At 65.5% G+C, this 57,671-nt stretch carries 53 protein-coding genes, 2 tRNA genes and 1 pseudogene (2 of these 56 cut by a window edge); 23 read left to right on the forward strand and 33 right to left on the reverse strand.

Translation table 11 applies throughout. The features are described 5' to 3' along the window. Positions 1-403, reverse strand: the 5' portion of a protein-coding gene (crcB, locus tag CH274_RS14065; RefSeq protein ID WP_045199560.1) for a fluoride efflux transporter CrcB. The gene continues 17 nt to the left of window position 1, outside the view; the window shows 403 of its 420 coding nt (coding positions 1-403); its start codon is at positions 401-403; its stop codon lies off the left edge, out of view. Positions 404-510: 107 nt separating this feature from the next. Between crcB and CH274_RS14070 the strand changes: the two genes are divergently transcribed. From CH274_RS14070 to CH274_RS14085, 5 genes and pseudogenes are all read left to right on the forward strand, one after another. Continuing rightward, positions 511-2,628: a RecQ family ATP-dependent DNA helicase gene (locus CH274_RS14070; protein WP_094658033.1), complete on the forward strand. Its 2,118-nt coding sequence runs from the start codon at positions 511-513 to the stop codon at positions 2,626-2,628. Positions 2,629-2,804: 176 nt separating this feature from the next. Beyond that, a pseudogene (gene ectA, locus CH274_RS29685) lies at positions 2,805-3,305 on the forward strand (diaminobutyrate acetyltransferase); the annotation flags it as partial. 48 nt (positions 3,306-3,353) lie between these two features. Continuing rightward, positions 3,354-4,631 carry a diaminobutyrate--2-oxoglutarate transaminase gene (gene ectB / locus CH274_RS14075; protein ID WP_256993596.1) on the forward strand — a complete coding sequence of 426 codons (1,278 nt, stop codon included), beginning with the start codon at positions 3,354-3,356 and terminating at the stop codon, positions 4,629-4,631. Between the two features lie 40 nt (positions 4,632-4,671). Further along, complete coding sequence (locus tag CH274_RS14080; RefSeq protein ID WP_032394579.1) at positions 4,672-5,070, forward strand: ectoine synthase; 399 nt, start codon at positions 4,672-4,674, stop codon at positions 5,068-5,070. A gap of 104 nt (positions 5,071-5,174) precedes the next feature. After that, positions 5,175-6,041 (forward strand): Sir2 family NAD-dependent protein deacetylase, encoded by an 867-nt coding sequence (locus CH274_RS14085; protein WP_373453926.1) that lies wholly within the window; start codon positions 5,175-5,177, stop codon positions 6,039-6,041. Here CH274_RS14085 and proB read toward each other — a convergent pair. From proB to CH274_RS14150, 13 genes are all read right to left on the reverse strand, one after another. Further along, entirely contained in the window at positions 6,014-7,153 is a 1,140-nt protein-coding gene (proB, locus tag CH274_RS14090; RefSeq protein ID WP_176459073.1) for a glutamate 5-kinase, read from the reverse strand. The genes CH274_RS14085 and proB overlap by 28 nt on opposite strands. Before the next feature lie 2 nt (positions 7,154-7,155). Continuing rightward, positions 7,156-8,607, reverse strand: coding sequence for a GTPase ObgE (gene obgE / locus CH274_RS14095; protein WP_032394580.1), 1,452 nt, complete (start codon positions 8,605-8,607; stop codon positions 7,156-7,158). A gap of 175 nt (positions 8,608-8,782) precedes the next feature. Further along, positions 8,783-9,046, reverse strand: a complete 264-nt coding sequence (rpmA, locus tag CH274_RS14100) for a 50S ribosomal protein L27 (RefSeq protein ID WP_032379202.1) — start codon at positions 9,044-9,046, stop codon at positions 8,783-8,785. Between the two features lie 59 nt (positions 9,047-9,105). Continuing rightward, positions 9,106-9,417, reverse strand: a complete 312-nt coding sequence (rplU, locus tag CH274_RS14105; RefSeq protein ID WP_032394581.1) for a 50S ribosomal protein L21 — start codon at positions 9,415-9,417, stop codon at positions 9,106-9,108. Between the two features lie 235 nt (positions 9,418-9,652). Beyond that, positions 9,653-13,087: a translation initiation factor IF-2 N-terminal domain-containing protein gene (locus tag CH274_RS14110; RefSeq protein WP_094658035.1), complete on the reverse strand. Its 3,435-nt coding sequence runs from the start codon at positions 13,085-13,087 to the stop codon at positions 9,653-9,655. Positions 13,088-13,589: 502 nt separating this feature from the next. After that, positions 13,590-14,003 carry a nucleoside-diphosphate kinase gene (gene ndk, locus CH274_RS14115; RefSeq protein WP_032394582.1) on the reverse strand — a complete coding sequence of 138 codons (414 nt, stop codon included), beginning with the start codon at positions 14,001-14,003 and terminating at the stop codon, positions 13,590-13,592. Positions 14,004-14,073: 70 nt separating this feature from the next. Then, positions 14,074-14,463, reverse strand: coding sequence for a DUF4233 domain-containing protein (locus CH274_RS14120; RefSeq protein WP_032394583.1), 390 nt, complete (start codon positions 14,461-14,463; stop codon positions 14,074-14,076). Further along, the gene (gene folC, locus CH274_RS14125) at positions 14,460-15,890 is read right to left on the reverse strand and encodes a bifunctional tetrahydrofolate synthase/dihydrofolate synthase (protein ID WP_045194613.1); all 1,431 of its coding nucleotides are present in this window, start codon (positions 15,888-15,890) and stop codon (positions 14,460-14,462) included. The genes CH274_RS14120 and folC overlap by 4 nt, the downstream gene beginning before the upstream one ends. After that, positions 15,891-18,566, reverse strand: coding sequence for a valine--tRNA ligase (locus CH274_RS14130; protein ID WP_032394584.1), 2,676 nt, complete (start codon positions 18,564-18,566; stop codon positions 15,891-15,893). It abuts the gene before it with no gap. Positions 18,567-18,575: 9 nt separating this feature from the next. Next, positions 18,576-20,567: a S9 family peptidase gene (locus tag CH274_RS14135; protein ID WP_094657806.1), complete on the reverse strand. Its 1,992-nt coding sequence runs from the start codon at positions 20,565-20,567 to the stop codon at positions 18,576-18,578. A 28-nt stretch (positions 20,568-20,595) separates the two neighbouring features. Further along, positions 20,596-21,381, reverse strand: coding sequence for a SigB/SigF/SigG family RNA polymerase sigma factor (locus tag CH274_RS14140; RefSeq protein WP_032394586.1), 786 nt, complete (start codon positions 21,379-21,381; stop codon positions 20,596-20,598). Next, entirely contained in the window at positions 21,381-21,812 is a 432-nt protein-coding gene (locus tag CH274_RS14145) for an ATP-binding protein (RefSeq protein ID WP_045194606.1), read from the reverse strand. Before CH274_RS14145 ends, CH274_RS14140 begins: the two co-directional genes overlap by 1 nt. A 154-nt stretch (positions 21,813-21,966) precedes the next feature. Continuing rightward, the gene (locus tag CH274_RS14150; protein ID WP_094657807.1) at positions 21,967-22,722 is read right to left on the reverse strand and encodes an FUSC family protein; all 756 of its coding nucleotides are present in this window, start codon (positions 22,720-22,722) and stop codon (positions 21,967-21,969) included. 84 nt (positions 22,723-22,806) lie between these two features. Here CH274_RS14150 and malQ point away from each other — a divergent pair, with 84 nt between their 5' ends. Further along, positions 22,807-24,978 (forward strand): 4-alpha-glucanotransferase, encoded by a 2,172-nt coding sequence (gene malQ, locus CH274_RS14155; RefSeq protein ID WP_094657808.1) that lies wholly within the window; start codon positions 22,807-22,809, stop codon positions 24,976-24,978. Between the two features lie 34 nt (positions 24,979-25,012). Beyond that, on the forward strand, positions 25,013-25,858 hold the full coding sequence (fdhD, locus tag CH274_RS14160) for a formate dehydrogenase accessory sulfurtransferase FdhD (RefSeq protein WP_094631080.1): 846 nt from the start codon (positions 25,013-25,015) through the stop codon (positions 25,856-25,858). Here the strand turns inward: fdhD and CH274_RS14165 are convergent. Both CH274_RS14165 and CH274_RS14170 read right to left on the reverse strand, forming a co-directional pair. Then, complete coding sequence (locus tag CH274_RS14165; RefSeq protein WP_094631079.1) at positions 25,835-26,482, reverse strand: CoA transferase subunit B; 648 nt, start codon at positions 26,480-26,482, stop codon at positions 25,835-25,837. The two genes, fdhD and CH274_RS14165, sit on opposite strands and share 24 nt — an antisense overlap. Beyond that, complete coding sequence (locus CH274_RS14170) at positions 26,479-27,228, reverse strand: CoA transferase subunit A (RefSeq protein WP_179272913.1); 750 nt, start codon at positions 27,226-27,228, stop codon at positions 26,479-26,481. The genes CH274_RS14165 and CH274_RS14170 overlap by 4 nt, the downstream gene beginning before the upstream one ends. Positions 27,229-27,336: 108 nt before the next feature. Here CH274_RS14170 and pcaH point away from each other — a divergent pair, with 108 nt between their 5' ends. The 6 genes from pcaH to CH274_RS14200 are packed head-to-tail and all read left to right on the forward strand — an operon-like array spanning position 27,337 to position 33,257. Next, positions 27,337-28,053, forward strand: a complete 717-nt coding sequence (gene pcaH / locus CH274_RS14175) for a protocatechuate 3,4-dioxygenase subunit beta (RefSeq protein ID WP_032394590.1) — start codon at positions 27,337-27,339, stop codon at positions 28,051-28,053. After that, positions 28,046-28,684 (forward strand): protocatechuate 3,4-dioxygenase subunit alpha, encoded by a 639-nt coding sequence (pcaG, locus tag CH274_RS14180; protein WP_032394591.1) that lies wholly within the window; start codon positions 28,046-28,048, stop codon positions 28,682-28,684. The genes pcaH and pcaG overlap by 8 nt, the downstream gene beginning before the upstream one ends. A gap of 23 nt (positions 28,685-28,707) precedes the next feature. Continuing rightward, a complete protein-coding gene (gene pcaB / locus CH274_RS14185) occupies positions 28,708-30,057 on the forward strand; it encodes a 3-carboxy-cis,cis-muconate cycloisomerase (protein WP_094657809.1) in 1,350 nt (449 codons plus the stop codon). Beyond that, entirely contained in the window at positions 30,054-31,235 is a 1,182-nt protein-coding gene (gene pcaDC, locus CH274_RS14190; protein WP_094657810.1) for a bifunctional 3-oxoadipate enol-lactonase/4-carboxymuconolactone decarboxylase PcaDC, read from the forward strand. Before pcaB ends, pcaDC begins: the two co-directional genes overlap by 4 nt. Next, positions 31,232-32,053 carry an IclR family transcriptional regulator gene (locus CH274_RS14195; protein ID WP_032394594.1) on the forward strand — a complete coding sequence of 274 codons (822 nt, stop codon included), beginning with the start codon at positions 31,232-31,234 and terminating at the stop codon, positions 32,051-32,053. Before pcaDC ends, CH274_RS14195 begins: the two co-directional genes overlap by 4 nt. Continuing rightward, positions 32,046-33,257 carry an acetyl-CoA C-acetyltransferase gene (locus CH274_RS14200; RefSeq protein WP_032394595.1) on the forward strand — a complete coding sequence of 404 codons (1,212 nt, stop codon included), beginning with the start codon at positions 32,046-32,048 and terminating at the stop codon, positions 33,255-33,257. The genes CH274_RS14195 and CH274_RS14200 overlap by 8 nt, the downstream gene beginning before the upstream one ends. A gap of 17 nt (positions 33,258-33,274) precedes the next feature. On the opposite strand, the gene CH274_RS14205 is transcribed toward CH274_RS14200, so the two are convergent. Together CH274_RS14205 and CH274_RS14210 are read right to left on the reverse strand one after the other, a co-directional pair. Beyond that, positions 33,275-35,161, reverse strand: a complete 1,887-nt coding sequence (locus tag CH274_RS14205; protein WP_094657811.1) for a sugar phosphate isomerase/epimerase and 4-hydroxyphenylpyruvate domain-containing protein — start codon at positions 35,159-35,161, stop codon at positions 33,275-33,277. Continuing rightward, positions 35,158-36,045, reverse strand: coding sequence for a shikimate dehydrogenase (locus tag CH274_RS14210; RefSeq protein ID WP_094657812.1), 888 nt, complete (start codon positions 36,043-36,045; stop codon positions 35,158-35,160). The genes CH274_RS14205 and CH274_RS14210 overlap by 4 nt, the downstream gene beginning before the upstream one ends. A gap of 110 nt (positions 36,046-36,155) precedes the next feature. Between CH274_RS14210 and CH274_RS14215 the strand changes: the two genes are divergently transcribed. The 3 genes from CH274_RS14215 to CH274_RS14225 all read left to right on the forward strand — a co-directional run bounded on the left by CH274_RS14215 (position 36,156) and on the right by CH274_RS14225 (position 39,191). Next, a complete protein-coding gene (locus tag CH274_RS14215; RefSeq protein ID WP_032394598.1) occupies positions 36,156-36,833 on the forward strand; it encodes a TetR/AcrR family transcriptional regulator in 678 nt (225 codons plus the stop codon). A 178-nt stretch (positions 36,834-37,011) separates the two neighbouring features. Further along, positions 37,012-38,370, forward strand: a complete 1,359-nt coding sequence (locus tag CH274_RS14220) for an MFS transporter (protein ID WP_032394599.1) — start codon at positions 37,012-37,014, stop codon at positions 38,368-38,370. A gap of 8 nt (positions 38,371-38,378) precedes the next feature. Further along, positions 38,379-39,191 (forward strand): N-acyl homoserine lactonase family protein, encoded by an 813-nt coding sequence (locus CH274_RS14225; RefSeq protein WP_256993574.1) that lies wholly within the window; start codon positions 38,379-38,381, stop codon positions 39,189-39,191. Between the two features lie 79 nt (positions 39,192-39,270). Here the strand turns inward: CH274_RS14225 and clpX are convergent, their stop codons facing one another. The 5 genes from clpX to CH274_RS14250 all read right to left on the reverse strand — a co-directional run bounded on the left by clpX (position 39,271) and on the right by CH274_RS14250 (position 43,828). Next, entirely contained in the window at positions 39,271-40,551 is a 1,281-nt protein-coding gene (gene clpX / locus CH274_RS14230; protein ID WP_032394600.1) for an ATP-dependent Clp protease ATP-binding subunit ClpX, read from the reverse strand. Between the two features lie 297 nt (positions 40,552-40,848). Then, on the reverse strand, positions 40,849-41,490 hold the full coding sequence (locus CH274_RS14235) for an ATP-dependent Clp protease proteolytic subunit (RefSeq protein ID WP_094631072.1): 642 nt from the start codon (positions 41,488-41,490) through the stop codon (positions 40,849-40,851). Between the two features lie 47 nt (positions 41,491-41,537). After that, a complete protein-coding gene (locus CH274_RS14240; protein ID WP_082073666.1) occupies positions 41,538-42,188 on the reverse strand; it encodes an ATP-dependent Clp protease proteolytic subunit in 651 nt (216 codons plus the stop codon). Between the two features lie 83 nt (positions 42,189-42,271). Next, entirely contained in the window at positions 42,272-43,651 is a 1,380-nt protein-coding gene (gene tig / locus CH274_RS14245; protein ID WP_032394780.1) for a trigger factor, read from the reverse strand. A 103-nt stretch (positions 43,652-43,754) separates the two neighbouring features. Continuing rightward, a tRNA-Pro gene (locus tag CH274_RS14250) sits at positions 43,755-43,828 on the reverse strand. A gap of 170 nt (positions 43,829-43,998) precedes the next feature. Between CH274_RS14250 and CH274_RS14255 the strand changes: the two genes are divergently transcribed. Continuing rightward, positions 43,999-44,072, forward strand: a tRNA-Gly gene (locus CH274_RS14255). A 109-nt stretch (positions 44,073-44,181) separates the two neighbouring features. Beyond that, positions 44,182-44,958: a hypothetical protein gene (locus CH274_RS14260; protein WP_032394601.1), complete on the forward strand. Its 777-nt coding sequence runs from the start codon at positions 44,182-44,184 to the stop codon at positions 44,956-44,958. Here CH274_RS14260 and CH274_RS14265 read toward each other — a convergent pair. Together CH274_RS14265 and CH274_RS14270 are read right to left on the reverse strand one after the other, a co-directional pair. Next, complete coding sequence (locus tag CH274_RS14265; protein WP_094657813.1) at positions 44,955-45,749, reverse strand: Fpg/Nei family DNA glycosylase; 795 nt, start codon at positions 45,747-45,749, stop codon at positions 44,955-44,957. The genes CH274_RS14260 and CH274_RS14265 overlap by 4 nt on opposite strands. Next, the gene (locus CH274_RS14270) at positions 45,750-46,229 is read right to left on the reverse strand and encodes a ribose-5-phosphate isomerase (protein WP_032379225.1); all 480 of its coding nucleotides are present in this window, start codon (positions 46,227-46,229) and stop codon (positions 45,750-45,752) included. 16 nt (positions 46,230-46,245) lie between these two features. Between CH274_RS14270 and CH274_RS14275 the strand changes: the two genes are divergently transcribed. Next, a complete protein-coding gene (locus CH274_RS14275; RefSeq protein WP_094631070.1) occupies positions 46,246-46,908 on the forward strand; it encodes a DUF429 domain-containing protein in 663 nt (220 codons plus the stop codon). Positions 46,909-46,969: 61 nt separating this feature from the next. Here CH274_RS14275 and CH274_RS14280 read toward each other — a convergent pair whose 3' ends face one another. Next, the gene (locus CH274_RS14280) at positions 46,970-47,587 is read right to left on the reverse strand and encodes a mycothiol-dependent nitroreductase Rv2466c family protein (RefSeq protein ID WP_045194585.1); all 618 of its coding nucleotides are present in this window, start codon (positions 47,585-47,587) and stop codon (positions 46,970-46,972) included. Between the two features lie 158 nt (positions 47,588-47,745). Here CH274_RS14280 and pepN point away from each other — a divergent pair, with 158 nt between their 5' ends. After that, positions 47,746-50,319 (forward strand): aminopeptidase N, encoded by a 2,574-nt coding sequence (gene pepN / locus CH274_RS14285; protein WP_094657814.1) that lies wholly within the window; start codon positions 47,746-47,748, stop codon positions 50,317-50,319. Positions 50,320-50,410: 91 nt separating this feature from the next. Here pepN and CH274_RS14290 read toward each other — a convergent pair whose 3' ends face one another. The 3 genes from CH274_RS14290 to CH274_RS14300 form a co-directional block, all read right to left on the reverse strand. Beyond that, positions 50,411-50,887, reverse strand: a complete 477-nt coding sequence (locus tag CH274_RS14290; protein WP_032394604.1) for a DUF5130 family protein — start codon at positions 50,885-50,887, stop codon at positions 50,411-50,413. Further along, positions 50,874-51,125: an aa3-type cytochrome oxidase subunit CtaJ gene (gene ctaJ, locus CH274_RS14295; protein WP_032394605.1), complete on the reverse strand. Its 252-nt coding sequence runs from the start codon at positions 51,123-51,125 to the stop codon at positions 50,874-50,876. The genes CH274_RS14290 and ctaJ overlap by 14 nt, the downstream gene beginning before the upstream one ends. A gap of 81 nt (positions 51,126-51,206) precedes the next feature. Further along, positions 51,207-51,869, reverse strand: coding sequence for an HNH endonuclease (locus CH274_RS14300; RefSeq protein WP_176459074.1), 663 nt, complete (start codon positions 51,867-51,869; stop codon positions 51,207-51,209). A 231-nt stretch (positions 51,870-52,100) separates the two neighbouring features. On the opposite strand from CH274_RS14300, the gene CH274_RS14305 reads away from it, so the two are divergent. After that, a complete protein-coding gene (locus CH274_RS14305; protein WP_045199538.1) occupies positions 52,101-53,060 on the forward strand; it encodes a mechanosensitive ion channel family protein in 960 nt (319 codons plus the stop codon). A 51-nt stretch (positions 53,061-53,111) separates the two neighbouring features. Next, the gene (locus CH274_RS14310; RefSeq protein WP_032394607.1) at positions 53,112-53,507 is read left to right on the forward strand and encodes a globin; all 396 of its coding nucleotides are present in this window, start codon (positions 53,112-53,114) and stop codon (positions 53,505-53,507) included. Positions 53,508-53,525: 18 nt separating this feature from the next. On the opposite strand, the gene CH274_RS14315 is transcribed toward CH274_RS14310, so the two are convergent. Then, on the reverse strand, positions 53,526-53,993 hold the full coding sequence (locus tag CH274_RS14315; protein WP_032394784.1) for a cupin domain-containing protein: 468 nt from the start codon (positions 53,991-53,993) through the stop codon (positions 53,526-53,528). 212 nt (positions 53,994-54,205) lie between these two features. Between CH274_RS14315 and CH274_RS14320 the strand changes: the two genes are divergently transcribed. After that, entirely contained in the window at positions 54,206-55,789 is a 1,584-nt protein-coding gene (locus CH274_RS14320; protein ID WP_094647518.1) for a glycoside hydrolase family 13 protein, read from the forward strand. Here CH274_RS14320 and CH274_RS14325 read toward each other — a convergent pair. From CH274_RS14325 to CH274_RS14335, 3 genes are all read right to left on the reverse strand, one after another. Then, positions 55,786-56,475, reverse strand: coding sequence for a hypothetical protein (locus CH274_RS14325; RefSeq protein ID WP_045194580.1), 690 nt, complete (start codon positions 56,473-56,475; stop codon positions 55,786-55,788). The two genes, CH274_RS14320 and CH274_RS14325, sit on opposite strands and share 4 nt — an antisense overlap. After that, on the reverse strand, positions 56,468-56,932 hold the full coding sequence (locus tag CH274_RS14330; RefSeq protein ID WP_094657815.1) for an acyl-CoA thioesterase: 465 nt from the start codon (positions 56,930-56,932) through the stop codon (positions 56,468-56,470). The genes CH274_RS14325 and CH274_RS14330 overlap by 8 nt, the downstream gene beginning before the upstream one ends. A gap of 81 nt (positions 56,933-57,013) precedes the next feature. After that, positions 57,014-57,671: the end of an NAD-glutamate dehydrogenase gene (locus CH274_RS14335; protein WP_094657816.1), read on the reverse strand. It continues 4,181 nt past the right edge of the window; the window shows 658 of its 4,839 coding nt (coding positions 4,182-4,839); its start codon lies beyond the right edge, outside the window — the gene reads right to left on this strand; the stop codon is at positions 57,014-57,016.

The raw sequence follows: 57,671 nt of genomic DNA on the forward strand, positions 1-57,671 counted from the left end.
CTGCCAGTGCGATTCCGGCCCAGGCGGCGAGTATGCCGACAATCACGCTGACCACTGCGTAGGCCACGGCCACCCCGGTGAACCCACTCCGGAACCCTTCGACCGTCTCGAGGGCGAAGGTGCTGTACGTGGTGAACGCGCCGCAGAACCCGGTACCTGCCAGCAACCTCAGCCTGCGCCGATTTCCCGCATCGGGCCCACCGCGAACGAGTGACTCGAGCAGAAGGCCGAGCACGAATGCACCGGCGATGTTGATGCCGAAGGTCGCCGTCGGCCACTGCGATGCCGAATGCGGGAGCTGCTCCTCGATCACGTAGCGGACTGCCGTACCCGCCGCTCCGCCGACGAACACCACTGCCAGTGCCCACAGGTGACGGTGCACGGGTCCCTGGTCGGCCGGCATCGAATCGGAATCGGGATCGACCACCGATGATCCTTTCGGGCTGCTCGGTCCGACCGTTTCCGACCGGCCCGTGTTTGATGTCGGATGCCTACTGCACGATGGAGCCTATGACAACGACCACGGAGCCCACGACCGGGAACTTGCGCGAGAGCGCCGAGGAACTGTTGCGCGAACTCGCCGGCCCCGATGCAGTGCTGCGCGAAGACCAGTGGACGGCCATCGAGGCCCTCGTGGTGCATCGGCGGCGGGCGCTGGTGGTGCAGCGGACCGGTTGGGGCAAGTCGGCGGTCTACTTCATCGCGGCGAAGCTGCTGCGCGCGCAGGGCCTGGGTCCGACGGTCATCGTCTCTCCGTTGTTGGCGCTGATGCGCAACCAGGTTGCCTCCGCCGAGCGGGCGGGCGTGCGCGCCGCCACCATCAACTCCGGCAACATGACCGAATGGGACGACATTCATCAGCAGGTCAACTCCGGTGAACTCGACGTGCTGCTGGTCAGTCCGGAGCGATTGAACAATCCCGATTTCCGCGATCAGGTACTGCCGTCCCTGGCCGGGGACGCGGGCCTCGTCGTGGTCGACGAAGCTCACTGCGTCTCCGATTGGGGCCACGACTTTCGACCCGACTACCGACGAATCAGAACTCTGATCGCCGAGTTGCGCGACGGTATCCCCGTACTCGCGACCACGGCGACGGCGAACGACCGCGTGGTGGACGACGTCGCGGCGCAGTTGGGTGTCGGCGGCGGAGACACACTCGTCCTGCGCGGCGGGCTCGCACGCGACTCTCTGCGCATGGCCGTGGTGAAGATCGACAATGCCACCGAACGGGCGGCGTGGCTCGGCGATCATCTGAAGACGCTGCCCGGTTCGGGAATCATCTACACCCTGACGGTGTCGGCGGCCAAGGACCTGGCGGCGCTGCTGACCGATCAGGGGCACGTCGTGGCCTCGTACACCGGTCAGACGGACCCGACCGAACGCGAGTCGCTCGAAAGTGACCTGCTGGCCAACCGAGTCAAGGCCCTGGTCGCCACGTCCGCATTGGGCATGGGCTTCGACAAGCCCGACCTCGGTTTCGTGGTGCACATGGGGGCACCGTCGTCTCCGATTTCGTACTACCAGCAGGTCGGGCGTGCCGGTCGCGCCACGGAACGAGCCGATGTGGTGCTGCTTCCCGGCCACGAGGATCGGCAGATCTGGAGCTACTTCGCCTCGGTCGCCTTCCCCCGCGAACATCTGGTGCGGCAGGTCATCGATGCATTGAACACCGAGAAGGCTCAGTCGACGCAGGCACTGGAGCCGCTGGTCGAGCTGAACCGCAGCAGGCTCGAGATGGTACTGAAGGTCCTCGACGTCGACGGCGCGGTCAGACGCGTTCGTGGCGGCTGGATGGCGACCGGGGAGCAATGGACGTACGACGCGTCCCGCTACGAGCGTCTCGAGCAGGCCAGGGACCGCGAACAGCAGGCCATGATCGACTACCAGGGCACCGACGGCTGCCGGATGGAGTTCTTGCGGAGACAGCTCGACGACCCGGACCTGGGCGCACCCGGTAGTGAGTCCGACCGATGCGGGCAGTGCGACAACTGCACCGGTGAGCACCTGTCCGCCTCGGTGGATGCGGCCTCGGTCGACTCGGCGAGGGCACGATTGGATCGGCCGGGCATCGACCTGCAGCCCAGAAAGCAGTGGCCCAGCGGTATGAAGAAGCTCGGTGTCTCGCTCTCGGGCAAGATCTCCGACCCCCACGAACCCGGGCGTGTACTGGGCCGGCTCACCGACCTGGGCTGGGGCAGCCGACTGCGTGCCCTGCTCGATGCGCCCGACGCTCCGGCCACCGATGCACTGGAGAAGGCGTGCATCACCGTGCTCGCCAACTGGGATTGGAAGCAGCGGCCCACTGCCGTTCTGGCTCTCGACTCCCCTACCCACCCGCTCCTGGTGCGGTCGATCGCCGCGCGATTGGCATCGGTCGGCAAATTGGAGGATCTCGGGGTGATGCAGGTCAGGGCAGGTCATCCACCCGTGTCGGCCGCCAATTCGGCCTTTCGGGTCGCCGGGCTGGTGGACTCGTGGGACGTTCCGGACGTATCGTCCGTGACGGGACCGATCCTGTTGATCGATCTGGTCACCGACACGGGGTGGACGTTCACCTGTGCGGCGTCGGCTCTGACGTCAGCGGGCGCCTCGGCGGTGTTGCCGTTCGCTCTCGCAACACCGAAATGACGACCGGTCGAAATTGCATGGTTTGATTTCTGCAGCGCTGGGTACAGCCAGCTGGGTCAGGAATGTGTGACCACCATCACAATCGGTGGTTAACCAGGGGAAGCATGTCCGTTTCGGGGGTCGATCTGCGGACTCACTCGATATGCCTCGGCGACCTTGTTACGTTTGTTTTTCCTATGAAGCCCGCATTGCTGAGAGGTACCCCGCTCACTGCGCCGGACGCAGTGAAGTTTCGTAAGCCACAGATCTCCGACGGAGTCCGGCTCTGGGAGATCGCAAGAGATTCGCGAGTTCTGGATCTCAATTCCAGCTACTCGTACGTGTTGTGGTGCCGTGATTTCGCGGCCACCACCGTCGTATCCGACATCGACGGCCGCGCAGTCGGTTTCGTCACCGGATACATCCGCCAGGACGCCCCCCGCACACTGTTCGTGTGGCAGGTCGCCGTGGATGCGGACCAGCGTGGCAAGGGACTTGCCGGTCGCATGCTGATGGAGCTGCTCGACCGCCTCGAGCCACAGGGCATCACGCATCTGGAAACGACGATCAGCCCGGACAACGAAGCGTCCATCGCAACCTTCACGAGCCTCGCACGTAAGCGAGGCACCGACATCGTCAAGTCGGATTTGTTCGCGCCCAACGATTTCCCTGATAGCCACGAAGCGGAGGAGCTCTACACCGTAGGCCCCGACGCATCGCGGAATTACGAAAGGAACAAGCAGAACATGACCGAAAAGAACACCGTCACAACAGAGAAGCCCGATGTGTTCGAGACCGTCGAGTCCGGAGTGCGGAGCTACAGCCGCCAGTGGCCCGCCGTGTTCTCCACCGCGAAGAACTCGGTGATCACCGATGAGAACGGCAACGACTACCTCGACTTCTTCGGTGGCGCAGGCGCACTGAACTACGGCCACAACAACGACATGATCAAGGGCGCGTTGGTGGACTACATCACCAGCGACGGCATCACCCACGGACTGGACATGTCCACGGTCGCCAAGCGCGAATTCCTCGAGTCGTTCAAGAAGAACATCCTCGACCCCCGCGGCCTGGACTACAAGGTTCAGTTCCCCGGACCGACGGGCACCAACACCGTCGAGGCGGCCCTGAAGTTGGCACGCAAGGTCACCGGGCGTGAGGCGATCATCAACTTCACCAACGCATTCCACGGCATGACACTCGGCGCGCTGTCGGTCACCGGCAACTCGATGAAGCGTGCCGGCGCCGGAATTCCGTTGGTGCACACCACTCCGATGCCGTACGACAACTACTTCGGAGGAGTCACCGAGGACTTCCAGTGGTTCGAGCGCGTACTCGACGACTCGGGCAGCGGGTTCAACCGCCCGGCCGCAGTGATCGTGGAAACCATCCAGGGTGAGGGCGGCATCAACGTGGCGCGCCCCGAATGGCTGCGCGCGTTGGCGGAGCTGTGCTCGCGTCGCGAGATCCTGCTGATCGTCGACGACGTCCAGATGGGCTGCGGTCGCACCGGACAGTTCTTCTCGTTCGAGGAAGCCGGCATCACCCCGGACATCGTCACGCTGTCCAAGTCCATCGGCGGTTACGGCATGCCGCTGGCACTGACCCTGTTCAAGCCCGAGCTGGACGTGTGGTCACCGGGCGAGCACAACGGCACCTTCCGCGGCTTCAACCCCTCGTTCGTCACGGCGAAGGCCGCCATCGACCACTACTGGTCCGATGACAGCTTCGAGAAGGAGATCCTCGCCAAGGGCGAGCACATCCAGGATCGTTTCATCAAGCTCTGCGCAAAGTTCGACGGCATCTCCACTCGCGGCCGCGGCATGGTCCAGGCACTCGTATTCGACGACGCCGAGTTGGCCGGCAAGGTCTCACAGCTCTGCTACGACGAGCATCTGCTCGTGGAAACGGCAGGACCGAAGGACGAAGTCGTCAAGCTGCTCCCACCGTTGACCACGACGTTGGACGAGCTGGACCGCGGTCTGGACGTCATCGAGAGCGCCGTCGCCAAGGTGCTTTCCTGACCGTCCGTCCGCAGCAACCGACATCGAAGGAGGACATCGCATGATCGTTCGCACCACCCAGGAGATCACCGGTACCGATCGCGACATCGAGAGCGAAGACGGCAACTGGCGCAGCAAGAGAATCATTCTCGGCGGCGACAAGGTCGGATTCTCGTTCCACGAGACCACGATTCAGGCCGGCACGGTGAACAACTTCCACTACGCCAACCACGTCGAGGCCGTCTGGCTGATCGAGGGCGAGGGAACGCTCACCGACCGCGAGACCGGAGAAACCTACGAGCTCGGTGCGGGATCGATGTACCTGCTCAACGGACACGAGCGCCACACCGTCGAGCCGCGTACCACGATGCGCATGCTGTGCGTGTTCAATCCCCCGGTCGTCGGCAACGAGACGCACGACGAGAACGGCGTGTACCCCCTCGTCGAGGTACCCGCGTAGCACCAGTACGTCCCTGACGGCCCGCACCGACGCTTCCGCGTCGGGTGCGGGCCGTAGGCGTCGATACGGTGCTCATCGGGCGATGGATCGCTATCCTGGACGAAGTGAATGCATCTGCTGTGTCCGCAGTCCTGTACGAGCAGCTGACTTCTCTGCTCGAGGGCAGGACGGTCACCGTCGTGAGCGGCGCAGGCATGTCCACCGACTCCGGCATTCCCGATTACCGCGGTCCGCAGTCACCCCCGCGTAACCCGATGACATTCCAGCAGTTCATCGGTGACGCCGAATTTCGTCGGCACTACTGGGCACGCAACCACGTCGGGTGGCGACACATGGATGCCGCGGTACCCAACGACGGGCACCGAGCACTCGCCCGACTCGAACGGGCCGGCGTCGTCACCGGCATCATCACCCAGAACGTCGACATGCTGCACACCAAGGCGGGCAGCCGAAACGTCATCGACCTGCACGGCGTCTACGCCCGCGTTCGCTGCCTGAACTGCGAGCGATTGATCTCGCGTTTCGAACTGGCCCGGCGACTCGATCGTGCCAATCCGGGTTTCCTCGAGTCGGTTGCACCCGCAAACGGCGTCGAGATCGCGCCCGATGCCGACGCGATCATCTCCTCGACCGCGCACTTCAGAATGGTCGACTGCGAATCATGTTCGGGCATACTGAAACCCGACATCGTCTACTTCGGTGAGAGTGTTCCCAAGCCGCGTGTCGCCGAGGCATACGATCTGGTCGACCGAAGTGATGCGTTGTTGGTGCTCGGATCCTCGCTGACCGTGATGTCCGGCCTGCGGTTCGTCAGGCACGCGTCCAAGAAGTCGAAGCCGATCGTCATAGTCAACCGCGGTACCACCCGCGGCGACGAATTCGCTTCTCTCACAGTCCATGCCGGTTGCTCTGAGGTGGCGACCGCGCTGGCCGACGACCTCGATCAGGCAGGAACCAGATCGTCGGCATGAACCACAGGTCGTTGTAGTTCCGCGGCCAAATCCCCTGTGGACCGCCCGAGCATTCCGGCCAGCTCCGCCGAGTCGTACGCGACGACCCCGCGAGCCACCAGGACGCCGCCGTGGTCGACCAACGAGACCACATCGCCGCCGTGGAAGGATCCCGTCACCGACGTGATACCAGCGGACAGCAACGACCGTCGCCGATCCACTACTGCACGCACCGCCCCCGCGTCGAGGTGGAGTTCTCCCGCGGCATCCGCGGCATGACGGACCCAGAACTTGCGGGCCGACAACCGAGTCGGCCGAGCAGCGAAGGCGGTACCCACCGCGGACGTCGTCAGTGCGTGTGCAGCATCGGATGCCGCAGCCAGCAGCACCGGAACACCGGCATCGGCTGCGAGACGCGCAGCGGACAGCTTGGACGCCATTCCGCCGGTGCCCAGCGCTCCCCCGGAGCCGGCGACGACGCCGTCGAGATCCTCGGGACTGGTCACCTCCGGGATCAGCGTCGCCTCGCCCTTGCGAGGATCACCGTCGTACAACCCGTCCACGTCCGAGAGCAGGAACAGCGCGTCCGCTCCGACGAGGTGGGCGACCAGGGCAGCCAGGCGATCGTTGTCGCCGAACCTGATCTCCGCGGTGGCGACCGTGTCGTTCTCGTTGACGATGGCCACGGCACCGAGCGAGCGCAGCCGATCCAGGGTGCGCTGAGCATTGCGATGGTTGGTTCGCCGCGCGATGTCCTCGGCCGTCAGCAGAACCTGTCCGACCGTGCGTCCGTACCGGTGGAACGACGAGCTCCACGCATGAACCAGAGCGAGCTGTCCGACGCTCGCCGCAGCCTGCTTGGTCGCCAGGTCTCGTGGACGCTTGGTCAGGCCCAGCGGTGCCATCCCTGCGCCGATCGCGCCGGAGGACACGACCACCACGTCCGTGCCGCTGCGCATCCGAGATTCGATGGCGTCGGCGAGCAGATCGAGTCGGCCCAGATCCAGACCGGTGTCGAGGCTGGTGAGAGCCGAGGAACCGATCTTGACCACGATCCGCTTGGCATCGGCGATCGTGCGACGGGTATCGGTGAGAGCCTCTGCGAGCGAATCGGATTCACGCACCGCCACCACGGCTACTCCTGTTCGGTATCGAGCCCGCGACGAACCTGGCGGGCATGCTTGCGTTCGGATGCGCCGATGCGCTCGACCTGATCCAGGCGGGCATCGGTGCCACGGCCGGTCATCGTGATCTCGACACCGGCCGGGGTCTGCGGCTCCCAATCGAACGAGACGTCGCCGATGGTGACCGAAGCACCGGGCTGAGCGCCGGCCTTGATGAGTGCGTCCTCGACGCCGAGCCGCGCGAGACGGTCGGCGAGATAGCCGACGGCCTCGTCGTTGGTGAACTGCGTCTGGCGTACCCACCGCTCCGGTCGGGTACCGCGAACGATGAAGCCGTCCGGGATGTCCGGATCCTTCACCACCTTGAAGCTGTCGTCGTTCTTGGCGACCGGACGCAGCACCTGACGTCGCGGCTCGGGAGCCGGATGCGCAGTGCGGTACTCCTCGACCAGCTTCGCCAACGCGAACGTCAGCGGCTTGAGACCGGCACGCGTCACCGCGGAGATGGTGAACACGGGCCACCCACGCGACTCGAACTCGGCGGTGACCATCTCGGCGAGTTCGGCACCCTCGGGAATGTCTGCCTTGTTCAGTACGACGATGCGGGGCCGATCGGCGAGATCACCGAGGCTGGCATCACCGGACAGAGCCGGCTTGTAGGCCGCCAACTCGGCTTCGAGGGCGTCGACGTCGGAGATCGGATCGCGACCCGGATCCAGCGTGGCGCAATCGACTACGTGTGCGAGCACAGCGCATCGCTCGAGGTGCCGCAGGAAGTCCAGTCCGAGACCGCGGCCCTGACTCGCGCCGGGGATCAGCCCGGGGACGTCGGCGACGGTGAACGTGGTGTCTCCACTGGATACGACACCGAGGTTGGGCACCAGTGTGGTGAACGGGTAGTCGGCGATCTTCGGCTTCGCGGCGGAGAGCACCGAAACCAGCGAGGACTTACCGGCCGACGGAAAACCGACGAGGCCCACATCGGCGACGGACTTGAGTTCGAGGACGAGTTCGCGCTCGACGCCCTCTTCGCCGAGCAGTGCGAATCCGGGGGCACGTCGAGCCTTCGATGCGAGAGCTGCGTTGCCGAGTCCACCGCGGCCGCCCGGAGCGGCGTCGAAACGTGTTCCCTCGCCGATCATGTCGGCGAGGACGTTGCCCTTCTTGTCGAGCACGACGGTGCCGTCGGGAACCTTGAGGATCAGGTCCTCGCCGTTGGCACCCTCGCGGTTGCCGCCCATGCCCTGAGTTCCGTTGCCTGCCTTGGCATGGCTGGAGAAGTGGAAGTCGAGCAGAGTGTGGACGTTGCTGTCGACGACGAACACGACTCCGCCGCCCTGTCCTCCGTTGCCACCGTCGGGGCCACCGAGAGGCTTGAACTTCTCGCGGTGAACCGAAGAGCAGCCGTTGCCACCTTTGCCGGCGCTGACGTGCAGCACCACGCGGTCGATGAATCGTGACATAGCTGTCTTCGATCCTTTCGTGAAAGAAAAAGCGGGAGAAAAAAGCGATAGGGGCGGACCGGTCTCATGACCCTGGTCCGCCCCTATCGGGAGCTGTGAACGTACGCCGTGGATGGTCGACTCGAGCAGTTGCCCGGTCGCGTCGGCCATCGTGGGCGCGAGCGCTGCAGAAGGACTAGGCCTCTACAGCGACCGGAACGATGTTCACGGTCTTGCGACCGCGCTTGGCACCGAATTCGACTGCGCCCGGGGCGAGTGCGAACAGGGTGTCGTCGCCGCCACGGCCGACGTTGACGCCGGGGTGGAAGTGCGTGCCGCGCTGACGAACCAGGATCTCGCCTGCGCCTACGGTCTGGCCGCCGAAACGCTTGACGCCGAGGCGCTGAGCGTTCGAGTCGCGACCGTTACGGGAGCTCGATGCGCCCTTCTTGTGTGCCATGTTGCATACCCTCCTCGGGGTGAATCAGCTTGGGAGAACGCGGGTCCGAAGGGACCTGGTCACTTGATGCCGGTGACCTTGAGGACAGTGAGCTTCTGCCTGTGTCCCTGACGCTTGTGGTATCCGGTCTTGTTCTTGAACTTGTGGATGCGGATCTTCGGGCCCTTGGTGTGCTCGACGATCTCACCGGCGACCGAGATCTTCGCCAGCTTGTCTGCATCGGTGGTCAGGTCGGATCCGTCTACGACGAGGACCGGAGCAAGCGAGACAGCAGTGCCGGGCGCTCCCTCGATCTTCTCGACCTTGACGAGGTCACCAACAGCGACCTTGTACTGCTTTCCGCCGGTCTTGACGATCGCGTACGTTGCCATCGGAGGGCTACCCCTTGCTTCTTCGAACTTGCTCGCATTGCGCATGGCAACACGACTGGTCTGGTAAAACGTGTTTGCTTGCTCCCTATCGGCCGGTCGGGATGACGATCATTCCGACCCGCTCGAGAACCGTTGTTCCCTACAGCACCACTACGGCACGGCAGAACGGTGTCACCGGGAGCGACTTATCAAGGTTACGGCAGGGAGACGGCCAGGGTCAAACTGCCCTGCTCTGCTAGGCATCGACGTCCACCGGAGGACCTGCAGGCCGCGCTGCTGCGCGCCGTCTGCGAGGACGTGCGGCAGGCACCTCGACCGGCTCCGTTGGCTGCTCGGCCGCCGCAGTGAGCGGTGCCGAAGGCTCGTCGGGTGCCGTCCCGGCCTGGTCGGAAGACGTGGCGTCCCCCGAGTCGTCCGTGGCGGGTACGACGATGACCATGCCCGCGTCGGGTGCTGTGCCGGTCGGCGCGGCAGCCTTGCGGGCCACCCGCCGTCCGCGTCGAGCCTTGGCAGCCACCGGAGCCGACGGCTCGTCGGCCGCAGTCTCGACGGGCTTGTCGACTTCGGTGACCTCGGTCTCGGCGTCGGCGACCGACGCGGCCGCAACGTCCACGTCGTCGGCGGAGACCACGGTCACCACTGCGTCGCCGCCGGCAGCTTCGGCCGGTGCCGGTGTCTCGACATCGGCCGGGCTGACGTCGGCGACCACGTCGTCGTGATGCGCGGCCATGGCCAGCGCCACCGGGTGCGCTCGTTTGATCGACGGATCGACCACCGGGTGCTCGTGACCGTCTGCCGTGCCTGCCCGATCGTTCGAGGACGCCCGGTCGCCACCGTCCGACCGATCGTTGCCGTCGGCCTTGTTGTCCTTGCCTCGTCGACGCCTGCTGCTCGTTCCCGAGTTGCTGCTGTCGGACCGCGACGAATTCGACCGTCCGCCGTCGTTGTCCGGCTTGGCATCGACGGGGAACGGGTGCACGACGATGCCGCGACCCTGGCAGTGCTCGCATGTGGTGGAGAACGCCTCGACGAGCCCCGTACCGAGCTTCTTGCGGGTCATCTGCACCAGTCCGAGCGAGGTCACCTCGGACACCTGATGGCGAGTCCGGTCGCGTCCGAGGGACTCGGTCAGGCGCCGCAGTACGAGATCGCGGTTGGACTCGAGCACCATGTCGATGAAGTCGACGACGATCATGCCGCCGATGTCTCGCAGACGCATCTGGCGAACGACTTCCTCGGCCGCCTCGATGTTGTTGCGGGTGACGGTCTCTTCGAGGTTGCCGCCGGAGCCGGTGAACTTGCCGGTGTTGACGTCGACGACGGTCATCGCCTCGGTGCGATCGATCACCAGGGTGCCGCCCGAGGGCAGCCAGACCTTGCGATCGAGAGCCTTGGCCAGCTGCTCGTCGATGCGGTGAGCAGCGAAGACGTCGACCGAACTGCCGTCCGCCTCGTAGCGGTGCAGCCGCTCCATCATGTCCGGGGCCACGGTCTCGACGTAGTTGGACGTCGTCGTCCATGCCTTGTCGCCCTCGATGACGAGCTTGGAGAAGTCCTCGTTGAACAGGTCTCGGATGACCTTGACCAGCATGTCGGGCTCTTCGTACAACGTCTGCGGTTGCACGCCCTTGCCGGTTTCGGCGTTGGCCGAGCGTTCTTCGATGCTGGCCCACTGCGCCTGCAGGCGAGTCACGTCACGTGCGAGCTCTTCTTCGCTGACGCCCTCCGCTGCGGTGCGGATGATGACGCCTGCCTCGGGAGGCACAATGTCGCGGAGGATCTCCTTGAGCCGCTTGCGCTCGGTATCGGGCAGCTTGCGGCTGATACCGGTGGAGCTTCCACCTGGCACGTAGACGAGGAAGCGACCGGCGAGCGAGAGCTGCGTCGTCAGGCGAGCACCCTTGTGCCCCACCGGGTCCTTGCTGACCTGCACGAGAACCTGATCGCCCGGCTTGAGGGCCTGCTCGATCTTGCGCGCGCTCCCGCCGAGACCGGCAGCGTCCCAGTTGACCTCGCCTGCGTACAGCACACCGTTGCGGCCTCGGCCGATGTCGATGAACGCTGCTTCCATACTGGGCAGCACGTTTTGGACGCGGCCCAGGTACACGTTGCCGACCATCGACGCGGTGGCACTGCTGGTGACGAAATGCTCGACGAGCACGCCGTCTTCGAGCACGGCAACCTGTGTGGTCAGCGGATGATCCGGTGTCGCCTTCTCGCGCACGACCATGACGCGGTCGACGGATTCGCGGCGCGCCAGGAACTCGGACTCGGTGAGGATCGGCGGACGACGACGGCCGGCATCGCGCCCGTCGCGGCGACGCTGACGTTTGGCCTCGAGGCGCGTCGAGCCCGTGATTCCCTGAACCTCGTCCCGGGGTGCGCGACTCTTGTTGCGTGGCTCACGCTCGTGCACGACGGTGTTGGGCGGATCGTCCTCGGACGTCGCGCCTTCGGCAGCGGCCTCGGCTCCGGTCTTGCGCCTGCGACGGCGACGGCGACGGCGGCTGGAGCCGTCTCCGTCCGAACCACCGTTGTCGGAGTCGTCGTAGTTGTCCTGGGCTCCGGAATCGGACTCGTCGTCGCCGTCCTCGGCCGAGGAGTCCGCGGTGCGCGCGTCGTCGGAGGAGTCGGTCGAATCGGAGTTCTGACGGTCGGAGGAACGGCTGCGAGTACGTGACCGACGCGAGCGTCGTCCCGAGTTCGACTGCTGCCCGTCACCTGCCGAGGACTCGTCCGAGTCCGCGTCGTCGCTCGACTCCGCGTCGGTCGAATCGGTGGTGTCGGTGCTGTCGGTGTCCCCGTCGGAATCGTCGTCCGAGTTCTCGTCGGTCGACTCGTCCGAGGATTGCTCGCCGCGACCGCGTCCGCGACCACGACGGCCGCGCCGGCGACGTCGAGGCTGAGACTGATCGTCGTCGCCGTCACCGTCGGTCGAGCTCTCGGCTTCGGCCGACTCGCCGGCGTCGGAGGAGGACCGGTCGGTCTCGACGGCGGAGACCTCGGATGCACCGGTCTCCGGCGTCACTGCGGACTCGCTGCTGTCGGTAGTGGCACTGCTCTCGGCGTTCGCAGCCTCGTCCTTGGGCGCGGCCTTGCGGCTGCGGCGACGGCGAGCCGGGGGCTCGGCCGGTGACTCCGTCGATTCCGTCGCCGGAGCATCGACAGCGGCGGGCTGCAGGAACAGAGGGGTGGCGAACGTCGTCGCTGTGGGCTGGTCGGTCGTTGCCGCGGGCTGGGCCGCCTCCGGCTCCGGTGCGGGCGCACTGGTGAACAGCTGCGGCTCGGTCCACGGAACCTCGCCTGCGGGCTCATCGGCAGCAGGCACATCGACATCGGGTACCGGAGTCGGCTCGGCAGTCGAGGAATCGGGAGTTGCTGCTGTGGGGCCGTTGACCGAATCACGAACGGACTCCGCGACGTCACGGCTCAGGCTCGACTGAGCACTGCGCGCTTCGATGCCGAGCTCACCGAGGGTGACGAGCAGCTGCTTGCTGGTGACGCCCAGGATCTTCGCCAATGCGTGCACGCGCAGCCTGGTCGGCAGCTCGATGGTGTCGGGTTGCGCCGACGACACCGCGTCGGTTTCCACAGACGACACCGGGCCGGGGGCCTCCGTACGTCCTGCGTTTTCGTTCTGTACATCTTCGGGCGGGCTTTGATCGGCCACGTAGTCTCCTCGGGCCCCCGGGCGCGTCCATCCGACTTCGGGTGTGACGCGGCCACGCGAGGGCAATCCTTGTGTACTCACGTCGGGTTGGACGTCAGCTGTTCGGTCTCGCTCCGCACCCGAGCCGATGACCACTTCGTAGTTCTCGGTGGTCGACGACAGCGTGTGCAGTGCCTGGCTGGATGGTGGTGTACCGGCGATCCGAGCGCCTGATCATCAAGCAAGAACGCGAACGAGCCTGTCTCTCGTTCGAGCATCTGCGATGACGGGCAGCGGATAGACGACAGTCATCCGATCGAATCCATCACACCGGTCTAGCGAACTTCCGTGAAGCCTGCGCTTCGGGTGGAGCGTGAAACCTGTACGTACTGGTGCAGTGGAGTCGATCTGTTGTCGAGTATCCCACACGCTGTGATGCGTACTCGCCACGCCGCACCGATCGGGTTTCCGACGGGTGCGGCGTGGCTGACGAACGTTGCTGTTTCTGTCGACGGCGGAACGGTCAGGCGAGGCCGGGGAACCAGAGTGCGATCTCGCGCTCGGCCGATTCCACGGAATCCGATCCGTGTACCAGGTTCTGCTGACCATCCAGGGCGAGGTCACCGCGGATGGTCCCGGGAACCGCCTTGGCCACGGGGTCGGTGCCGCCTGCGATCTGACGGAAGGCCGCGATGGCGCGGGGGCCTTCGAGAACTGCGGCCACGACCGGTCCGGACGTGATGAACTCGAGGAGTTCGGGGAAGAACGGCTTGCTCTCGTGCTCCGCGTAGTGAGCCGAGGCCAATTCGCGGGAGACGGTCTTGAGCTCGAGTGCGACGATGCTCAGACCCTTCTTCTCCACGCGGCCGAGGATCTCTCCTACGTAACGCCGGGCAACTCCGTCGGGCTTGATCAGTACAAGGGTGCGGTCGGTCACGAAAGACGACAGTAATGGAACCCGGCGATGCAGCGCGCGCCGCATCGCCGAAACCGACGGGTTTCCCCGATCAGTCGCGCTGCCCCGGCAACATTCCTCGTCGGATCCGCTCGGTGATGTCACGGCGCAGGTACAGCAGATACAGCCAGACCGCGATGAAGATCAGGCCGACGGCACCGATGGAGAGGTGGAACACCGCCCCGGCCACGACGAACAGCTGGAGAATCAGGTTGAGCTTCATCGCCCACGGCTCCCCCTGCTTGCCCGCCGCCAGGACCATCACGACGGCCAACGCCACGATGTAGGTCGTCGAGAACCAGGTCGCGCCGCCGCCGAGGGTCGCCACCACCGGCAGCGCGAGCAGCGTCACGATGGCTTCGAGCACGAGGGTGCCCGCCGCGACACCGCGGAACCCCTTCCACGGGTCGTTCGTGGGTGGTCTGAACTCTGTTTCGCTCACGCGGGGTCCTTTCCGAACAGAGTGCGAGCTGCACCGACGGTCACCACGGATCCGGTCACGACGACTCCGGCACCGGACACGGCCTCCCCCGGCTCGGCGACCTCCTCGGCCAGCCCGATCGCCGTTTCCAGGGCATCGGGCAGTGTCGACGCCACCACGACGCGTTCGTCACCGAACTTGGCCACCGCGATGTCGGCCAACGCGTCCACGTCCATCGCCCGCGCCGACCCGTTGTGGGTGACGACGATGTCGTCGAACACCGGTTCCAGTGCGTCGAGAATCGCTCCGACGTCCTTGTCCGCCATGACGCTGACGACGCCGACGAGTTTGCGGAAGTCGAATTCGTCGGTGAGGGCGGCGGCGAGCGCTGCCGCCCCGTGCGGGTTGTGCGCGGCGTCGAGGAACACGGTCGGGGCATTGCGAACCCGCTCGAGCCGACCCGGATTGACGATCGTCGCGAACGCGCCGCGCACGGTGTCCTGATCGAGTTGGCGATCCGGACCGGCACCGAAGAACGCCTCGACCGCCGCGAGTGCGAGCGAGGCATTGTGCGCCTGATGCTCGCCGTGCAACGGCAGGAAAACGTCGGTGTACACCCCGCCGAGCCCCTGCAGTTCCAGTTGCTGGCCTCCCACGGCGATCTGCCTGCCGAGCACGGTGAATTCCGATCCGGCCCGCGCCACCGCAGCATCCGCCTGCACCGCCGCCCGCAGCAGCACCTCGGAGACCTCTGGTTGCTGCTTCGCCAGTATCGCGACGGTGTCGCGCGGCACGAGCGATTCCGGGGCCTTCTTGATGATCCCCGCCTTCTCGCCTGCGATCCCGGCGAGGTCGTCGCCGAGGAACTCGACGTGATCGAGGCCGATCGGGGTGATGACGGCGACCTCGCCGTCGACGACGTTGGTGGCGTCCCAACGCCCACCGAGTCCGACCTCGATGACGGCGACCTCGACCGGGGCCTCGGCGAACGCAGCGAACGCCATGGCCGTGACCACCTCGAACTTGCTCATTCGGGGTCCGCCCGCAGCCTCGGACTGCGCGTCGATCATCTCGACGAACGGTGCGATCTCGTTGTAGGTGTCGACGTAGAGCCGCGGAGAGATGGGCCGCCCGTCGATGCTGATCCGCTCGGTCGCCATCTGCAGGTGCGGACTGGTGGTTCGGCCCGTGCGTCGGTGGAAGGCAGTGAGCAGTGCATCGATCATGCGAGTCACCGAGGTCTTGCCGTTGGTGCCGGCGACGTGAATCGACGGGTACGCCTTCTGCGGCGACCCGAGCAGATCCATCAGCGCCGAGATCCGAGCCGTCGACGGCTCTATCTTGGTTTCGGGCCAACGCTTGTCGAGCTCGGCCTCCACGAGGGCGAGCTCGGCCAGATCGACCGGGCTCGGCGGAGGTAGCGGCAGGGCGGCGTCGGGTTCGGTCACTTAGGTTCCCATCGATTCGAGCCGCGCCGAGATGCGTGCGATCTCTTCGCCCGCGATCGTCTGGCGTGTTCTGATCTTGTCCACCACCGCATCCGGTGCCTTCGCGAGGAACGCTTCGTTGCCGAGCTTGCCGGTGGTCTGCGCCAGTTCCTTCTCCGCAGCGGCCAGATCCTTCACCAGGCGGGCCCGTTCGGCGACGAGGTCGACGGTGCCCGAGGTGTCGAGTTCGACGACCACGGTGGCCTTGCTCAGGCGCACCTCCACCGAGGCCGTGGCCGCGAAGTCCTCGGCGGGCTCGGTCAGTCGAGCCAGTGCGGTGACCGCCGAAATCTGCCCGTCCAGATCGGAGTCGGGGACTCCGACGATGCGGGCCGCCACCTTCTGGGACGGCTTGAGTCCCTGATCGCTGCGGAATCGGCGAATTTCGGTGATGAGCCGCTGCATGTCCTCGATGCGTTGTGCCGCAACAGGATCCAACGACTCGGTGGCGGCAGTGGGCCACGCCGCGATCACCAGCGACTCGCCGCCGGTGAGCACCTTCCACAGCGTTTCGGTGACGAACGGAATCACCGGATGCAGCAACCGAAGCAGGGCGTCGAGGACGTTACCGAGAACTCCGCGCGTGGTGGCGGCGATGGCGTCGTCGGCGAACTGAACCTTGGCGATCTCGAGGTACCAGTCGCAGACCTCGTCCCAGGCGAAGTGATAGAGCGCCTCGCAGGCCTTGCTGAACTCGTACCGATCGAACGCCGAATCCACCTCTGCCCGAACCTGTTCGAGCCGGTCGAGTATCCATCGGTCGGCGTCGGTCAACTCGACGCGCCGAGGCAGATCTGCCGGTGCCGCGCCGTTCATCAGAGCGAACTTGGTGGCGTTGAACAACTTGTTGGCGAAGTTGCGCGACGACTGGGCGTGGTCTTCGCCCACGGACATGTCGGCTCCGGGGTTCGCGCCGCGAGCGAGCGTGAAGCGCAGCGCGTCGGCACCGAAACGGTCGACCCAGTCGAGGGGGTCGATGCCGTTGCCCCGCGACTTCGACATCTTCTTGCCGAACTGGTCCCGAATCAGGCCGTGCAGAAACACATCTCGGAACGGAACCTGCGGCCCCGACTTGCCCGCGGTGATCGCGTCGTCCGCTCCGACGTAGGTGCCGAACATCATCATGCGGGCGACCCAGAAGAAGAGAATGTCGTATCCGGTGACGAGAACACCGGTGGGATAGAACTTCTCGAGATCCGCCGTGGCGTCGGGCCACCCCATCGTCGAGAAGGGCCACAGCCCGGACGAGAACCAGGTGTCGAGAACGTCGGGATCCTGCTCCCAGCCCTCGGGCGGCGTCTCCCCCGGTCCGAGGCAGACGGTCTCGCCGTCGGGTCCGTACCAGATCGGAATCCGATGACCCCACCACAGCTGACGCGAGATGCACCAATCGTGCATGTTGTCGACCCAGGCGAACCAGCGCGGTTCCTGACTCTTCGGGTGAATGACGGTGTCGCCGTTGCGCACTGCGTCACCGGCCGCCTTCGCCAGGGTGTCGACCTTGACCCACCACTGCAGCGACAGGCGCGGCTCGATGGGCTCGCCACTGCGCTCGGAGTGGCCGACACTGTGCAGGTAGGGACGCTTCTCGGCGACGACGCGGCCCTGCTCGGCCAGTGCTTCACGAACCTTCACGCGCGCCTCGAAACGGTCCATGCCGTCGAACTGCGTTCCGGTGTCGGCGATCCGACCTGCCTTGTCCATGATCGAGGGCATCGGCAACGAGTGCCGCACACCCATCTCGAAGTCGTTGGGGTCGTGAGCCGGGGTGATCTTCACGGCACCGGTGCCGAACTCGGGATCGACGTAGTCGTCGGCGATGATCGGGATCTGCCGCCCTGTGAACGGGTGCTCGAGGGTGGTGCCGACGAGAGCCTTGTACCGCTCGTCGTCGGGGTGAACCGCAACTGCGGTGTCGCCGAGCATCGTTTCGACTCGGGTGGTCGCGACGACGACATGCGGCTCGGAATCGTCGAGCGAGCCGTATCGCAGCGAGACGAGTTCGCCCTCGACGTCCTCGAACTTGACCTCGATGTCGGAGATGGCGGTCTGCAGCACAGGAGACCAGTTGACCAGTCGCTCGGCGCGATAGATCAGACCGTCGTCGAACATACGCTTGAACATGGTCTGCACGGCCTCGGACAGGCCGTCGTCCATGGTGAATCGCTCTCGGCTCCAGTCCACACCGTCGCCGATGCGTCGCATCTGCCCACCGATGGTTCCGCCCGATTCACGCTTCCAGTCCCAGACCTTGTCGATGAACAGCTCGCGGCCGAACTCTTCCTTGGTCTTTCCGTCGGCGGCGAGCTGCTTTTCCACGACGGTCTGGGTGGCGATACCCGCGTGGTCCATGCCCGGCAACCACAGCACCTCGTACCCGAGCATCCGCTTGCGACGGCTCAGCGCGTCCATCAACGTGTGGTCGAGAGCGTGACCCATGTGCAGGCTGCCCGTGACGTTGGGTGGGGGCAGCACGATGGAGTAGGGCGGCTTGCCGCTGGTGGCGTCGGCTTCGAAGTACCCGGCGTCGACCCAGGACCGGTACAGCTCCGCCTCGACCGCACTGGGATCCCAGCTCTTGGGCAGGTCGATCGAATCGGCGGGGTTCTCTGAGTGCTCTGGCGCTGAACTGGTCACCGGTCGATTCTAGTGGCCGAGGATTCGAGGCATCGACACCCTCTCGCCCAGCACGTGCTGCGCCAGGAATGCCAGCACCACCTCGTACCAGACCTTGGCGTGTTGGGGACTCAGAATCCAGTGGTTCTCGGCCGGGAAGTAGAGAAAACGATGGTCGGTGTTGCCCTCGTCGTCGGCGGGCAGGCCGGATTCGCTGAGCAGTTCGTACCACAGCCGCAGGCCCTCGCCGATCGGCACTCGATAGTCCTTGTCGCCGTGGATGACCAGCATCGGCGTGGCGATGTCCGCGACGAACAGGTGTGGGGAGTTCTCCACCGCCATCTCCGGAGACATCTCGCGAGCCCAGTAGTACGGGGCATCGGTGGTCGGCCCGAACTGATCGAGCGCCCACAGGCTCGCGTGGGTGACGATGGCGTCGAACCGGTCGGTGTGCCCGGCGATCCAGTTGGCCATGTAGCCGCCGAAGGATCCGCCCATCGCCGCGGTGCGGGTGTCGTCGATGTGCGGTAGCGCGGCTGCGACATCGGTCAACGCCATCAGATCGGTGAACGGGGCCTTTCCCCACGCGCCCCAGCCGCGCTGCACGAACTCCTGGCCGTACCCGGTGGACAGAGCCGGATCGGGCAGCAGCACCGCGTACCCACGGGCGACCATCAGCCACGGATTCCACCGCCACGACCAGGTGTTCCACGAGCTCAGCGGACCACCGTGCACCCACAGCAGCAGCGGTGCGGGTGCCGCGTCCGAGGCACCCTCGGGCAGTGCCAGCCAACCGCGCACCCGGGCTCCGTCGCCGACGACGGTGTCGATCTCGGTGAGAGTTCCGGGCAACGGACTGCGGTCGATGGAGGTGTCGAGGTCCACAACGGTGCCGTCGGACAGATCGATCGACACCGGATGCGGGGCGGCCAGATAGGACGCGGCGAGTGCGAGCACCCTGGTTCCGTCCGAGGACACGTGAACGTGGGTGTAGGCGTCGTTCGTATTCGTCAGCCGACGCGGCTCCGCACCCTCGCGGACGACGAAGATCGGCGACCGGCCGTCGTCGTCCGCGGTCACCAGCACCCCCGACCCGTCCGGCAACCACACCGGGTCGATCGGCCATCGATCCCAGCCGGGCGCGACATCGACGACGGAAGCAGTCCCGAAGTCGTAGCGCTGCAGCGTCATTCGAGGCGCATCCTCGGGAGTGGAGAGCGATTCACGCACGAACACCACGGACGCACCGTCGGGCGAGATCGCCGGCGCGCCCAGATCGGCATCGACGTCGTCGACGATCGTGCTGCGCTCCCCCGTCGCGGTGTCGATGCGCACCAGCACCGTCCGCACGGTCGCCAGAGCGCCGGGTACGGCCCAGGTGGACACGACGAACGCACCGTCGGCACTGATGTCGAACGCCGCCTCGTGCAGAGCTCCGGCCGCATCCGAGGTCAGATCACGAAACACCGTCGTGCCGTCGGTCGATCCGGCGAACAGATGCGGGGTGGCAGGACCGAGATCGTGATCCCAGAAACGCACCGGAACCCCGGTGTGCAGAATTGCATCCACCTTGTTGGCCTTGCGCTCGGTGCGCAGGGCATCGTCGTCCTCATCGGTGCTCGACGATCCGAACACCGGCGAGAACCCGACCAGCCCGTGTCCGGAACGGGCGCTTCGGATTTCGCTCAGACCGGCCGACCGAGTCTCGAGCAATCGCGCCTCACCGCCCGAGGCAGGAAGAATCCACAACCGAGCCGGATCGTCCTTGCTCGATCGGCGGGAGAACAACAAGTCGCCGGCCGGGGTGAACACCGGAGCGCTCTCGCCCCACTCGCCGTGCGTGAGGCGTCGGGCCGGCGAACCACCGTCGACATCGATCTCCCACAACGACGTTCGATACTCGGTCCGCGAATCGTCCAGTGCGGCAACCACGATCACCGCCCGCGAGAAATCGTGCGATGCCGCCAGGCCTGTGACCCGACGGGCTCCGATGTACTCGTCGACGTCGTCGTACATGCTCATCCAGCGAGCCTAGCTCCACCGGCCGCTGTCAGTCCTCGCCGAGGTCCTCACGCAACTGAGCGAGCGTGCGAGCCAGGATTCGCGAGACGTGCATCTGCGATATCCCCACCTTCTCCGCGATCTGTGTCTGGGTCATCGACCCGAAGAATCTGAGCACGACGATGCGACGCTCACGCTCGGGCAACTTCTCGAGCGCGGGGCGCACCGCGAGATAGCTCTCCATCTTCTCGAGTTCGGGATCGTCGGCACCGAGAGTGTCCATCAGCGGCAATCGATCTTCGCTGACCACCGAGTCGACCGAGACGGTCTGATACGCGCTGCGCGCAAGCAACGCCTGCGAGGCTTCCTTGACGTCGATCCCGAGCTCGACGGCGATCTCGCTGGCAGTCGGAGCTCGACCGAGCTTCTGCGACAACGATCCCACCGCCTGGGAGATCATCGAGTTCAGTTCCTTCATGCGCCGCGGCACCCGAACCGACCATCCTGCGTCCCGGAAGTACCGGCGAGCCTCGCCCATGATCGTGGGTACGGCGAACGACACGAAATCCGAACCACGTTCGATGTCGAATCTGTCGACCGCGTTCACCAAACCGAGGCGTGAGACCTGCAGGAGGTCCTCGTGTGCTTCGCCGCGACCGCCGAAGCGGCGGGCGATGTGTTCTGCGAGAGGAAGGCAGCGGGTGATGATGCGATCGCGCAGCACTCGGCGCTGCGGTGAATTCTCGTCGAGCGCTTGCATCTGCTGGATCAGGGCGACAACGTCGCTGTAATCGTCGGACTCTCGCCGTGTGCTTCGTTCGTGCGGCACAGGCACTAGACCTTGCTCCTCCGCTTGACCACGTCGATCGCGACCGTGCGACCTGCTTCGTCGTCGACCGCGTCGTCGGCACGCAGTTCGATGGCGTCGGTCAACGTCTGCAGCACGTGCCAGCCGAAGCTGTCCTTCTTCGGTACGGAAGTGGGTGTCAGGGTGGAGGTGACGACGATTCGGATTCCGGAGTCGCTCACTGCGAACATGCACGACAGCTCGGCATCGGTGACCGAGCCCTTGATCAGCTGCGAGCACACCTCGTCGACGACCAACTTCACATCGGCGATGTCGTCGAGCGTGAAGTCGCTGAGCACTGCGAGGGTTTCGGCGACGGCACGAACCACAGGAAGTTGGTCTGCCTCTGCACGCACCCTCAGCTCGACCGGTGCACCGGAACCTCGCTCCAGTTCTTCGATCTTGCTGACCCCAGCCATCCGCACTTCCCATCGTCGCCGAGCAGTCGTTTTACCGTTCGCCGAGCCAGACTACCCAGCGCCCGGCGTTTCAATCCTGGCAGTCGGAAGCAACACAGGCGTCAGGTGAGCGCTCGGAGCGCTGCCGTTGCCGGCCCCACGAGCCTGCCTGCGCTCATCGTCGCTCCGGCGGATCCCTGCCCGGACGCCACCACCGTGTGCACGAGCACCGCCGACGTCTCTTCCGCCGCAGCGACCCGGTCGACCACGTCCGCCTGGGTACGGCGCGCATCGCACCGGCCCTCGACCACGTCCGCCAGGGCACGCACGAAGTCGGCACCGGCGACACGGACGTCGTCTCCGAGCGCGTGGAACGGCGGAACGGGATCGAGGCGACGTCCCGCAACAGGGATCCCGCGGCCGAGGGCACCGACTCCACCGCGTGTTGTGATTGCCGCCAGTACAGCGGCGGTGCTGCGAGAGCGTTCACCGCCACACCAACCGCGAGCTCGACGATCCTGTCCACGAAGGCGACCGGATCGGATGCCGATCCGTAGGTGACCATCAGCAGCGCGGTCACCGGTATCCAGATTCCGCTCGTACCGAACTTCGACCAACGGCCCACGAGCGCACCGACGAAGACGCTGACCGCCAGAGCCACACTCGGATGGCCGACGATGCGAACCACGAGTGCCGCGACGAGAACCCCTGCGGTCACCCTGGCGATCTGCTCGGCCGCCGAGCGCAGGCTTCGGCTGATCGTCACCTCGATCAGGAACACCGCTGCGTAGGGAGCGAGGAATGGCTGCGACATCGACAGCAGTTCGGTGGCCAGAGTCCACGCCGCCGCCGCGGCACCCGCCATTTTCGCGGACACCACGACGGTTTCGATCGTCCTGTCTCGCGAGACCGACTGTCGTGTCCACCTCATCGCAGTTCGCCCACCCGACCCCGGTCGACCCGAAACCGCCCGGCCCGGGTGACGGGGACGTAGCGAACTGGCACGATCATCGATGTGGACTACTCGCAGGCACTTCGCTCTCTCGCTCGACGTCTCGGCACATCGACCTCGTACCGAGGCTGGGACGACACCGTTCGCGAAGTGAGCGACGACACCCTGCGTCGAGTGCTCGCCGCGCGCGGCTACGCAACCGAATCGACCGAGGACGTCGACCGAGCTCGGGCCGACATCGAGAACGCGCCGTGGCGGCGTCTGCTTCCGCCGGTGGTGGTGGCGACCCAGGGCACCGATGCAGTGGTGTGGGTGCATGTGCCACACGGCAATCCGGTCGAGGTCTCGATGGTCTCCGAGGACGGCGAGACCATCGAGGTGACCCAAGCCGACGTCTGGGTCGATCCCCGTGAGGTCGACGGCCGCCTGATCGGTCGCGCCACGTTCGTCGTTCCCGGCAGCGCACCGCTCGGTTGGCACAGCCTGACCGCGACGACGATCAGCGAGGACAACACGGTCCGAACCTCGGACACGGTCGTGGTGGTCACGCCGAAGTCGTTGTCCCCCAATGCAGAACTGGCAGACCGGCAGCGCACGGGTTTGCTCACCCAGTTGTATTCGGTGCGATCGAAGCGGTCGTGGGGAATCGGTGATCTCGGTGACCTGGAGGACATGGTCGACATCGCGGGCCGCGAGCACGGGTTCGACTACCTTCTCGTCAATCCGCTGCACGCCGACCGACCCACCACACCGGTCGAGGCGTCGCCCTACCTGCCGACCACCCGCCGGTTCTTCAACTCGCTCTACATCCGCGTGGAGAACATTCGCGAGACCGCACTGCTGTCGCCGCAACAGTTCGCCAAGGTCGAGAAAGCCGCGAAGCGTTTCGACAAGGCCAACAAGCGAACCGGGAAGCTGAACCGAGACTCGACATTCAGGGCCAAACTGCGTGCCCTGGAACGTGTTCACAAGGTGGAACGAAGCCCGGCCCGCGAGTCCGCATTCCGTGCATTCGTCGAACGGGAGGGTTCCGGACTGCGCGATTTCGCGGTGTGGAGCGCATTGGCGGAGAAATTCGGACCCGAGAATTCGGCGTGGACCGACAGAGCAGCGCACCCACGGACCGACTTCGTGCTCGAGCAGCGCACCAAGCTCGCCGAGCGCATCGACTTCCACATGTGGCTGCAGTGGATCTGCGACGAGCAGTTGGCCGCCGCGCAGCGTGCGGCGCTCGATGCGGGAATGGACATCGGCATCATGCACGACCTCGCCGTCGGCGTGGCGCGGGGCGGAGCCGACGCGTGGGCGCTCGGTGACGTGCTCGCGTCGGGAGTCACGGTGGGCGCACCGCCGGACAACTTCAACCAGCAGGGCCAGAACTGGAATCAACCCCCGTGGGATCCCGACCGACTCCGCGAGCTGGCATACGTGCCGTACCGGGACATGCTGCGCACGATCCTGCGTCATGCCGGCGGTATCCGCGTCGACCACATCCTGGGCCTGTTCCGCCTGTGGTGGATTCCGCAGGAGGCCGAGAACGCAGGCGGCGGAACGTATGTCGAGTACGACCACGAGGCCCTGATCGGCATCCTGGCCCTCGAGGCCGAACGCGCAGGCGCGGTGGTCGTCGGTGAGGATCTCGGCGTCTTCGAGCCGATGGTGCAGGAGTACCTCACCGAACGCGGCATCTTCGGCACCTCGATCCTGTGGTTCGAGGCCGACGAATCCGGACCGATCCCGCCCGAGAACTACCGCAGTCTGTGTCTGACGTCGGTGACCACGCACGACCTGCCGCCCACGGCCGGATATCTCGACGGCGAACACATCGACCTGCGATCACGTCTCGGCCTTCTCGAACGCGATATCGACTCCGAGAAGGAGGTCGACGCGAAAAAACGCGAGGCGGTCCTCGAGCTGGCGCGTGAGCGCGGATTGCTCGACGCCGACGCCGACAACCACCGAACGGTGGAAGCTCTGCATCGCCTCGTCCAGCGCAGTCCGTCCCTGCTGATCGGTGTCGCTCTCGTCGACGCAGTCGGAGAACATCGCATCCAGAACCAGCCCGGCACCGACGAAACCCAGTACGAGAACTGGAAGATCCCGTTGGCCGACGCCGAAGGCAAGCGAGTACTCGTCGACGACCTCGTCGATCACCCGCGCATGGTGTCGTTGGTGAACGCAATGACCGACCGCGTCGACGGCCCGAGAACGCCGGGGTCCACAATCGAAGAATGAGTCACCGTCGTCACCGCGAATCCAACCGACACTGATGGGCCGCATCACTACCCGCAGACCCGTCGTCCGACTCAGGAGTGGGCACCGCGTCGAGCGCCCGGACACCCTCGTGGTGGAGGAGCCGATGGAGTTGAGAGTCGACGGCACAGCGCTGGCCGTCACCATGCGAACTCCCGGCCACGACGTCGAGCTCGCTCACGGCTTCCTGCTGACCGAAGGTGTGATCGCCTCGGGGGCCGATATCGCAGCGGCTCGCTACTGCGACGGGGTCGACGACGAGGGCGCGAACACCTACAACGTCCTCGACGTCACCCTGGCCGAGGGTGTCGCTCCACCGGAGACCGGCGTCGAACGGAACTTCTACACGACGTCCTCGTGCGGGGTGTGCGGCAAGGGATCGTTGGACGCAATTCGATTGCGCACCAAGCATTCCCCCGTGGCCGATTCGGTCGTCGTGACGTCCGATACTCTGTCCGGGCTACCCGACACGTTGCGGGCCGCGCAGAAGGTCTTCGATGCCACCGGCGGTCTGCATGCCGCCGCCCTGTTCACCGCAGACGGCGAGATGCTCGTTCTACGTGAGGATGTCGGACGCCACAACGCCGTCGACAAGGTGGTCGGTTGGGCGGTGACCAACGATCGAATTCCCCTGCAGGCCACAGTGCTCATGGTCAGCGGCCGCGCCTCGTTCGAATTGGCCCAGAAGGCCGTGATGTCCGGAATACCGATTCTCGCAGCGGTCTCGGCCCCGTCCTCGCTTGCGGTCGACCTCGCCACCGAGTCCGGTTTGACGGTCGTCGGCTTCCTCCGCGGTAGGTCCATGAACATCTACTCTCACGCCCACCGCGTTCACGTCTCAGACGTCGGCGTCCACCAGTAGTTCGGCAGCGGTCGCATTTCTGACCTCGTCGACGGACACACCGGGCGCGGTCTCGACGAGGCGCAGTCCGCGTTCGGTGACGTCGAGTACGGCCATGTCCGAGATGATGCGGTGCACGCAGCCTTTGCCGGTGAGCGGCAGAGAGCAGCGTTCGAGGATCTTCGGCTCACCCTTGCGAGAGACGTGTTCCATCATCACGATGACGCGTCGCGCTCCGTGCACCAGGTCCATCGCGCCACCCATCCCCTTGACCATGTGCCCGGGAATCATCCAGTTCGCCAGATCACCGGTGGCGCTGACCTGCATCGCCCCCAGTACTGCGACGTCGACCTGGCCGCCACGGATCATTCCGAACGACTGCGCGGAGTCGAAGTAGGACGCACCGGGCAGGACCGTGATGGTCTCCTTGCCCGCGTTGATGATCTCGGCGTCGAGTTCGTCCTCGGTGGGATAGGGGCCGACACCGAGCACTCCGTTCTCCGAATGCAGGATCACCGATACGTCGGTGGGGATGTAGTTGGGCACGAGAGTCGGCATGCCGATGCCGAGGTTGACGTACTGACCGTCGCCGAGTTCCTGCGCCACCCGAGCCGCCATCTGTTCGCGGGTCATCTTCTCGCTCATGCTCGTACCGTCCTCTGCTCGATGCCGACCTCGACCGGTCCGACGTGGACCACCCGCTGCACGTGAATACCCGGGGTGTGTATCTCGTCCGGTCCGATCTCCCCCGGCTCGACCAGATGCTCGACCTGTGCGACGGTGATGCGCCCCGACTCGGCGGCCGGCGGGTTGAAGTTTCGTGCACTGGCGTGGAACACCAGGTTGCCGTGTCGGTCGCCCTTCCATGCGTGCACGAGCGCGTAGTCGGCGACTATTCCGCGTTCCATCACGTAGGTGACACCGTCGAATTCGCGGGTCTCCTTGGGAGGACTGGCCAGTGCGATACCGCCGCTGCCGTCGTAACGCAACGGCAATCCGCCGTCTGCGACCTGAGTTCCGACCCCTGCGGGGGTGAAGAACGCCGGAATGCCGGCACCGCCCGCTCGCAGTCGCTCGGCGAGGGTGCCCTGCGGGGTGAGCTCGACCTCGAGTTCTCCGGAGAGATACTGCCGCGCGAACTCCTTGTTCGAGCCGACGTACGAGCTGATGGTCCGGCGAATACGGTGCTGCGCCAGCAGCACTCCCAAGCCGAAGCCATCCGTCCCGCAGTTGTTGCTGATGGTTTCCAGATCGGTCGCACCCTGCGCGAGCACGGCGTCGATGAGAATCTCCGGCACTCCGACCAATCCGAAACCGCCGACGGCGATCGACGATCCGTCGGGAATGTCCGCTACGGCTTCGGTGGCGCTGGCCACGACTTTGTCCAACATGAGACGCACGCTACCGCATGTTGTGCGGAATATGAACAGGTTGCCACAATGCGAACATCTCGCTATGGTGTCTGTTGCGTAGATCACCACAATCGTGAGGAACCTTCGATGCTTCTTCTCCCGCCCGAGTATCGGGATCAATCGGGGGTCCATGCCCCGCTCGACTTCCCCGAGTACCGGACCACCGCTCTTCGGCATCCGGCGCAGCCGCTGACCCTGCTCCCCCAGCGACTCACCGAGATCACCGGACCGGTGCTGGGCGAGGGACGTGTCACCGCCGCCGACGCCGATCTCACCCTGGCGAACGGCGGTGAGGCACAAGGGCAGAGGATCATCGTGCACGGCCGCGTACTCGACAGCGACGGCAAGGCGATTCCGAACACCCTCGTCGAGGTGTGGCAAGCCAATGCAGGCGGCCGTTACCGCCACACCGGCGATCGGTGGCCTGCACCGCTCGATCCGCACTTCAACGGCACCGGACGCGTTCTCACCGATGCCGAGGGTCGATACCGTTTCACCACGATCAAGCCGGGCGCATACCCGTGGGGCAACCACCACAACGCGTGGCGGCCGGCCCACATTCACTTCTCGCTGTTCGGCCAGGCGTTCACTCAGCGACTGGTGACCCAGATGTACTTCCCGGACGACCCCATGTTCTTTCAGGATCCGATCTTCAACGCCGCACCCGAGGACTCGCGAGCCCGAATGATCGGCGCGTTCGATTACGAAGCGACACAGGACAACTGGGCCCTCGGATTCCGATTCGACATCGTGCTCCGCGGCCGAAACGCCACCCCCTTCGAGGAAGACGACCACGATGACTGATCCCGAGTTCGCCCCGCGCTACCCGGTGGTCTCCGGTGCCGACTTCACCACCGCACCGTTCGGCCAGACGCCGTCTCAGACAGTGGGTCCATACGTCCATATCGGACTGCTGTGGCCCGACGGTGAGAGCGTGGTACCGCAGGGCACCGACGGCGAGATCACCGTCTCGTTCACGGTCATCGACGGAGCCCGAAACCCCATGTCCGACGCCATGATAGAGACCTGGCAGGCCGATGCCGACGGCCGGTTCGATCACCCCGACGATCCGCGCGGCGCGGTGGCGTCACGCACAGTCGGTTTCCGCGGCTTCGGGCGCGCGTTCGCGGACGAGACCGGGACGATGTCGATCACCACGATCAAGCCCGGACCGTTGCCGGCCGAGGACGATCGTGTCGAAGCACCGCACATCGACGTCAGCGTCTTTGCTCGCGGGATGCTCGACCGAGCTGTGACACGGGTGTACTTTCCCGACGAAGTCGAGGCCAATGCGGTCGATCCGGTGTTGTCCGCCATGCCTGCGCACAAGCGTGCCAGACTCGTCGCAGCACCGGTCCACGGTGGGTATCACCTGGACATCGTGCTGCAAAACACCGATCCGGACGGCGACGAGACTCCGTTCTTCGCGCTGTGACACACGATTGCCGAGAGGGGACGATGGAATCCGAGCGAGGGGCACTGTTCGATCCGACGTTCGGTAGCGATACCGTTGCGCCGCTCGTAGGCGACCGAGCCTGGGTGACAGCGATGTTCGCCGTCGAGGCGGCGCTCTCCCGGGCCGCGGTCACGGTCGGTCTCGTGCAGGCCGGTCACGCCGAGGTCGTCACCTCTGTTGCGACCGAACTCGGAGCGGGACTGGACATCGCGAGGCTCGGAGTGGATTCGGCGGCCGGAGGCAATCCGGTGATCCCGTTGGTGAAGATCCTTCGCAGCGAGGTGGCCGAGGCCGATGTTCCTGCTACGGCAGTGCATCCCGGGGCCACCAGCCAGGACATCATGGACACCGCGCTGATGCTCGTCTCCCGCGATGCGCTCGGTGCGATCGAGGGCTCGCTCGACGCCGCGAGTGCGGCAGCGCGGGGTCTTGCCCTGACCCACCGGACCACCCCGATGGCGGCGCGCACTCTCGGACAGCAGGCATTGCCCACCACCTTCGGTCTGGTGGCCGCGAACTGGTTCTCGGGGTTGCGCCGCGCGCAGACCGGGATCGCGGCCGTTCGACGTGCGTGCGCCGTCCAGTACGGCGGTGCTGCAGGCACTCTCGCGGCCGTGTATCCGCACGGACCCGCCATCGCAGCGGCGATGGCCGTCGAACTGGGCTTGGCTCGACAGAACACTCCCTGGCACACCGACCGCACCGCGATCGCCGACATCGCGTGTTCCCTGGGCATCGCGGCAGGAACGATCGGCAAGATCGCCCAGGACATCGTGTCGATGTCCGCCACCGAGTTGGGCGAGGTCTCGGAGGACGCGCCGGGTGGATCATCGGCGATGCCGCACAAGCGAAATCCCGTTGCGGCCATCACCGCTCGGGCTGCGGCCCGGCGAGTCCCGGGTGCGGTGTCGACGGTGCTGTCGAACATGGACCACGAACATCAGCGCGCCGCAGGAGCGTGGCATGCCGAATGGGAGACGATCACCGATCTGCTGCGCTTCACCGGTGGTGCCGCCAATCGACTCTCGCAGAGCCTGAGCGGGTTGCACGTTCATCCGGAGGCGATGGGCCGCAATCTCGATGCGACGGGTGGAGCGCTGCTCGCCGAACGTGTCACCGCGGCATTGGCAGCGCACACCGAGCAGGCCCGCGAGATAGTCACTGCGCGATGCGCGGTGGGAGCGCCGCTGGACAGCGACCCTGCCATCACGGCATTCCTGCCACCGTCGACGGTGCGCGAACTACTCGACCCGGCCGCGTATCTCGGCCACGCGCCCGAGCTGGTCGACGCGATCCTCGCCGAGCACGCCCTCGACACCGAACTCACCACAGAATCGAAGGATTCACGATGACCGTCGCACTTGCTCACGAACGCACCGAAGGACCCCGCGCCGACGCGGAGACCGTCGTGCTGATCGGATCGCTCGGCTCCGACCGATCGATGTGGAACCCGCAGATCGGACCACTGTCCGCTTCTGCCCATGTGGTCGCCGTCGATCTTCGTGGGCACGGGGCATCGCCGGTGCCGTCGGGTCCGTACTCCGTCGCGGAACTGGCCGAAGATGTTCTGGCACTGATCGATTCCCTGAATCTACGGCGTGTTCACATCGTCGGTCTCTCGCTCGGCGGCGCAGTCTCGCAGTGGATCGCCATCCATCGCCCGGAGCGCGTGATCACTCTGACGTTGCTGTGCACCTCGGCCAGGTTCGGTGAGCCGGCGCAATGGCTCGATCGGGCCGCAACGGTCAGGTCGGCGGGAACCGCGTCCCTGGCCGACGCCGTCCTCCAGCGCTGGTTCACCCCCGAACTGGCCGCTCGCGACGTCGATCTCGTCTACCGGCATCGCCGGATGATCGCCGGCACGTCCGACGAGGGCTACGCAGCATGCTGTGAGGCGTTGTCGGATTGGGACTCTCGTTCGGATCTGAACCGAATCACCGCTCCGACCCTGGTGATCGCGGGCCGGCAGGACCCCTCGACCACGCCCGAGGACCTGAAGATCATCGCCGACGGCGTCATCGGATCGACGTTCCGAGTTCTCGACCCGGCCGCGCACCTGGCCAACGTCGAACAAGCCGGGCCCGTCACCGCGGCGATCGCCGCACACATCGGAGCGGATGCGTATGCGCTCGGACGCGCAGCTGCCCACGATGCCGGAATGGCGGTGCGGCGCAGCATCCTCGGTGATGCGCACGTCGACCGCAGCGTCGCCGCGCGAACCGACTTCACCGCACCGTTCCAGGACTTCATCACCCGCACTGCATGGGGTGACATCTGGAATCGGCCAGGACTCGATCACCACACCCGCCGACTGCTGACCCTGGCGATCCTGACGGCGGTGGGCAACCAGCACGAACTCGACATGCACATTCGGGCCGCCCTGCGAGCGGGCACTGCGCCGGACACGATGGCGGAGGTGTTCCTGCACACCGCGGTGTACGCGGGAGTTCCGAACAGCAACAGTGCATTCGGTCTCGCGAACACGGCCATCGCCGAGACATCGGCCGAGACCGAATCGGGTACCTCGTGAACTCCGCGGAATCGCCGCCGCCGTCCTCGGACTACGTCCAGTCACTGGGCCGTGGTCTTGCGGTGATCCGAGCCTTCGACGCCGAGCATCCGCGTCGAACACTCTCCGATGTCGCCCGAACCACCGACCTCACCCGAGCCACCGCTCGGCGGTTCCTGCTCACCCTCGTCGAACTCGGCTACGTCCGTACCGACGGCTCGATGTTCTGGCTCACCCCGCGAGTGCTCGAGCTGGGCTACAGCTACCTGTCGAGCCTGTCGCTCCCGGAAGTCTCGGGACCGCACCTGGAGGCTCTCGCCGAACGAGTGCGCGAGTCGTCCTCGGTCTCGATTCTCGACGGTGACGACGTGGTGTACGTCGCCCGTGTTCCGGTCAGCCGCATCATGACCGTCGGCATCAACATCGGCACCCGATTTCCCGCGTTCGCGACATCGATGGGGCGCGTGCTGTTGGCCGGACTGCCCGCCGACGAACTCGCGGCTTACCTCGACCGGGTGCGGTTGACTCCGCTCACCGGTAAGACCATCACCACTGCCGACGCGCTCGGCCGCGAACTCGACCGGGTCCGATCCGACGGCTTCTGCCTGGTGGACCAGGAACTCGAAGAGGGTTTGCGCTCCATCGCGGCTCCCATTCACGACGGACACGGAGCCGTGGTCGCAGCGGCGAACGTCTCGACCCAGGCCGCGCGGCATTCCGCCGATGCGGTGCGCACCGAACTGCTACCGGCTCTGCTCGACGCCACCCGCGCCATCGAGATCGACCTGCTCCGGGTGAGCACCGGACCCAACGACAAGCGAGGAACCACCCATGCCTGATGCCGTGATCTGCGAACCACTTCGGACCCCGGTCGGTCGCTTCGGCGGCCAGTTCAAGGACATTTCCGCCCAGGCTCTTGCCGGTGCGGTGATCGCCGAACTGGTCACCCGCACGGGCATTTCCGGTGCCGACATCGACGACGTGATCCTCGGTCAGGCGTCCCCGAACGGCGATGCACCGGCCATCGGACGCATTGCCGCGCTCGATGCAGATTTGGGTATCGACGTCCCCGGGATGCAGGTCGACCGTCGCTGCGGCTCCGGTCTGCAAGCGGTGTTGCAGGCGTGCATGCAGGTCCAGTCCGGCGGCAACGATCTGGTGCTGGCGGGCGGTGTCGAGAGCATGAGTCAGACCGAGTTCTACGCCACCGGCATGCGCTGGGGCGTCAAGGCCGAGGCCGTGGCTCTGTCCGACCGCCTCGCCCGGGCGCGAGTGACCGCGGGCGGCAAGAACTTTCCGGTTCCCGGCGGCATGATCGAAACCGCAGAGAACCTGCGCGCGGAGTTCTCCATCAGCCGCGCCGATCAGGACGCACTCGCAGTCCAGTCCCACCGACGTGCAGTCGCCGCGCAGAACAGCGGTGTGTTCGCCGAGGAGATCGTGGGAGTGTCGGTCCCCCAACGTAGATCGGATCCGTTGCTCGTCACCACCGACGAGCATCCGCGAGCCGACACCACCGTGGAGTCACTGGCGAAGCTGAAGGCGATCCGCGCGTCGATCGACCCCGAGTCGACCGTCACCGCAGGAAACGCCAGCGGACAGAACGACGGTGCCGCGATCGCCATCGTCACCACCCCGGAAAAAGCTGCCGCACTGGGCCTTCGGCCGCTGGCACGATTGGCCGGCTGGGGCGTCGCAGGCGTGGCTCCACGCACGATGGGGATCGGGCCGGTCCCCGCGAGCGAGAAGGCACTGGGACGGCTGGGACTGAGTCTCGACGACATGGGCATCATCGAACTCAACGAAGCATTCGCCGCGCAGGCTCTCGCCGTGACCAGGTCCTGGGGCATCGACCCCGACGATCCGCGACTGAACCCCCATGGCTCCGGCATCTCGCTCGGCCATCCCGTCGGAGCCACCGGAGCCCGCATTCTGGCAACGCTGTTGCGCGAAATGGACCGCCGAGAGGTCCGCTACGGACTCGAGACGATGTGCATCGGCGGCGGCCAGGGACTCGCTGCGGTGTTCGAGCGAATCGGCTGACCACCGTCCGGTGACTGCTACTGCAGTTGCGCCGCCAGTCGCACGGCCGAATTGGTCTCTCCGTAGCCCTCGTAACCACCCACGCGCTGGACCACCTCGAAGAACAGGTCGTCGCCGACGGTCTCGGTGAAGAAGTGGAAGAACTCACCGCCGGTCGCGTCCGCGTCGTACAGGATCCCCAGACGCTGCATCGCGTCCAGGGTCTCGGGGCCGAGCCCGAATCGCGCGTCGAGATCGCGATAGTAGTTGGGCGAGATCCGCAACGGGGTGAGCCCGCGTTCGGTCATCGCTCTCGCAGCGGCCTGGATGTCCTCGCATCCGAACGCCACATGTCCGACGCCTCCGCGCCGGGCCGCGGGAAGCGGGTCCGAGTCGGACGGGCGGCCGGGAACCATGTTGAGCGAGAGTCGAATCGTGCCGTTGGCGGTGGCGAGGGTGAGGGCTCGGCTCCGAACCAGGCCTATCGCGTCGACGACGTCCTGGCCCTCGTGTGGCACCATGCCGAACACCGAGCGCAGCAGCAGCATCACCCCGTCCCAGCTCTCGGCAGGCACGGCGAGCGCGATGTGATCCACGTGCGTGACGCAGGCCCGGTTCTCCTCCACCACCCTCGGCACCAGATCGAACGCCGATTGCCAGGCACCCGCACTGTCGCGGGTGCGTAGGTCCAGCGACGTCGCACCGGTCACGGCCAGGCGCACCACCGCATCGGTCGCGTCAGCCACACCGGGCATGGAGACGGTGGATGCGGTGACTCCCAGTGCGCGGGCCCGAGTCAGCCACAGATCCGGGCGCTCGCTGCGAACCCCGATCTGGGCCAACGCCGGTAGATGAGCCGGGACACCCGGCGCGGTCCACAACGTGTCCACCGTGGTGTCGACGGCGACGGCCAGCGGACCCTGGGTGAACAGGCTGAGTCCGTGTTCGCTGTGTGCTGCGGTCAGATCGAAGCCCAGGTGCCGCAGTGTGGTGCCCAGCTGCGCTGCCTTCGCAGGCCCTGCCGCGATCCGCAGGGAGACGACGTTCTCGATCGGACCCGGCGGTGGCGGCGCGAACAGATCGTCTCCGTCCGTGGGTGTTTCGACGCCGCGCACCTGCTCCTGGAGGTACAGCAGCGACCGGTGCGCGTCGGATGCCGTGCGGCCGGTGTCGGAGTGCCGGAAGACGTCGTTGAAGATCTCGAGCGACCACGGGCCGGAATACCCGGAGGCCACGACATCGGCACCGAAGCGCGCCAGATCGAAGCTGCCCTGACCGGGGAAGCACCGGTGGTGCCTGCTCCACTGCAGAACGTCCATCACCAGGTGCGGGGCATCGGCCAACTGGAGGAAGAAGATCTTCTCGCCGGGGATCTCGCGAATGCCTGAGGAATCGTCACCGCGGGAGAGGATGTGGAAGCTGTCCAGGCACGTTCCCAGCGCGGGATGATCGACCTGCCGGACGATGTCCCAGGCATGGCGATAGGTGCTGACGTGTGCACCCCACGCCAACGCCTCGTACGCCAGTCGCATTCCGCGCCGATGCGCACGCTCGGCGAGGGTTGCCATCTGTTCGACCAGCAGGGCGTCCTCACGGACGGCACCGGCCAGCGGCGAGGAGCAGACCAACAGCAGATCGCACCCCAGCTGTTCCATCACGTCGAATTTGTGTTCGGCGCGAACGAGATTGCGGGCGAACTGTTCCGGATCGGCCGAGTCGGCATCGCGGAAGGGTTGATAGAGGTCGACGGTCAGACCGAGGTCGGCTGCTTTCTTCGCGACGTCCTCGGGGAGGTCGGGCGAGCTGATCAGGTCCGGCTCGAACACCTCGAAACCGTCGAACCCGGCCTCGGCGATGGCGCGCATCTTCTCGTCCAGCGAACCGCTGAGCGATACCGTGGCCACCGACGTGGCGATGCGCGTCATGCCAGAACCCCTGCGGTCGCGCGATCCTCCAGCGCGATCAGCGCGCTCATGTGCGCGATCATTCGATCGGCGTCCGCGGTGCGTCCGGTGAATATCTCGAACGCGTCCGCGGCCTGGAACACTGCCATTCCGGTTCCGCTGAGCGTTCGGCACCCAGCTCGGGATGCAGCAGCGAGCAATTCGGTTTCGGCGGGCCGATACACGACCTCGGCGACCCACATCCTCGGGTTCAGCAGTGACTCGGGCACAGCAGATCCGGGATGTTCGACCATTCCGATCGGGGTGGCATGCACCAGGCCGGTCGCGGTGTCGAGAACGGCGGCGAGCCGGTCGAGGCCCGCCGAGAGGATCTCGACGTCCGGGAACATCACGGACAAGGATTCCCGTAGTTGTTGTGCCCGCAGCGGATCGGCGTCCACGAGGGTGAGCCTGCCTGCGCCGCGGCGGGCCATCGCGTAGGCGACGGCCGCCCCGGCTCCCCCGGCACCGAGTTGCACCACATCGCCGATGTCGGCACCGGGTAGTCCGCGGCCGAAGTTGCGATCGAATCCGGACCAGTCGGTGTTGTGGCCGACGGCCCGGCCGTCGGCGAACACCACGGTGTTGACGGCTCCGAGTCGGGCGGCGTCCTCGGAGAGCGCATCGAGAGAGGAGATGACGCGTTGTTTGCACGGGTGCGTGATGTTGAGTCCCCGAAATCCGAGGTCCGCTGCGGTGGAGACGAGACGGGGAAGGTCCTCTACGGTCAGTCCACGGCTGTCCAGGTCGATGATCCGATATTGGTAGGTCAGCCCGTGCTCGGAGCCCTCTCGTTCGTGCATCGCGGGCGTGAGCGACTTGCCGATACCCGTCCCGATCAGTCCGCAGAGCAGGGATTCCGGCATGTCGATCTCCTCGAGCCTTAATGTACGAATTGGTGAATTAGCTCGACGGTACTACGCGCCTGCCTCGCGCCCAACCCTTTCGCCACAATCGGCGCCGATAGAGTTGCTCCATGGCTCCGCGCGCAACCGACACGTCCGACGACACCAGCGGACCCGGCGTCAAGCGTCGACGCAACAGCGACCTGACCCGGCACAACATCCTCGAGGTGGCCACCGAGGAGTTCGCGGACAAGGGCTTCGCAGGAGCGCGCATCGACGAGATCGCCGAGCGGACACACACGACCAAGCGAATGTTGTACTACTACTTCACCGACAAGGAAGGCCTGTACAAGGCCGTGCTCGAACGGTCGTACATGCGCATTCGCGAGCGCGAACGAGACGTGGACGTCGAAGGCCTCGGACCGGTCGAGGCCATTCGTGCCATCGCATCGCTGACATTCGACCATCACGAGGAAAATCCCGACTTCATTCGCCTGGTCTCCACCGAGAACATCCTTCGCGGCGAACACATCTCCACGTCCGAGGCCTTGAGCAACCTCGGCAATCCCGCCGCGGAGCTGCTGTCGAGCATCCTGGCGCGAGGCCAGGCGGACGGCGTGTTCCGGACGGACGTCGATGCCCTCGACGTGCACATGACGATCAGCAGCTTCTGTGTGTTCCGCCTGTCGAATCGGTACACCTTCGAGGCCCTGTTCGGCCGTGACCTCACCGATCCCCGGCATCGAGACCGGCTGCGCTCGATGCTCGGTGACATGATCATCGCGTTCCTGACCTCGCCTTCTCGCTGAAATTCGCGATTTCTCGGTAGGTCTCGTCACGTCAGGGGTTGACACGTGGCATGGATCACGTTCAGTATTCAGAGGCACCCGGTGTTAACCATTTAGTACATTAGCGGTCCGATTGCCGAGAACGCATCGTCGACCAGCGCCTACGCTCCCCCGCCTCACGAAGAGAGACACGAGAACGATGGATTCGCACACCCCCGGCACCCACCCGACGCCGCTTCGCCCCGGGGCGAACCCGCGCAAAGCGGCGACAGCCGCATGGGTCGGAAGCGCCCTCGAGTACTACGACTTCTTCATCTACGGCACGGCCGCCGCGCTCGTCTTCGGCCGCGTGTTCTTCCCGGGCTCCAACCCGGCGACCGGCACCCTGCTGGCCCTGGCCACCTTCGGCGTCGGATACCTTGCACGGCCGCTCGGCGCACTGGTCCTCGGCCACATCGGTGATCGGTACGGACGCAAGAAGGTCATGGTCGCCACGGTCCTGCTGATGGGAATCGCCACCCTGGGCGTCGGCGTCCTGCCGTCGTACGAATCCATCGGCATCGCCGCTCCCATCATCCTGGTGCTGCTTCGGTTGTGCCAGGGATTCTCCGCCGGCGGCGAGCAGGCCGGAGCGAACTCGATGACGCTCGAACATGCCCCGGACAACAGGCGCGCATTCTTCACCAGCTTCACCCTCAGCGGCACTCAGGGCGGACAGATTCTCGCCACCGCCGTGTTCCTGCCCGTCGCCATGCTCCCCGAGGAGGCACTGCTCAGCTGGGGTTGGCGAATCCCGTTCTTCCTCAGCGCTTTCGTCGTCGTCGCCGCCTTCGTCATCCGCCGTTCGCTCGACGAGACCCCGGTCTTCGAGGAAGAGAAGGCCTCGACCGAGCCGCAGCGCCTGCCCGTGGCCGAACTGCTCAGCGAGCATGGGTCGGCCGTGGTACGCGTCATGTTGGCCGCAGTCATCGCCTCGGTCAGCACCATCTTCACCGTCTACGCGCTGTCCTACGCCGTGAACACCGTCGGCCTCGAACGCACCCCCATGCTGTGGGTCGGCGTTCTCGCCAACGTCGTCGCACTGTTCGCACTGCCCTTCTTCGGTGCACTGTCGGATCGCATCGGTCGCAAGCCGGTGTTCCTCTTCGGCTCCATCGGCTGCGCGATCCTGATGTTCGGCTACCTGTGGTCCATCTCGAGCGGCAACTACGTTCTCATCTTCGTCTTCGGCATCGTGATGTTCGGTTTCGTGCACAGCGCCACCGGCGGCGTCTGGCCCTCGTTCTACGGTGAGATGTTCCCGGCCCGGGTCCGCCTGACCGGAACCGCACTGGGAACCCAGATCGGTTTCGCCATCGCAGGATTCGCGCCGACCATCGCGGGCGCGATCGCCGGAGCCGAGATCGGTGCGTGGCTACCCGTCGCTATCGTCACCGCGGTCTTCTGCACCATCAACGTCGTGATCGTCGCGACCTCGAAGGAGACCTTCCGTACCCCCACCGACGAGCTCGGCGTTCGGACCCGCACCACCGACAGCGCGCGCGTCGCGTCGGTCTGACCGACATCGTGATCGACGCACTTCGACCTGCAGCGGCGGGCACCTGGACGGTGCTCGCCCTGCAGTATGCCAGCCGAACGGCATTGCGCGGCAACCTATTTCACCAACGTGACGAACGCAGTACCGAAAGCCAGACGGTGGCCTACTACGTGTGGCTCGCCCTCTCGAAGAACAACACGGTGCTGATCGACGCCGGAATATCCGCTGCCACAGCAGAATCTGTCGACGGGCTCGACTATCACGGATCGCCGATCGACCTACTCGGCGAGCTCGGCCTGACACCGGACGACATCGACACCTGCATCCTGACCCACCTGCACTACGACCACACCGGGGTCGTCGCGGAGCTCCCGATCGCACGATACGTGGTGCAGCGCACAGAACTCGAGTACTGGACCGGGCCGTGGGCCGCCCGCATCACCCGAGAACAATGGTTGCACTCGCGAGCCGACACCGAACACATCGAAACCGCCGATCGCGGGCATCGACTCGCCCTCGTCGACGGCGATCACGAGCTGTTCCCGGGGCTGTCCGTGCACGCCGTCGGCGGACACACCGCAGGCATGCAGGTGGTCAGAGCGAACACCGAACGCGGCCCCGTGGTGTTGGCCTCCGACGCCAGTCATTTCTACGAGAACTTCGAGGACGACAGTCCGTTCGCGATCCTGCACGCGTTGCCGGACATGTACGGGGCCTTCGACCGAATCCGAGAGCTCGCCGCCGGCTCCGGTACCGTCGTGCCCGGCCACGACCCCCTGGTTCGAGACCGATTCGCCGCGTTGACCGACGTTCCCGGCGCGCACGCGGTGATCATCGGCTGAACACAGCGAAAACGACGAATCCCCGACCTTGGGATGAGGTCGGGGATTCGTCGTTGTTCGGCAGCTCGGTCGGCGCGTATCAGGCGGACTTGTCGCGGCGTTCCGGACGCTCGGGCTTGCGCGGCACGATGGTCGGCAGCACGTTGTCGTTCACGGTCTCGGCAGTCACGACGACCTTCTCCACGTCGTCGCGGCTCGGGATGTCGTACATCACCGGAAGCAGAACTTCTTCCATGATCGCGCGCAGTCCACGAGCACCGGTTCCACGGAGAATGGCCTGGTCCGCGATCGCTTCGAGGGCCTCGGTGGTGAACTCGAGCTCGACGCCGTCCATGTCGAACAACCGGCGATACTGCTTGACGAGCGCGTTCTTCGGCTCGGACAGAATCGTCACCAGCGACTCCTTGTCCAGGTTCGTCACCGACGCGATCATCGGCAGTCGCCCGATGAACTCGGGAATCAGACCGAACTTGATCAGATCCTCCGGCATGACCTCGGCGAAGTGATCCTGCGTGTCGATCTCGGCCTTCGAGCGAACTTCGGCTCCGAATCCGAGCCCGCGCTTGCCGACCCGATCGGAGACGATCTTCTCGAGTCCGGCGAATGCACCGGCGACGATGAAGAGCACGTTGGTGGTGTCGATCTGGATGAACTCCTGATGCGGATGCTTGCGCCCACCCTGCGGCGGCACGCTGGCCTGAGTTCCTTCCAGAATCTTGAGCAGCGCCTGCTGCACGCCTTCACCGGACACGTCACGCGTGATCGACGGGTTCTCGCTCTTGCGAGCGATCTTGTCGACCTCGTCGATGTAGATGATGCCGGTCTCGGCGCGCTTGACGTCGTAGTCCGCGGCCTGGATCAGTTTGAGCAGGATGTTCTCGACATCCTCGCCCACGTATCCGGCCTCGGTGAGCGCGGTGGCGTCGGCGATGGCGAAGGGCACGTTGAGCATCTTGGCCAGGGTCTGCGCGAGGTACGTCTTTCCACACCCCGTCGGTCCGAGCATCAGGATGTTCGACTTCGCCAGTTCGACGGATTCGCCTCGCACGTCGCGTGCCTTGTCACCGGCCTGGATGCGCTTGTAATGGTTGTAGACCGCTACGGCCAACGTGCGCTTGGCAGCGTCCTGACCGATCACGTAGTTCTCGAGAAAGTCCTTGATCTCGGAGGGCTTGGGGAGGTCGTCGAGCTTGACCTCGCTCGATTCGGCCAATTCCTCTTCGATGATCTCGTTGCAGAGGTCGATGCACTCGTCGCAGATGTACACCCCTGGTCCAGCGATGAGCTTCTTGACCTGCTTCTGGCTCTTGCCGCAGAAGGAGCACTTCAGCAGATCGCCACCGTCACCGATGCGTGCCATTCGGAGGTTCCTACTTCCTTGTCCGCGTACGACCCACGCCGACCGGGTGTGGCCGAAACCTTCGTGGGCTACTTCTCGGTCTGTCGTCATGCCGACTTCGGTCGACCGAGTTCTTGGATGCGACGGTACCCGTGTTCGCCGAACATGGGCGGGTTGTTTCCGGTGATTCGCCACCCGATTTCGTCGAATGGACCATTCGGGTCGTCGATCACGACCGCCGGGCGGAGTTTCACACTCACGCCCGGCGTCGGAATCTTCTGCCGGACCCGTCAGGTCCGACCGGTGATACTCGCTCTGCTACTTCTGGGCAGAGAGCTTGCGGTACTCGAACACGGTGTCGATGATTCCGTAGTCCTTGGCCTGTTCCGCGGTGAGGATCTTGTCGCGATCGGTGTCCTTGCGGATGACGTCGGGATCCTTGCCGGTGTGGCGGCCGAGGGTGGTCTCCATGAGTCGACGCATGCGCTCGATCTCGGCGGCCTGGATCTCCAGGTCGGACACCTGGCCCTGAATGCCACCGCTCGAGGGCTGATGAATCAGCACGCGCGCGTTGGGCAACGCCGCACGCTTACCGGGAGTGCCTGCGGCGAGCAGGACGGCCGCGGCCGACGCGGCCTGGCCGAGGCAGACGGTCGCAACATCGGCGCGGACGTACTGCATCGTGTCGTAGATCGCCATCAGCGAGGTGAACGAGCCACCGGGCGAGTTGATGTACATCGTGATGTCTCGGTCGGGGTCGAGGCCCTCGAGCACCAGCAGCTGCGCCATGACGTCGTTGGCGGACGCGTCGTCGACCTGGACGCCGAGGAAGATGATGCGCTCCTCGAACAGCTTGTTGTACGGGTTCGATTCCTTCACGCCGTAGCTGGAGTGCTCGACGAAGGAGGGCAAAATGTATCGGGAGGACGGCAGCTGAGTGGGGTCGAACAGGTTTGTCATCGTTTCTCCAAGATGTAAGTGATCGAGGGTCGCCGGGAGCGGCCGAGTTACTCGCCGATTCCGCCGGCCTGCCGCGCACGGCTGACGACGTGGTCCACGAACCCGTATTCCTTGGCCGCCTGCGCCGTGAACCAGCGGTCACGATCGGAGTCTTCGGTGATCTGCTCGACGGTCTGGCCGGTGTGCTGGGCGATGAGCTCAGCCATCTCACGCTTGGTGTGCGCGAACTGCTCGGCCATGATGGCGATGTCGGAGGCACTGCCGCCGATACCGGCCGAAGGCTGATGCATCATGATGCGCGCGTGCGGCAGGGCGTAGCGCTTGCCCTTGGCACCGGCAGAGAGCAGGAACTGACCCATCGAGGCAGCCAGACCCATTCCGTAGGTCGCGATGTCGCACTCGGCGAATTCCATCGTGTCGAAAATGGCCATACCCGCGGTGACCGAGCCACCGGGCGAGTTGATGTACAGCGCGATGTCGCGAGTGGGGTCCTCGGCCGAGAGCAGCAGGATCTGAGCGCACAACTTGTTGGCGATGTCGTCGTCGACCTGGGTACCGAGGAAAATGATGCGGTTTTGAAGCAGACGCTCGTACACGGAGTCGCTGAGATTCAGCCCTGCTGCAGCCGAAGTCATGACGGGACTCTGCTGGTGCGAAGCCGCCGGATTCTGAACAGTCACGGTACCTGCCTTTTCCATAACAAATCGTTGGTTCCTGACACAGACACTAACGAAAGACGGCGGCTCCGGAGTCCCGGAACCGCCGTCGTTCGCTGTGAGCGTTACTTCTCTTGTTCGCCCTCGGAAGAATCTGCTGCTTCGACCTCGTCGGGAGCATCGGCGGGGCTGCCGAACAGCTCTGCGGTGTCGACGCTCGCGCCGGTGGTGTCGGTCACGGTGACGCGCTCGACGACCGAAGCCAGCGCCTTACCGCGCTTGACATCGGCGAACACGGCACCGAGCTGGTTGGCCTGCTGCACCTGCTGAATGAACTGCTCGGGCGGCATGCCGTAGCGCTGCGCCTGGAAGATGATTCGCTCGGTGAGCTCTTCCTGCCCGACCTGGGTGTTCTCGGCTTCGGCGATCGCATCGAGAAGGAGCTGGGTGCGCACCGACTTCTCGGCACCTTCCTTGACGTCCTTGTCGAATTCCTCGCGGCTCGAACCCTGCGACTCGAGCAGCTCGGCGAGTGCTTCCTCGTTGTGGTCGAGGCCGTGGATGGCCTCGTGCACCTGGGAATCGACCTCGGCCTTGACGACGGCCTCGGGAGCCGGGATCTCGATCGTGTCGAGCAGCGTCTCGAGCACCTTGTCGCGAATCTGACCGGCCTGCTCGACCTTCGCGACTCGCTCGACGCGGGTCCTCAGATCGGCGAGCAGCTCGTCGAACGTGTCGAACTCGCTGGCCAGCTGAGCGAACTCGTCGTCGGCCTCGGGCAGCTCGCGCTCCTTGACGGACACGACCTTGACCGTGACGACGGCTTCCTTGCCTGCGTACTCACCGGCAACGAGAGTGGAGGTGAATTCCTTCGACTCGTCGGCCGACACGCCGATGATCGCGTCGTCGAGTCCCTCGATGAGCTGGCCGGAGCCGACCTCGTGGGACAGCCCACTCGCGGTTGCCTCTTCGACGTTCTCGCCGTCGACGGTGGCCGAGAGGTCGATCGAGACGAAGTCGCCCGACTGGACGGGACGATCGACACCGGTCAGGGTGCCGAAACGCTGGCGCAGCGACTGCAGCTGCTCGTCGACGGCCTCGTCCTTGATCTCGAGCGGATCGACGACGACGCTGATGGTCGAGTAGTCGGGCAGATCGATCTCGGGGCGGACGTCGACCTCGGCGGTGAACGTGAGCTCGGTACCGTCCTCGATCTTGGTGATCTCGATCTCGGGCTGGCCGATGACCTTGACCTTCTCGTTGGTCACGGCCTCGGAGTAGCGAGAGGGAAGAGCGTCGTTGACGACCTGCTCGAGAACCGCACCACGGCCGACACGAGCCTCGAGCAACTTGGCCGGAGCCTTGCCGGGACGGAAGCCGGGGAGGCGGATCTGCTGAGCCAAAGCCTTGTACGCGCGGTCGAAATCAGGCTTGAGCTCCTCGAAGGGCACCTCAACGTTGATACGGACTCGCGTCGGGCTCAGCTGCTCGACGGTGCTCTTCACGGGACATGCTCCTTCTGGTGGTTCTTGCTTGCTGGTGGTTCCGGTGTGCTGTCTGCTCTCGCTCGCCACGAACACGGCGAGCCGTGCCTGCGGCTCTCTTTTGTCGGGGTGACAGGAATTGAACCTGCGACCCTCCGCTCCCAAAGCGGATGCGCTACCAAGCTGCGCCACACCCCGTCGTACGGACACCATTGAACAGCAACCGATAGTAGCCCCCCGTGGGCGCCCCACCGATGACGTTCGGACGAACCGCTCGCGGCGGGCCGGTTTGGAATCCGGCGTCGGCGTTGGGTACAGTCTTGAAACGCAGGCGACGGAACTGGCGATCCCACGACTGTTGTTTGCACGCCGATGTAGCTCAATGGTAGAGCCCCTGTCTTCCAAACAGGCTACGCGAGTTCGATTCTCGTCATCGGCTCCACCGAAAGGCCCCGCACTCCTGGTGCGGGGCTTTTTCGTGTCCGCGTACCCTGGACGGTGTCCGAATTGTCCGTACGAACCGGGCATGCACCGTCGGCGGAAGGTCCGCAGTGGAAATCGTCCTGATCGTCATCGTCATCGCCGCAGTGGCCCTGTTGGTGCTGCGAAGCAAGAAGAACTCGGCCGCGGCCGCCGAAACCGCGCTGGCCGACGCCAAGGCCGATGCCCGGCAGTCGATCGAGCGTCTCGGCGGCCAGGTCTACAACCTGATCGGCACCGACACCGCCTCCAAGCAGGCCCTGGCCGACGCATCCGAACGCAACATCGCCGCCGGTTCGCAGATCGACCAGGCCACTACCCCCGAACAGGCCCGACTGGCCAAGCAGACGGCGCTCGAGGGTCTCTACTACATCCGCGCCGCCCGCCTGGCGATGGGCATGGACCCGGGCCCGGAGGTCCAGGGCATCGACGGCCAGCAGCAGGCGGGTCGAGTCACCGAGGATCGCAAGGTCGACTTCGAGGGCCGTGAGATCGCGGCATCGCCGGATCCGTCCGATCGCACCCCGAACTACTACCCCGGTGGCCGAGTCGCGGGCCGTCCGGTACCCGCGGGCTGGTACTCCGAGCCGTGGTGGCGGCCGGCCTTGGTGGCAGGTGCATGGGGAATGGGTTCGATGTTCCTGTTCTCGGCAATGTTCTCCGGCATGGCAGGGGTGCCGGAGGAGACCGCGGCAGGCGAAGACATGGGGGCCGACGGTTCCGACGGGGGCAGCGGCGACGACTACTCCGGCGGCGACACCGAATACGGTGCGATGGACGACGGCGGCGGGGGCATGTTCGACGGCGGAGCCGACTTCGGCGGTGGGGGCGACTTCGGCGGGTTCTAGGTCGCCTGACAGACCGGGCACCAGAACAGGTTTCGAGCCTGCATCATCGAGTGCAGGATGTCGGCTCCGCACACCCGGCAGGGATACCCCTGCCTGCGGTAGACGTAGGACCGCGGTCGCCGTGCACCGTAAGTGTCGCCGTGATCGTCCTCGGGCCGGATGGTGATGATGCGCCCGCGTCGGACACCGATCGCCATGAGGTCGACGAGGTCGAACCAGATCGCATCCCACTCGGCTCGATCGAGGTCCTTGCCGGGCCGCATGGGGTTGATCTCGTGCCGGAACAGGATCTCGGCGCGGTAGACGTTGCCGACTCCGGCGAGCACCTTCTGATCCATCAGCAACGTGCCGATTGCCGTGCGCGACTTAGAGATTCGCGCCCACGCTGCGTCCGGATCGGCGTCCTTACGCAGCGGGTCCGGTCCCAGGCGCGCCACCAGGGCGTCGACCTGCTCCTCGGTGTAGATCTCGCAGGCGGTGGGGCCGCGCAGGTCGACACCGTACTTCTCCCCCACCATGCGCAATCGCACGGCACCGACCGGATCGTCCAGCGGCACAGCCTGTTCGGTGAACTTCCCGTACAGACCGAGATGGATGTGAACGATCAGATCGGACTCGTATCGGTGCAGCAGATGCTTACCCCAGGCCTCGGCCTTCTCGAGGACGAGGCCGTCGATCAGCGCGGCACCGGAGGCGAACCGCCCCTGTGGGCTGCTCGCCCGAACCGGTGCCCCGCCGAACCGACGTCCGTGCAACCGAGCCAGTCGGTGCAGAGTGTGACCCTCGGGCACCTATGCGGGCTTTCCCGGCACCTCGGGTGCCTCGCCACTGCGCTCGTACTCGGACAGGATGTCGATGCGACGCTGGTGGCGCTCCTCGCCCGAGAACGGGGTACCGAGGAAGGCGTCGACGATCGCGAGGGCTTCGGGCAGCGTGTGCATGCGGCCGCCGATGCCGATGAGCTGAGCGTCGTTGTGCTCGCGGGCCAACTTCGCGGTCTCGACGCTCCACGCCAACGCGCAGCGAGCGCCGGGCACCTTGTTGGCGGCGATCTGCTCGCCGTTTCCGGAACCGCCGAGCACCAGGCCGCGGCTACCCGGATCGGCGACTACGCGGCGTGCTGCGTCGATGCAGAATGCCGGGTAGTCGTCGACGGGGTCGTAGTCGAAGGCACCGCAGTCGACGGGCTCGTGCCCGGTCGCCGTCAGGTGTTCGATGATCTGATTCTTGAACTCGAGGCCGGCGTGGTCGGCACCCAGGTATACGCGCATGCCTAGAGTCTGACAGGTGAACTCCGAAGCCGAGAAATTCGCCGGTGTGGACGGCGCGAAGGGCGCATGGGTGGTCGCGATCTCGGCCGGGACCACGCTGACGTGGACCGGTTGCGCGTCGGTGGCCGACGTGCTCGAGGTGACTCGGGACTGCGCACGAGTGGGAGTCGACATGCCGCTGTCGTTGCCCCGGGGCGGTTATCGCGTCAGCGAACTGGAGGCCAAGAGGTTTCTCGGAACGGCGAGGAGCTCGATCTTCCACACGCCGGTCGTCGACGTGCTCGCCGCCGAGTCGTATCCCGAAGCGTGTGCGGTGTCTCGGCAACTCACCGGCAAGGCGATCAGCAAGCAGACGTGGCACATCCTGCCGTCCGTGAAGGCCTGGCTCGATGCCGACTTCGACCGGGACCGGTACGTCGAGGTACATCCCGAATGCTCGTTCCGGGCGATGTCACCGACGACGACGTTCGCGTCGAAGAAGTCTGGCCGAGGTGCCGGGCAGCGTTTGTCCACCCTGATGCGCTGGCAAGAACACCTCGATCTCGCGGATCTGCCGCCCGGACCCGCCGTCGACGATGTTCTCGACGCGGCCGCAGCGGCGTGGTCGGCGAGGCGGTTTCACGTCGGCGAGCATCGGACGTTCGGTACCGAGGACAGCTCGGATCGGATCGTCGCCTGACGAACCCCGTGCGCGGAAACTCGTAGCAGGGTACGAATTTCCGCGCACGAGGATCATGCGATCAGTCGAACTGTGGGTCCTCGTTGCGGGTGCGCTTGAGCTCGTAGAAGTGCGGGTACGACGCGAAGATCACCGACGCGTCCCAGAGCTTGCCTGCTTCTTCACCGCGCGGGATTCGGGAGAGCACGGGGCCGAAGAAGGCCACGCCGTTGACGTGGATGGTCGGGGTGCCGACATCGGGCCCCACCTTGTCCATGCCCGCGTGATGACTGGTCCGCAGGTCCTCGTCGTAGTCGGTGCTCTCGGCGGCCTTCGCAAGGTCACCGGGCAGATCCAGTTCCGCGAGCGACTCCGAGATCACGACGTCGAAATCCTTGTTGCCCTCGTTGTGAATTCGCGTTCCCATGGCCGCGTACAGCGGGGCGAGAACCTCGTCGCCCTTCAGTTTAGCTGCGGCGATCGCCACCCGAACCGGCCCCCAGGCCTTCTTCATCATCGCGGCGTATTCCTCGGGCAGATCGCGGCCCTCGTTGAGCACTGCCAGGCTCATGACGTGGAAGTTCACGTCGATGTCTCGCACCTGCTGCACCTCGAGAATCCACCGCGAGGTGATCCAACACCACGGGCACAGTGGGTCGAACCAAAAATCCGCAGTGTCTTTCTGTCCTGAACCGGCCACTGTCCTACTCCTTGGAAGTCGAGGTCAACGTCTCTTCATTGCGTAACAACCGCCCACCGCGCAGACATTCCGCACGGCCCGTCGGCCAGCGAGGGGTACGCGTGACGTGATGGGATGGAAGGCACTATCCATAACTACACGAAGAGGTGTCGACTGAAGTGGTTGCTCCCAACCTGACGCGTGACCAAGCCTCCGAGCGTTCGGCGATCATCGGGGAAACGAAGTACGCGATCGTTCTCGATCTCACCGACGGCGAGGGCAATCCGGGCGAGAAGACCTTCCGCTCGCTCACCACCATCACGTTCGCGGCCACCGCCGGGGCGTCGACTTTCGTGGACGTCATCGCGAGCACGATCCGCTCTGCGACGCTCAACGGCACCGATCTCGATACCGCCGACTACGACGAGTCGACCGGCCTCGCGCTCGAGAATCTGGCCGAGCACAACGAACTCGTCATCGATGCGGACTGCGTCTACTCGCACACGGGCGAGGGACTGCACCGTTTCGTCGATCCGTCGGACGGCACGGTCTACCTGTACTCGCAGTTCGAGACCGCCGATGCAAAGCGTATGTTCGCCTGCTTCGATCAGCCCGATCTCAAGGCCACCTTCGATCTGAAGGTCACCGCGCCGGAGAGCTGGACGATCATCTCCAATGCCGCGCACGCCGCCGAGCCTGCGGCGGGCGAGCACGTGTTCGACACGACACCGTTGATGAGCACCTACCTCGTCGCACTGATCGCCGGACCGTACGCGGAGTGGACCGACTCGTACACCGACGACCACGGCACCATTCCCCTCGGAATCTATTGCCGCGCTTCACTTGCCGAGCACATGGACGCAGAGCGCCTGTTCACCGAGACCAAGCAGGGCTTCGGTTTCTACCACGAGAACTTCGGCACCCCCTACGCGTTCGGCAAGTACGACCAGCTCTTCGTGCCCGAGTTCAATGCCGGTGCCATGGAGAACGCGGGTGCCGTCACGTTCCTCGAGGACTACGTCTTCCGGTCCAAGGTGACGCGGTACTCGTACGAACGGCGCGCCGAGACCGTGCTGCACGAGATGGCACACATGTGGTTCGGCGACCTGGTGACCATGACGTGGTGGGACGACCTGTGGCTCAACGAGTCGTTCGCGACGTTCGCCTCGGTGCTGTGCCAGTCCGAGGCAACCGAGTACACCAACGCGTGGACCACTTTCGCCAACGTCGAGAAGGCCTGGGCCTACCGTCAGGACCAGTTGCCGTCGACGCACCCCATCGCCGCCGACATTCCCGATCTCGCGGCCGTGGAGGTCAACTTCGACGGCATCACCTACGCCAAGGGCGCGAGTGTGCTCAAGCAACTGGTGGCGTACGTCGGTAAGGAGGACTTCCTCGCCGGATTGCGGGCGTACTTCGTCGATCATGCCTTCGCCAACGCCACGTTCTCGGATCTGCTTGCCGCTCTGGAGAAGTCGTCGGGACGCGATCTCTCCGACTGGGGTGCCCAGTGGCTGCGCACCACCGGCCTGAACACCTTGAGCCCGGATTTCGACGTCGACGCCGACGGCAAGTTCACCCGCTTCTCGGTGCTGCAGACCGGTGCTGCCCCGGGTGCGGGCGAGCATCGCGTGCACCGCATCGCGGTGGGAATCTACGACGACGTCGACGGCAAGCTGGTGCGCACCGACCGCGTCGAACTCGACCTCGACGCGGCCGAGTCGACGACCGTCGATGCGTTGGTCGGCGTCTCGCGCGGCAAGCTCGTCCTGGTCAACGACGACGACCTGACGTACTGCGCGGTGCGACTCGACCCGGACTCGCTCGATGTCCTTCTCTCTCGAATCGCCGACATCGCCGAGCCACTCCCCCGCACCCTCGCGTGGTCGGCGGCCTGGGAGATGACTCGATCCGCCGAGATGAAGGCGCGAGACTTCGTGGCCCTCGTCCAGCGCGGAATCGGCGCTGAGACGGAAGTGGGTGTGGTGCAACGACTTCTGCTGCAGGCCCAGACCGCAATCTCCAGCTACGCCGACCCGGCATGGGCGGCCGAGCACGGTACCCCCGAGTTCGCCGATGCACTGCTCGACCTGGCGCGCAGCGCCGAAGCGGGCTCGGATCACCAGCTGGCATTCGTCAATGCTCTCACCGGCACCGAGCTCGGCGACCGTCACATCGACGTGCTGAGGGCACTGCTCGACGGTGATGTGGAGGGGCAGTCGCTGGAGGGCCTCGGCGTGGATACCGATCTGCGCTGGCGCATCGTCACGGCGCTGGCCGGTGCCGGTGCGATCGACGCCGACGGCCTGGACTCGCCGGTGATCGACGCCGAGGCGGCCAGGGACAACACTGCCGCCGGAGCCCGGTCGGCAGCGGCTGCACGAGCCGCTCGGCCCAGCGCGGAGGTCAAGGAGCAGGCCTGGACGACAGTGGTGGACGACGATGCGGTTCCCAACATCACGGCCCGCTCGATCATCGGCGGCTTCGCCGGACCAGGTCAGGACGAGCTGCTCGAACCGTACGTCGCCCGCTATTTCGACGCCATCGAAGGTGTCTGGGCGCGTCGTTCGAGTGAGGTCGCGCAGACCGTCGTGGTGGGCCTGTACCCGTCCTGGTCGATCTCGGAGGACTCCCTCGCTGCGGCGGACGGATTCCTCGACGGCGACCTACCGCCCGCGCTCCGACGCCTGGTGATCGAGGGCCGGGCCGGAATCGTTCGGGCTCTCGCTGCACGGGAGCTCGACGCGAGCTGATCTCGACGGCACCGACGACGAGGGCCAGTTGCACCACCCGGAGGTGGAGCAACCGGCCCTCGTCGTACGAGCGCGGTCGGGAGGAAGGGAGCTAGGGGCTCAGGATGGACGCGGCCATCACCCGGACGGAGGTGACCAGACCGTCGATGAGGTTTCCGTCGCGGAACGGGCCGAGGGCCGCGGTGACACCCAACTGTGCGACCCGGTCGGTCGCTCGGTTGGACACTCGCTTGCCGGTGCGGATCTCGAGTGCGTGCCGATTGGGGTCGACGGCGATCAGCACCGAACGAACGGCATCGGGAGTCCCGGGGAACACCGAATCCGCACCCGCGGCCGGATCGACGCCGAGATCACCGATGTAGACGTTGAACCGGATCTTGGTCTGCCGAATCGCTTGGGTGAGTGCGTCGTCGAGCGCAACCAGGTCCTGCGTGGCGAACGGCAGGTGCTCGGGATTGGCGGTCCCGAACTCGTGAGCCGCCGAGACACGGCCGCTCGAGGTGAGCGCAGCCCCGAAAGGCAGGTCTTCTTCTCTGACGTCACTGCGGACGAGTTCACCACTTGCCACTTGCGGAACCTCCGATCGAGTCGGCTGTGTCGGCGTCGTGCGAACCGTGGCCTCCGAAAGGAGTCACCTCGTCCGTAGCACTCCACAGCAATGGCTCGCGCGTCCACTCGTCCGTCAGTCGGTAGGGCGGAACGTCCATACCGGGCTGCTTGTCGGTCAAGTAGGACAACGCGCCGAGGAGTCCGATCACCGCAACCGGAATCACCCCGAATATCAGCGTGGTCTCAAAAATGCTCACGGGGTGTGACGTTAGTCGACAATTGCGCGTCGGACCACGTCGGGGCCGGTGTTGTGACCGAAATGTGCGGACCCGACCGCGTCAGGCAGCACCCTCACCGAGGTACGCGAGCCACGTCGGGTCGAGCTCCTTGGTCGTCGCCAACAGTCGCCAGTGCGGACCCTTGGGCGGCACCAACTGGGCGCGCAGTGTCCAGCCGATCTCACTGAGCAATTTGTCCGCCTTGCGATGGTTGCACGAGGCGCAGCAAGCGACGCAGTTCTCCCACGAGTGGCCACCTCCGCGACTACGCGGGACCACATGGTCGACGGTTTCGGCTTTGCTTCCGCAGTACGCGCACCGGAACCGATCGCGGTGCATCAGCGCGGCGCGGGTCATCGGCACTCGCGCTCGGTACGGAACACGGACGAACGTCCGCAATCTGATCACCGACGGCACCTGGACCGAGAAGTCCGCAGACCGAATGAACGGGCCCTCCGGATCGTCGTGCACCACGTCGGCTTTCCCACAAACGAGAAGAACCACCGCCCGGCGCATCGGAAGCGCGGTCAGTGGTTCGAATGTGGCATTGAGGAGCAGCACACGGCGCTTGACCCACGCCGGAACGGCGTCGTCGCCCGTGGCGGTGTGAGCCGTCGGCACCACACGCAGCGGAGAAGCCCCCGAGGCCGTCTCACGCTGGTCGTGCGTGGTGCGGCCCTCAGTGGGCGGGAGTTGTCGATGGCGGTGTTGCGAGTTCTTCATGCGTTGCTCCAGAGACAGTCGGCGCCCGCGCATGGCTTGCGTGGAACACGAGTGACAGTGGAACACGAATACACCGTCCACGCACAGCCTTTTTCTCGGCATTTTCTGTTGCCGAACGGTGAACATCTCGCGTCCTCGCGTTCACGATCGACGATCGGCGGCTCCATGCGCAGCGTGACTGGCGAGATCTCGACGTCTCCGTAGACTTTTCGGGTGTCCGTATCAACCTTCCTGTCCGCATCGTCCCTTCCCGACCCGTCGCTGTTGCGAGATCTCGACACCCGAGCTTTCGAGTTGACGGAGACCGGACGCGACTGGTTGGTCGATCGTCCGCTGCAGGCTCTGGGCTATCTGGTCCTCGCCATCGTGCTGCGACTGGTCCTGCACAAACTGATCGACCGATTCACCCGCAACAACGTCGGGAAGTCTCCGATGCTGTTGCGTCCGCTCCGCGACCGGTCGTCGAGCACCGTCAAGGGCGCGATTCTCAACGAGCGTCGCAAACAACGGGCCAACACGATCGGCTCGGTGCTCAAGTCGGCGGTCTCGGTCATGATTCTCACGTGGTTCGTGCTCTCGGTGCTCGATGTGGCGGGGGTCAATGTCGCTCCGTTCATCGCCTCGGCGGGCATCGTCGGTGTCGCCTTGGGCTTCGGTGCCCAGAACCTGGTTCGAGACTTCCTGTCGGGCATCTTCATGCTCCTCGAGGACCAGTACGGAGTGGGTGACGTCGTCGACCTCGGTGAAGCGACCGGCACCGTCGAGAGCGTGGGGCTACGCGTCACGACGATCAGGGATGTCAACGGCACGGTCTGGTACTGCCGCAACGGCGAGGTGCTGCGCGTGGGCAACATGAGTCAGGGTTTCGCGGTCGCCGTTCTCGATCTGCCCGTGTCCCACACGGCCAACATCGACGAGGCCCGCGCAGTCGCCGAACGCACCACGCTGAAGGTGGTGGAGTCGAAAGACTTCGCCGACGACATTCTCGAACCGCCCGAGATGCTCGGGGTCAATGCGGTCAGCGCCGACACGGTCACCATCCGCATCACGATCAAGACCCGCCCCGGCCGCCAGTGGGCCGTGCAGCGCCGACTCCACCAGGAGATACTCCAGGCATTCGACGATGCCGACATCAAGGCACCGTACGCACTGGGTCGCCCGGGTGGGGTCGTGGCCGAGCGCGGCAACTGAACAGACCATGATGGTGAGCGACTCCGACCAGGAACGAACAGAGAGAGTGTGATGACCGAACCGCAGCAGACGTTCTACGACGCGGTAGGCGGTGCCGAGACGTTCCGGTCACTCACGGCGAAGTTCTACGAGGAAGTCGCCAAGGACGAGATAGTGCGCCCGTTGTACCCGGAGGAGGATCTGGCACCGGCAGAACGACGGATGCGGATGTTCCTCGAACAGTACTGGGGCGGTCCGCGGACGTACTCCGACGAGCGCGGTCATCCTCGATTGCGGATGCGACACAACCCGTTTCGGATCGGACCGATGGAGCGAGACGCGTGGCTTCGCTGCATGCACATCGCGATCGCGTCGATCGACCCGAAGGTCATGGACTCCGCGCACCGAGCACAGCTGATCGACTACATGGAGATGGCCGCCAATTCGATGATGAACTCGGCGATCTGACGGCGGCAGCGCAGCGGGTTACAGCGATCCGACCCGCTGCGGGCTCTTGCCGCCGGCAGCGGCCCTGAGGTTGCCCATGCGGGCGCGAACGGAACCGGCCACCTTGAGTGCGAAACTCACGGGCGCCGGCAGATGCTGGCGCAGAATGGCGTGCTTGCGTACGTAGTTCTCGACGTGCCACTCCGACCAGGTGCCCGCACGGAACAGTGCAGCATCACCCGGGAGCAGGGTGCGCGGTGCGTGGTCGTCACTGGACACGGTCACCGAACCGTCCATGATGTGCACGATCTCGTCGACGGCGAAGTACCAACGGAAACGTCCCGCAGTGCAGTCCCATACGTTGGTGGTGGTGGTGCCGTCGATGCTCTTCGACCACTCGGCGAGGCGCGCCTGCGGGTTTCCTTCGAGTATCCAGGTGGGTTCGATGGGGCTGTCGTCGAGTGCGATGTCGCCGAGTCGTACGGCTTCGATGGTCGAAGTGATCATGGTTTCCGTCGCGTCCTCACCGTCGGGCGCGGCTTCCGCCGCTACTGGTTGCCAGAGCAGAAACATACAACACTTTCTCAACGAAACGGCACGAGTCGGTCATGTGAATGAGCACAAAGCTTTACTGTTCGTTGACCTGACTTCCTGCCTCCCGCTGTGCCCCAACGCCCCTGAATCGTTCCGCGGCCGATCGTTTGGCACTATTGCCCCTTGTGACCGATCCGATCGAAAGCTCCGAGCTGCTGTGGTGGCAGGACGCCGTCTTCTACCAGATCTATCCCCGGTCGTTCGCGGACTCCAACGGTGACGGCATCGGTGACCTCGACGGAATTCGGGACAAGCTCGGCTACCTCGAACTGCTTGGTATCGACGCCGTCTGGATCGGACCCATCACGCGGTCGCCCATGGCCGATCACGGGTACGACGTGTCCGATCCTCGCGACATCGACCCCTTGTTCGGCAACCTGGAGATCTTCGACGCGTTGGTCGACGAGGCTCATGCGCGCGACATCAAGGTCACGATGGATCTGGTGCCCAATCACACCAGCAGCGAGCACCCGTGGTTCAGATCGGCCCTGACAGCTGCGCGCGGTAGTGCCGAACGAGCCCGCTACATCTTTCGAGACGGACGCGGTGACGACGGTTCGCAGCCACCGAACAACTGGCCGAGCATATTCGGTGGCCCGGCCTGGACCCGCATCACCGAGCCCGACGGGTCCCCTGGCCAGTGGTACCTGCACATCTTCGCGCCCGAGCAGCCGGATCTGAACTGGGACAATCCCGAGGTGTTCGAGGACTTCGCGCGCACCCTGCGATTCTGGCTCTCCCGCGGCGTCGACGGCTTCCGACTCGACGTGGCGCACGGTATGGCCAAACCGGTGGACCTGGCCGACATGAGTCTCGAACTGAACGCGTTGATGAAGAACGACGACGACGATCCCCGATTCAACAACCCTCGGGTCCACGAGCTGCATCGACGCATCAGAGCCGTCATGGACGAATTCCCCGACGCGGTGACCGTGGGCGAGATCTGGGTGCAGGACAACGTGCGGTTCTCCGAATACATCCGGCCCGACGAGCTGCACCTGGGCTTCAACTTCCGACTGGCCAGTGTCGATTTCGATGCGTCGACCATCCGCGACGCCATCTCCAATTCCCTCGCCGCTGTCGAACTGGTCGCCGGAACTCCCACGTGGACATTGTCGAACCACGACGTCGAGCGCGAAGTCACCCGGTACGGCGGTGGGGACCGGGGTCGGGCGCGCTCCCGCGCCATGATTCTCGTCGAATTGGCCCTTCCCGGAACAATTTTCGTGTACAACGGTGCCGAGCTCGGGTTGCCCAACGTGCAACTGCCCGACAGCGCGTTGCAGGATCCGGTGTGGGAGCGATCCGGGCATGCCGAACGTGGCCGAGACGGCTGTCGGGTGCCGATGCCCTGGGAGGGACACTCACCGCCCTTCGGATTCTCCTCCACGGATCGAACCTGGTTGCCGATGCCGCCGGAGTGGGACGGGTACACCGCCGAGGCGCAACTCGAGGACGTCGATTCGATGCTGAGCCTCTACCGGACGGCCTTCGAACTGCGGGCGCTGCGTCCGGAATTCACCGGTACCGGAATCGATTGGTACGGATCACCTCCCGGCTGCCTGGCGTTTCGCCGAAGCGGCGGCCTGATCTGTGCCCTGAACGCGTCGGAGGAGTCGATCCCGCTGCCTCCCGGCGAGTTGCTGCTGGCCAGTGCCCCGCTGGTGGACGGCAAACTTCCGGCGAACGCTGCTGCGTGGCTCGTCTAACGCTCGACGGTGAGCGACAACTGCTGCCCGGCCCGACGAGCGAAGATCGACCCGTAGCGGGCATCGAGGCGTAGCCACACCTTCGACACGCGCACCCGAACGACCTCGTCGGGTGCGATTCGATCCGGGTCGATGTCGACGGTCAACGGATCGCTGCCGCTGTGCGGAACGAAACCCATTGCGGTGAGGGCGAACACCGTTCGCATGGAGATCGACACGTCGTCGGCGTCACCGGCGACGTGGAGAACTTCCTGTTCGAGCAACGAACTCGGCGGGCCGTGGCTGCTGCCGTGCTCCTTGGCCAGTGCGACGCCGCGTTGCGCAAGCCCCACGAGCACCCTGGCGGGCACATCGTCGAGATGGTCGAATCCGCCGTCCGGCGGCAGGGCACCGCGCCACGCGGAATCCATCGAGAACCCCGGGTCGATCACACCGTCGACCGCCTGCGCCGCCGCCGCAACCAACACGTCGGCACCGGCACTGGTGTCGTCGGGCACCACGGTTCCGGTGATCACCCGCGCTGCCAGCGCATCGAAACCCGTTGCTGCCCAACACGAAACACCGCCACCTGCTCGGGTCCGCATACGGATCACCGCAGCTTCGTCCAGACGCAGCGCCCTGCTGCAGAACGTCGCGAGGTTCTCCCGCTCGACCGCGTCGGGAACGGTCAGTACGCGCTCATACACGCTGCCAGCTCATCAAGAACTCGCGCTCGGACGGGGTGAGTCGACGCAACCGCTGCGCATCGATGTCGAACGCCGCGATCTGCGTCGAGGCCACGACGGCGGCAGGGGTGTCAAGCGAGGCACCCCTGGCCCGCACCTCGTAGCCGACGACGAAGTCCACCGCCCGCACCGCATCGATCCACATGAAGACATCGAGGGGGCCGTCCTCGTGCCGGAGCTGGCCTCGATACTTCACGTGCAGATCCGCGATCACCGCTCCGTGACGCAGGTTCGCCGTGGGCCTCCCGTCCACCAACAGCCACGGAATGCGGGCCTCTTCGAGGAGAGTGACCATCCGGGCATGGTTGATGTGTTGGTACACATCCATGTCCGACCACCGCACGTCCACGGTGGCATGGAAGCCCACTCGCGCGGTTGCAGGTCGCTGGTCGGACAGATGGGCGTCGGGCACACTCACGTGGTCGTTCCCTCTTCTCGGTCGAGTGTCGTCGTTTTCGGCAGTTGCGACGTGGTGCGGAAGGTCATGGCACCGTGTCGATCACGGCACCATGTTGCGCACCTGTCGGGCAGCGACCGACAGGGTGGCCAGGTCGAGGGTTCCCGACTCGGCGATCTCGGTCAATGCAGCGCGAGACCTCGCGAGCCGGGACGAGTTGGTCGACTCCCATTCCGCGATCTTCTCCGCTACCGACTCCTCCGGCTCGCCGCCGGCCAGTACGGCCTGCGTGATTCCCCGGAGAGAGGAGTACAGGTCGTCGCGAAGGGCCAAGCGCGCCAACGAGTGCCAGCGATCTCCACGAGCCAGCTTGGAGACGGCAGTGAGCAACCAGTCGATACCGATGTGCGCGTCCAGGGCGAAATAGAGCTCCGCGACCTCGGCTCCGTCCCGATCCACGATGTCGGCGATGTCGATGATGTCGAGCAGGCAGTACACGTCGAGCAACCCGTAGATCCGACGAGCCAGGTCGGCCGGCGCGCCGCGTTCGATCGCCGCAGCCGATCGCGAGTCCAGGTCGCTGGCTTGATGCCCGGAGATCCACGTCGACACCGACGGTTGCAGTGCCCGCACCTGGCCGGCGTACCGGCTGATCTCGGCTCCGACGGCCAGCGGCTGGGGACGGTTGGCGAGCAGCCACCGCGAGACGCGGTCGAGCATGCGGCGCGACTCGAGCAACAGTTCGGCCGAGACCGCTGTC

Origin of the sequence: Rhodococcus sp. 06-418-5, from assembly GCF_002258285.1 — a bacterium.
GTDB lineage: Bacteria > Actinomycetota > Actinomycetes > Mycobacteriales > Mycobacteriaceae > Rhodococcoides.

What these genes read in the sequence shown, in the direction of transcription:
- CH274_RS14070 (WP_094658033.1), top strand. Translation starts at nt 511, where the DNA reads ATGACAACGACCACGGAGCCCACGACCGGGAACTTGCGCGAGAGCGCC.
- ectB (WP_256993596.1), top strand. Translation starts at nt 3,354, where the DNA reads ATGACCGAAAAGAACACCGTCACAACAGAGAAGCCCGATGTGTTCGAG.
- CH274_RS14080 (WP_032394579.1), top strand. Translation starts at nt 4,672, where the DNA reads ATGATCGTTCGCACCACCCAGGAGATCACCGGTACCGATCGCGACATC.
- obgE (WP_032394580.1), bottom strand. Translation starts at nt 8,607, where the DNA reads ATGTCACGATTCATCGACCGCGTGGTGCTGCACGTCAGCGCCGGCAAA.
- rpmA (WP_032379202.1), bottom strand. Translation starts at nt 9,046, where the DNA reads ATGGCACACAAGAAGGGCGCATCGAGCTCCCGTAACGGTCGCGACTCG.
- rplU (WP_032394581.1), bottom strand. Translation starts at nt 9,417, where the DNA reads ATGGCAACGTACGCGATCGTCAAGACCGGCGGAAAGCAGTACAAGGTC.
- CH274_RS14135 (WP_094657806.1), bottom strand. Translation starts at nt 20,567, where the DNA reads ATGAGCATGTACGACGACGTCGACGAGTACATCGGAGCCCGTCGGGTC.
- CH274_RS14145 (WP_045194606.1), bottom strand. Translation starts at nt 21,812, where the DNA reads ATGGCTGGGGTCAGCAAGATCGAAGAACTGGAGCGAGGTTCCGGTGCA.
- CH274_RS14150 (WP_094657807.1), bottom strand. Translation starts at nt 22,722, where the DNA reads ATGAGGTGGACACGACAGTCGGTCTCGCGAGACAGGACGATCGAAACC.
- fdhD (WP_094631080.1), top strand. Translation starts at nt 25,013, where the DNA reads ATGGGCCGCATCACTACCCGCAGACCCGTCGTCCGACTCAGGAGTGGG.
- CH274_RS14165 (WP_094631079.1), bottom strand. Translation starts at nt 26,482, where the DNA reads ATGAGCGAGAAGATGACCCGCGAACAGATGGCGGCTCGGGTGGCGCAG.
- CH274_RS14170 (WP_179272913.1), bottom strand. Translation starts at nt 27,228, where the DNA reads ATGTTGGACAAAGTCGTGGCCAGCGCCACCGAAGCCGTAGCGGACATT.
- pcaH (WP_032394590.1), top strand. Translation starts at nt 27,337, where the DNA reads ATGCTTCTTCTCCCGCCCGAGTATCGGGATCAATCGGGGGTCCATGCC.
- pcaG (WP_032394591.1), top strand. Translation starts at nt 28,046, where the DNA reads ATGACTGATCCCGAGTTCGCCCCGCGCTACCCGGTGGTCTCCGGTGCC.
- pcaB (WP_094657809.1), top strand. Translation starts at nt 28,708, where the DNA reads ATGGAATCCGAGCGAGGGGCACTGTTCGATCCGACGTTCGGTAGCGAT.
- pcaDC (WP_094657810.1), top strand. Translation starts at nt 30,054, where the DNA reads ATGACCGTCGCACTTGCTCACGAACGCACCGAAGGACCCCGCGCCGAC.
- CH274_RS14200 (WP_032394595.1), top strand. Translation starts at nt 32,046, where the DNA reads ATGCCTGATGCCGTGATCTGCGAACCACTTCGGACCCCGGTCGGTCGC.
- CH274_RS14205 (WP_094657811.1), bottom strand. Translation starts at nt 35,161, where the DNA reads ATGACGCGCATCGCCACGTCGGTGGCCACGGTATCGCTCAGCGGTTCG.
- CH274_RS14210 (WP_094657812.1), bottom strand. Translation starts at nt 36,045, where the DNA reads ATGCCGGAATCCCTGCTCTGCGGACTGATCGGGACGGGTATCGGCAAG.
- CH274_RS14215 (WP_032394598.1), top strand. Translation starts at nt 36,156, where the DNA reads ATGGCTCCGCGCGCAACCGACACGTCCGACGACACCAGCGGACCCGGC.
- CH274_RS14220 (WP_032394599.1), top strand. Translation starts at nt 37,012, where the DNA reads ATGGATTCGCACACCCCCGGCACCCACCCGACGCCGCTTCGCCCCGGG.
- clpX (WP_032394600.1), bottom strand. Translation starts at nt 40,551, where the DNA reads ATGGCACGCATCGGTGACGGTGGCGATCTGCTGAAGTGCTCCTTCTGC.
- CH274_RS14235 (WP_094631072.1), bottom strand. Translation starts at nt 41,490, where the DNA reads ATGACAAACCTGTTCGACCCCACTCAGCTGCCGTCCTCCCGATACATT.
- CH274_RS14240 (WP_082073666.1), bottom strand. Translation starts at nt 42,188, where the DNA reads ATGGAAAAGGCAGGTACCGTGACTGTTCAGAATCCGGCGGCTTCGCAC.
- CH274_RS14270 (WP_032379225.1), bottom strand. Translation starts at nt 46,229, where the DNA reads ATGCGCGTATACCTGGGTGCCGACCACGCCGGCCTCGAGTTCAAGAAT.
- CH274_RS14300 (WP_176459074.1), bottom strand. Translation starts at nt 51,869, where the DNA reads ATGAAGAACTCGCAACACCGCCATCGACAACTCCCGCCCACTGAGGGC.
- CH274_RS14310 (WP_032394607.1), top strand. Translation starts at nt 53,112, where the DNA reads ATGACCGAACCGCAGCAGACGTTCTACGACGCGGTAGGCGGTGCCGAG.
- CH274_RS14315 (WP_032394784.1), bottom strand. Translation starts at nt 53,993, where the DNA reads ATGATCACTTCGACCATCGAAGCCGTACGACTCGGCGACATCGCACTC.